The organism is Mucilaginibacter galii, assembly GCF_014635825.1.
GTDB lineage: Bacteria > Bacteroidota > Bacteroidia > Sphingobacteriales > Sphingobacteriaceae > Mucilaginibacter > Mucilaginibacter galii.
On sequence record NZ_BMDO01000010.1, the window covers coordinates 57441 to 115111 of the forward strand.

Consider the following 57671-nt stretch of genomic DNA (forward strand, 5'->3'; position numbering starts at 1 on the left):
AGGTTTCGTTTCACCCGAGTTGTACCAGTACTTCCCTACCGATCAGTCGGGCTTACAAGTTATTGAATCGGGTTATTACGACACACAAGGCTTATTTAGGCCAAGCAATACTGCCCGTGCAGCCAAGGCTCTGGAATGGATGAAGACCCTGCACATAGATACCTATGCCCGCAAACCGCTTAAAGCCATGCCGGCCAGCACCCAGCGGCTCTGCCTGCTGGCCCGGGCGCTAGTCAAAAACCCACCTCTGCTTATTTTGGATGAACCCTGCCAGGGCTTGGACAAATTACAACGCCAGCACTTCAATGCTTTGATCGACAGTATAGCTGCAGCTACCAATTTAACCCTGATCTACGTAACGCATTATGCCAGTGAAATGCCCGCTTGTATAGATAAGGTATTGAGGTTAGAAAAAGGTAGTGTGACAGCCACAAGCGCTACTATCAGATGACTATCATATTCCCTGTAAAGCATAGCAGGAATTGGCTTTCTCGGGTGTAGCGTTTATCTTTGTATATGAATACTGCCGATCTGCTTCAGCGCGCACTTCAGTTCGATTTTTTGAGCTTGGAGGAAGGCGTTTTCCTTTACCATAATGCTACCACGCCTGAATTAATGTATGTAGCTAATGAGCTGCGTAAAATTCAGGTTCCGCATGGCAAGGTTACCTGGCAAATAGACCGCAATGTGAACACCACTAACGTTTGTATTGCCAACTGCAAGTTTTGCAACTTTTTTCGCCGTCCGGGCCATGAGGACAGTTACATTACAGATATTGAAACTTACAAGCAAAAGATAGAAGAAACCTTCCGCTTGGGCGGCGACCAGCTTTTATTGCAAGGCGGCCACCACCCCGATTTAGGCTTATCTTTTTATACCGATCTTTTTAAACAGCTTAAAGAATTATATCCTACGCTTAAACTGCACTCTTTAGGTCCGCCCGAAATTGCGCACGTAAGCAAGCTGGAAGGCATGAGCCACATTGATGTGCTTACCGCCATGAAAGCTGCAGGTTTGGATTCGCTCCCCGGCGCAGGCGCCGAAATTTTGAACGACCGTGTTCGCCGCTTAATTTCCAAAGGTAAATGTGGCGGTAAAGAATGGCTGGATGTAATGCGTGCAGCACACAAAATTAACCTACCTACTTCGGCCACCATGATGTTTGGCCACGTGGAAACCATTGAGGAGCGTTTTGAGCACTTGGTTTGGATACGTGAAGTACAATCAGAAAAACCAGAAGGACATTACGGTTTTACAGCTTTCATCCCATGGCCATTTCAGGATGATGGCACTTTATTGCGTAAAGTGCGCGGCATCACTAACAACATAACCGGCGACGAATATATCCGCATGATTGCATTGAGCCGTATTATGTTGCCTAATGTTAAAAACATACAAGCCTCGTGGTTAACCGTGGGTAAACAGGTTGCACAACTTTGCCTGCACGCCGGCGCTAATGATTTTGGCTCAATTATGATCGAAGAAAACGTGGTATCGGCAGCCGGAGCGCCACACAGGTTTACTGCAAAAGGCATTCAAAATTCTATTGCCGAAGCAGGGTTTGAGCCTCAGTTACGTAATCAGCGTTACGAATGGAGAGATTTGCCCGAACAATTGGAAGAGCAAGTAATTAATTATTAATCTTAAAAATACAGCATAAAAAAAAGCAGCACTTAAAAAAGTGCTGCTTTTTTGTTGGAAAGCAATTGCTTATTACGAAGTTTTTAAGAAGTTGCTTAAAATGTTGTTTACAACATCAGCACTTGTTAAAGGCTCGTCAAAAGCTTCTGTTGCAGCTTTTTGGCCAGCAATTGAAGTTAAGTTAACGTTTGCCTGGGTTACGTTAGCTTCGCCAGCGTAAATTGGGTTAGTTGCAGCAGTTGCAGCAGTTGTAACGGTAATACCGCTTGCAGTGGTGGTATCGCCTGTTACCCATGGTCTGAAATCAGCAGGAACAGTTGATGGTGCACGTAATAAACGTAAACGACGCAGGTAAGAAGCGTGACGTGCTTCTACCGAGTGAATGCTTAACGCAGCGGTTAACACGGTTTTGTTACCTTTTAAGAAACCAGCCTGACCTTTGTAAGCTCTTACGCCGGTATCTTCAAATGCCTGGGCTACTGCCAGGAAGATAGGGTAGCTTGCAAATACATCTACAAACGGACCTGCACCCGGTACAGTACCTTTAGCACCACCCGAAAAATCGAACCAGGTGTTAAAGTTACCTGCAGTAATAGCTGCGGTACTACGGGCTTTGTTGGCCGCCGATTCGTTAGCACCTAATACGCTGCGTATGAAAGCAACGTGGTTATTTTCATCTGTACGGATAAGACCGATAGCAGCAGCGTCAGCAGAGTTAATTAAGCCAGCTCTTGCGAATGCAGTATTGTAAAAAGAAGCCTCGGTTAACTCGGCAGTTAAGGCAAAGTTCAACACATCATTTACAGATGGCGTTGCAGTTTGGCCGTAAGCTTTTTTGAATAATGTACTAAAAGCAAATGGTAAAGCTGCAACCGCTACTTTTGAACCAAAGCTGGTAATATTCTTGATAGCTGCACGGCGCGGACTAATTCTGTCGGCAAATTCCGGATCAGCTGTTTGTATATCGTTGATTAAATTTAATAAATCCATTTTCTGTGTTTTTTATAAGATGATAAATTAAGCACCTAACGCCGGAGCAGCTAAAGGTTTACCTGATACGTATTTGTTAGCGATAGCTAAAACTTCGGCTGGGGTTTTAGATCTCTCTAAACCGTTGCTAGGGTCTAAAATGCTATCATCGGCTAGGTTTTGACCTAACAGGTTACGAATCAAAGCTGCGTGACGTGCTTCTACAGAAACGATTTTACCAGCTAATTCCAGGTAAGCAGTGGTTTGAATTAAATAACCGGCACCATTGTATGCAGATACGCCCAGATCTTCAAAAGCTTTTGCAGTACCTAAAACCGAAGCTTTATCGGTAAAGGTGATAGAAGAAAAGTTGGGAGTTAAAGCAGGGATAGCATTACCGGCTAAAGCTGTTTTGAAAAATTCACGGTGAATAATTTCGTGATCTCTGATCTCGGTAAGCAATGCTCTTTCTTCGGTAGTAATACCAGTGTAAGGAGTGGCGATTACCTGAGTATAAAATGCAGCTTCTAACTGCTCTAAAGCGTAAGCATAATTTAATACAGCTACATCGCCTGTACCTAAATCTATCACCTGAGGGTCGCTAACTACGCCACCATGCTTTTGGCAAGATGCTGCAGTAGCTAATACTCCTGCTGCAACGGCACCAGCTCCGGCAAATTTAAGGAACGACCGCCTGGCCATGCCCTTTTCAACAAGGGTTTCTTGTGTTGTTGTTTTCATAAGTAATACGTTAATTATTAGATTAGTTATACTACAACATACGTGACAATTAGTTTTGCGGTTTTTACAACATGTGGTTTTGTCATATATTTGTAAGTGGCAAAGCTTGAACAAGAGATAGAAGCACTCATTTTCGCATCAGATCAGGGCATACGGGTGGAGGAGATATTATATTGCCTTCAGGCCGTCTCAGAGGCCGATTTTAGTACAAATGAAGCACTTTCTACCATTGAAAAAATACAGCATAAATACCAGGACGAAGCTTTCGCCATTGAGCTGGTAAAACTCAATAATGGCTATCAATTTTTAACAAAAAAAATTTATCACCACGTTATAGGGCAGTTACAGTTGCAACGCTCTAAGAAAAAACTAAGCCAGGCGGCGCTTGAAACGTTGGCCATAATTGCCTACCGCCAACCGGTAACCAAACTTGAAGTGGAGCAAATACGTGGCGTAAACTGCGACTATTCTATCCAAAAACTTTTAGAAAAAGAGCTTATTACTATAGCTGGCAAAGCCGATACCGTAGGCCGCCCTTTACTTTATACCACCAGCAACCAGTTTGCCGATTACATGGGGATTAATAATATTAGCGAGCTACCGGCCATGGCCGAACTTAGCAGCACGGCCAATAGTATTGGAAATGAGCAGGAATAAATTTTTTATACATTTTTACTAAAAACGTTTTTTAGTTATTTTTGGAATAAGAACAAACGAAACAAACACTACATTTAAACTATCTAAACACGAAACATTAAACTTAAAAATATTCACCATGCAAACGCCCAAAAAAACTGCAAGCAATAGTGCCGCTAATCAAAGTGCATCTAACAACGCAGCCGACAATCCGGCTGAGCAAAAGAAGTTTAACGACGATGACTTTGATGAGGATTTTGACGCTGAACCGTTAGTCGATCTTGATTACGACGGCGTTAGCCGTTACGACGACGAAGACGACGATTTCTAAAAATCAATCACATTAAATGTATAGCATCCGGTTTTGCCTGATGCTTTTTTTTTAACGTACTTTTAAAGAAAATCAATTTTAGTATGACGTTGCAAACCACGGCGTACCATAATTTAGCAGGCTAAACAGTAGATGACCGTTACCGAAGTTAACAACCACCAAAGCCGTAAAGCATTTTTAGATGCGGCACGGCTAATTTATAAGGATGACAAAAACTTCATTTGTCCGCTTGATAATGATATTGAAGCCGTATTCGATCCAGAAAAGAACATATTCTTTAAGTTTGGTAAGGCCCAGCGATGGATACTTACAGATGATAAGGGGCAGCTTATAGGACGGGTTGCTGCATTTATTAATGAAAAAAAAGCGTACAACTATGCGCAGCCAACAGGCGGCATGGGCTTTTTTGAGTGTATAGATAACCAGGATGCCGCCTTTTTAATTTTTGATACAGCTCAAAACTGGCTTAAGCAACATGGCATGCAAGCAATGGACGGCCCTATAAACTTTGGGGAGAACGATATGTTTTGGGGCTTATTGATAGATGGATTTATGCCGCAATCTTACGGAATGAACTACCATCACCCCTACTATAAAAAGTTTTTTGAAGATTACGGCTTCGTTACCTTGTACGAGCAGATCACTAATCATATTGACGCCCATAAACCGTTCCCTGAGCGCTTTACTAAAATTGCCAACTGGGTTATCCAAAAGCCGGGCTATAGGTTTGAACATTTGAAGGCTTCGCAGATAGATAAGTTTGCATCGGATTTCATGGAAATTTATAACGATGCCTGGAAAGATTTTGAAAACTTTGTCCCCATACAAAGGGCTACCATTTTAGAAACATTCAGAAAAATGAAAATGATCATGGACGAAAACCTTATCTGGTTTGCTTATGTAGACAACGAACCGGCAGCATTTATGGTAGTACTGCCCGATGCCAACCAAATGATCAAAACTTTTAACGGAAAGCTTACCCTCATTAACAAGCTTAAGTTTTTATACAACAAGTGGAAAGGCGTAAACCGCATGCGCGCCGTAGTAATGGGTACCAAAACCAAATATCAGAAACATGGGCTCGAATCGGCCATGTTTATCAAGTTAAAGGAATATGTGCTGCCTTTAAAGCAATATGACGAAATGGAGTTATCCTGGGTGGGCGATTTTAACGACAAAATGCTGGCCTTACACCAAGCCATGGGCGGCGTATTCGGGAAAAAGCACGCTACGCTGCGGTATATTTTTAAATAAATCTCCGTATTGATATGGTGGAATATAAGTCTGAGCTTGTCGAAGACTTGAACGCTTGCCAAGTCTTCGACAAGCTCAGACTGACAAATGATACCGTTAAGTAATAGCCTTACCGGTAAAATGCCCGGAAACGGCGTTCAAAGGTTTCAGAACTACCATAGCTGCCAGCGAGGGCTGTAAATGAGCTATCGCCTTTATTAAGCGATGCCAAAATTTGCTTGATGTATTCGGGATGCGTTTTGATGATAAAAAAAATTATACCGTAGCCTACATTATACTTAAACTCAACATCCTGTTTGTTGGCCCATGAACTCATTTCGGGCCCGAAGTACTTTTTCAGGTCAAGTTCACCTTTGCCAATATATTCTTTCAGTTTGCGCAAGCGGGGCGTTTGCTGGTCAATGTATACAGCGTTCTTATCGTTAACGTAAAGGCCTTCAAAAAACTCGGCCAAGCCTTCATTTATCCAGTTGGGCACACCATAATAATTGTGGTATTGCATAAACAGATGGCTAACCTCGTGTACTATTACATTGGTATAATCATCTCCCTCGTAAATATAGCACTGCTTGGTACGGCCCGAATAGAAACCTGTTTTAGTAATGGAGGCACTCTCAGCATCCCTTACGGCTTCAAACTTTTTACGGCTTTTGTATAAATTTATAATTACAGGCAGGCTATCAGGAATCTGCTTTTCAAACAGCCCGTTATAAACGTAAGCCTCATATTTAACGAGGCGAGTAAGCATAGCGGTATCTTGCGCATTGATCTTACCATCAACCGCGTTGTAGATTAGTTTTTGTGCATGCGTGTTGAACTGAAAAGCACACAGAAAAAAAACAGCCAGTAAAAAGGGTTTCTTTTTACTGGCTGATGCAACTTTATGCGGTTGCTTTGCTTTGTCTAAGTTCTTCAAACAACTCAATTACTTTTTTCTGAAGGTCAATAACTTCCGTTTCCCTATCCATTAACTTTTTATTGACATTCTCTAACTCGTTAACGTATTTTTGCTCGTATTCGGCATCGTTAAACGTAAGTAACTGAACCACTGACATTTCAAATAAATTGGCGATTTGCTCTAACCTCGATAAGTTGATGTCGGTAATACCTGTTTCAATTTTTGAAAATGCAGGTATTGAAATATCCAGCCTTTTAGCTACATCTTCCTGACTCCAGCTTTTTTGGTGTCTTAATAATCTGATTTTTTTGCCAAGTGTTTTCATAATTTTAATTTGGGATAGGGTTTCTCAATAGTTAATAAAGTTACAATTATTTTTTAATTATAAAAACTTACATTTTATTTATTTAATAAATAAGAAGCGAGTTCGTTCAGGTTCAAACCTCCAAAATTACCCGAGCTCATGAGCAATAAGTTTTTACTTTGCAGGTTTTGTGCCGAGACAAAATCTTTTAAAGCTTTGGAGTTATCAAAAAATATAAGGTTTTGCTGATTAAACGCAGTTTTCACTACAGATTCGTCGTAAGGTTCCATTTTTTTCTGCACAAAGGTTTGCGCATCAATATACACTACGGCAGTATCGGCTTCGTTCATACAGCCTGCATATTCATTTAAAAAATCTTTATTTAAACTGCTAAATGTGTGCAGTTCCATACAGGCTATAAGCTGCCTGCGCGGAAATTGCGCCTTAACGGCCTTTATGGTTGCCTTTAATTTAGATGGCGAATGCGCAAAATCTTTATAAATATTGGTTACCTCGTTCTTACCCACCAACTCAAGCCTGCGTGCGGCACCTTTAAAGGTAACCATACTGGTGTAATAATCATGAGCGCTGATGCCTAACTCGCCGCATATAGAACGGGCAGCCTCAAGGTTAAGTAAATTATGCTCACCAAAAATTTGCAGCGGAAACTTAACCCCTTCGTTAATAAGCAAGGTAACGCCATTGACCACCTCAAACTGCGGTAATTTGTAAGGTATTTTAGCTACCGGCGACTGATTATGGGCGATCATTTCACCCAAAATATCATCATTGGCCGCATAAAACACTGTGCCGTTAGGTTGTATGGTTTGAATAAATATTTCAAACTGCTCAATATAGTTCTCAAACGTTGGGAAAACGTTGATATGATCCCAGGCTATGCCGCTAATAACGGCCAGGTTTGCCTTATACAAATGAAACTTAGGGCGGCGGTCTATAGGCGATGAAAGGTATTCATCACCCTCTATGATGATCAACGGAGCATCGCTCAATTTAACCATGGTATCAAAGCCTTCCAACTGTGCTCCTACCAGGTAATCAAAGTCTTTGCCTGCTGCTTGTAAGGCATGTAAAATCATAGATGTGATGGTAGTTTTACCATGACTGCCACCTATAACTACACGTAATTTATCTTTGGATTGCTCATAAACGTATTCGGGGTACGAGTATATTTTGATGCCTTTTTGCTGGGCTGCCAGTAGCTCGGGGTTATCGGCCCGGGCGTGCATTCCTAAAATAACGGCATCTAAATTATCAGTGATCTTTTCGGCGAACCAGCCATTTTGTTGTGGTAGCAAACCATGTTTAGCCAGGCGTGAAATAGAAGGCTCAAACAGCACATCATCAGAACCTGTAACCTCGAAACCTTTTTTGTGTAGTGCAATAGCCAGGTTGTGCATAGCGCTGCCACCTATGGCTATAAAATGTACCTTCATTTAAATTTTTAGCTTTTAAAGCGATGTTGTACAAAGAAAAACAAAAACTGCTAAGTCTTCAAATAATTTAGCTTCAAGTTACTTTACTTAACCAATTTTAACAATCAGCGCTTATTAAACTTGTAGTATTGTAATATATGCGTCATAGCACTTAGCATAAATTGCATATCATAGAATTATGACTACTTTTGAACTGTAATAATAATAATTACAAATGAACGGACGATTTCAAATTTCTATGCACATTATGACTTTGCTTTGCACAGCAGGGAACGACGTGCTATCGTCTGATTATATTGCCGGGAGTGTAAATATTAACCCGGTGCTCATTCGCAAGGAACTTAGCAACCTTATTAAACATAAACTGGTAGCCAGTAAAGAAGGAAAGAGCGGTGGCTATACGCTTTCTAAACCGGCTGCACAGATAAGTGTGGCCGATGTATACCACGCCGTTCAGGTAAACCCGGTATTAGGAAAAGCACGTAATACGCCTAACCCTAAATGCCCTATTGGAAAAGAAATTAATAAGCATTTAAATCAACTGAACAATGAGGTTGACCAGATGATTATCAAGAAACTGGGCAAGCAGTCTATTGCCGCATTTACAAAATTATTCGACTAAAATTTTTTTAATATAAACTGAAACATTAAACATTACATTTTAAATTATGAAAGTAGCAATTATTGGCGCCACAGGCTTTGTTGGCCCTAAAGTAGTTAACGAAGCATTAAACCGCGGTTACGAAGTAACTGCCTTTGCCCGCCAGCCCGAAAAGTTAGAGATAGAGAACGAAAAGCTGACCAAGCAATCGGTTGATATTAACGATACCGAAATACTGGCCAATTTACTGGTGGGGCATGATGCCGTGATCAGTACTTTTAACGCCGGCTGGACCAATCCTAATTTGTATGAAGACTTTTTGAAAGGCAGCCGGTCTATACAAGCGGCCACTAAGCAAGCCGGTATAAAGCGCTACATCACGGTAGGCGGTGCCGGCAGTTTGTACATACACGGTGCTCAACTGGTAGATGGCCCACACTTCCCGGCCGAATACAAACCCGGAGCCACCGCCGCACGCGATTACCTGACCGAGCTGCGCAACGAGAACGAACTGGACTGGACGTTTGTAAGCCCTGCCATTAACCTGCATCCGGGCACGCGTACCGCCAACTTCCGTTTAGGCACCGAAGAGCCCGTATTTAACACGGAAGGTAAAAGCGAAATTTCAGCAGAAGATCTGGCCGTTGCCTTGCTTGATGAATTAGAGAAAAACCAATTTGTGAAACAACGTTTCACTTTAGGTTACTAAATAAAAAAAGGAGCGGTTAGTAACCGCTCCTTTTTTTATACCTTCACAAATTTTGCTGCTACCCAGTGGTTACTGGTTTTGTGGCTTATATAATTCAGGCCATTTTTATGAGCCGATTCTTTGATGATATCCAAATCAGTATGCTCATAAAACCCGCTGAAATATATTTCGCCCCCCGGTTTAAGCACTTCACTATAGCGCTCCATTTGGTCGGTGAGTATGTTCCGGTTAATATTGGCTAATATAATATCGAACTCTTCTTCCGGAATATCCTCTTTAGAGCCACAGATAACGTGTACACCTCTTACGTGGTTTAAGGCTGTGTTTTCAAAAGTGCTTTTATAACACAGCATATCGTAATCAATAGCGGTTAAATTGGCCGCGCCTAATTTAGCTGCCAATATAGCCAGGATGCCTGTACCGCAGCCCATATCCAACACCTTTTTACCTTTAAAATCAGTTTCGAGCATGCTGCTCATCATGAGGCAAGTGGTATCGTGGTGACCGGTACCAAAGGCCATTTTAGGATCGATGATGATCTCGTACGGAAACTCGGGCCTGGCATCATGAAATGTGGCCCGTACGTAAATTTGATCACCAACCTCAATAGGCTTAAAATTACTTTCCCATACCTCGTTCCAGTTCTTATGCGGAATAAGGTTCACCTCGTACGAAAACGTGATCATGTCGTTATACAAGGCCAGCCTATCGTCTACCTGCCCTTTATCAAAATCTTCTGAAGGAATGTAGGCCTTAAAGCCAAAATCCGTTTCCTCAAAGGTATCAAAACCCATGTCGGCCAGTTCATCAATCAGCAAGTCGCTGTGATGATCTTCGGCACTCATAACGGTGAAAAGCAGTTCGTAGTAGTTCATGTGAGTTGTGGGTTTTGAGTTGTATGTTGTGAGTTATGAAAATGTGTACTAACCTCGTTCCGTACAACTCACAACATACAACTTACAACCAATGATTAATTAAACACCTTTACAATATCCAAAAAGTCGCGCGATTTTAGCGATGCACCGCCTATAAGGCCGCCATCAATATCTGCTTGCGCAAACAGTTCGGCTGCATTTCTAGGGTTGCAGCTTCCACCGTACAAAATGGTAGTGTTATCGGCTACTTCCTGGTTGTAATTATTGGCAATTTCTTCACGAAAAAAGGCATGTATTTCCTGCGCTTGCTCTGCCGATGCTGTTTTACCAGTACCTATAGCCCAAACCGGCTCGTAAGCTAAAACTACCTGCGCAAACTGCTCGGTACTTAAATGGAAAACACCTTCCTGCAATTGCGTTTTGATGATGTCGAAGTGTTGCTCTGCTTCGCGCTCCTCTAAGGTTTCGCCAATGCAAAAGATGGGCTTTAAGCCGTTAGCCAGGGCAGTATCAGTTTTTTTGGCTAACAATTGGTTGTCTTCACCAAAGTACTGGCGACGCTCCGAGTGACCTAAAATTACATATTCTGCACCTGTAGATTTCACCATTTTAGCCGAAATTTCGCCGGTGTAAGCGCCTGATTCATTTTGGTGGGCATTTTGTGCGCCTACGGCAATTTTATCGTAACCTTTGGCTAACTGCACCAGGCTGTTCAGGTGTATAAACGGCGAGCATATTACGGCTTGCTGCGAACCGGTAATTTCGTCTTTTACCATGTTGGCAATTTCTGAAAACAGGGCCATCCCCTCGTTGTAATCCAGGTTCATTTTCCAGTTGCCGGCAACTATCTTTTTTCTCATGATGTTAAAATCTTCTGTATGGTTGGGTTAAATTAAATACTTCTTGCAGTAATAGCTTCTCGGTTTCGTCGAAATGCTTGTCGCGGCGGGCATAAACCCTTTCTATGGTTTCAAAAACCTTATCCAGCTTGTATACCTCTAAATGGTGAGCCCCTCCCCACGAAAAATCGGGCACGTAATTGCGGGGGTAGCCGGCACCGAAAACATTAGCGCTCACCCCTACTACCGTGCCGGTATTAAACATGGTGTTGATGCCACATTTGGCATGATCGGCCATAATGAGGCCGCAAAATTGCAAACCTGTAGGCCGAAAGTGCTGGGTGGTATAATCCCACAGTTTTACTTCGGTATAATTATTCTTTAAGTTGGAATTGTTGCTATCGGCTCCAATATTGCACCACTCCCCTAACACCGCGTTACCTAAATACCCTTCATGCCCTTTAGACGAGTACCCCCATAACACAGCGTTGTTGATCTCGCCGCCTACCCGGCAGTAAGGACCAATAGTGGTGGCGCCATAAATTTTGGCACCCATTTTAATTTGCGAGTTATTGCACAAAGCCAGCGCGCCGCGTATGTGAGTACCTTCCCATACTTCGGTATCGGTACCCAGGTAAATGGGGCCGCTTTTAGTATTAAAGGTAGAACACTCTGCAACAGCACCTTCTTCAGCAAAAAAGTTATCGCCTATAATGGTATTGGTTTGACTTATAGCCGCGCTGCTACGCCCTTGCGTAAGCAAGTCGAAATCGCGCTGCAACTCGATACCGTTATTTCTGAAAATATCTTCAGGATGTTTTATATAAATAATATCTTCTATATAATCGTGAACCCGGTCAAATTGCTTCTGAGCACTAAACTCACGCGCGCTTACTTCGTTAAGTTTTACAGCTATTAAACGCCCTTTGTAATGTAAACCTTCACCAGTGGGTAATTTGTCAATAGCTTCAAGCAAGCGTGGGTTGGGGCAAAAGCTTCCGTTTATAAAAAGATTTTCGGCGTTAATTTGCACCGGGAATTTTCCTTGCAAATAAGGCTGTGTATGGTAGGAGAAATCAGCTTGCAGATGCTTTGCCCATTTTTCGGCAATGGTAAGTATACCTATGCGCAGGTTGGCTACCGGACGGGTGTACGTTAAAGGCAGTAATGTTTGATGCGCGTGATCGTCGAAAAAGATGATAGCCATGGGTCAAAAATAAAAAAGTCTCCCGATACATCGGGAGACTTTCAAATATTTGTTTGACTCGATTACTTTTTGTTGTAACGGGTACGGAATTTATCGATACGACCTGCAGTATCTACCAGTTTCATTTTACCGGTGTAGAACGGATGCGAGGTGTGTGAAATCTCTAACTTCACTAATGGATATTCATTGCCGTCTTCCCACTTAACGGTTTCACGGGTATCAATGCAAGATTTAGTAATGAAAGAATATTCGTTAGACATATCTTTAAATACAACTAATCTATAGTTTGATGGATGCAGGTCTTTTTTCATGTTACTGTGTACTTTCCTTTCAAAAGAGGTGCAAATATAGTAAATATTTATATACGTGTAAATAGTTGGTTTAATTATTTTTCCACAGTTTGCAGGAAGTAATTAGCGTTCATACGCTTTAGTTCAAAGTAAATACTGCATTAGTAAACCTATTCATAATTGCGCTAATTATAAAAAAAGCAATTTAAAAAATAAACGACAGCTCAGAGATATAAATGTTGTAAATGAATCCGGCATTGCCTCCGGACGGGCTGATTATTCCAAGTTAAGGCTACTATATTTTATTTTCGATTATTATCAAAGCAGATTTTCCATCTTCTAATCCTCAATAAAACATCAACTACAATAATGGGTTAAAATAGTCATAACTATATATCCAATTACAATTATGGAAATTAAACGCAGCGGTTCGCAGCCGTCGGGCAAAGGCCCGGCAGAGTATTTCACAGGTTCGGTACGCATCGATCCATTAATCAGTCCGCCCGAGCCTTCGCGGGTGGCTATGGCTTTGGTAACATTTGAGCCTGGGGCACGTACCGCATGGCATACCCATCCCTTTGGGCAAACCTTAATTGTTACCGCCGGCTTTGGCTGGGTACAACACGAAGGCGAAGCAAGATCAGAAATAAGGCAGGGCGATGTGGTGTACTTTTTTCCGGGAGAAAAACACTGGCACGGCGCTACCGATACCACGGCTATGAGCCACATTGCTATTCAGGAAAAGCTGGACGGATCGCCGGTAGATTGGATGGAACACGTAACCGATGAGCAATATAACGGCTAATATCGACCGTACAATTTCTTAACTAATTAACTACTCACCAATCAACAACTTACTAATCCTAAAATGGCAGAAACATGACGTACTCTACCAGCTTAGTATACCTTTAGTATAAAACTTTGCTTATCTTTGTGTAGATAATAAAACGGATATGAATCTTCCTATATATTTAGATAACAATGCAACCACACCTATGGATCCACGGGTGCTGGAAGCCATGCTGCCTTACTTTACCCAAAAATTTGGTAATGCGGCCAGCCGCAACCACCATTTTGGATGGGTTGCTGAAGAAGGTGTGGATTATGCACGTGAGCAGGTGGCCAAATTAATTGGTGCCAGCGAAAAAGAAATTATCTTTACTTCGGGTGCTACTGAGTCTGACAACCTGGCTATTAAAGGGGTGTTCGAAATGTATAAAGAGAAAGGTAATCATATTATCACCACCGTTACCGAGCACAAAGCTGTTTTAGACGCCTGCAAACACGTTGAAAAATTAGGTGGCAAGGTTACTTACCTGCCTGTACAACGCGACGGCCTGGTTGACCTGGAAACATTGGAAGCAGCCATGACCAAAGAAACTATTTTAGTTTCGATTATGTATGGTAACAATGAAATTGGCGTAGTACAACCCATCAAACAAATATCAGACATTGCCCATAAATATGGCGCTTTGTTCATGACTGATGCTGTGCAAGCGGTAGGTAAGATATCGGTTGATGTTAATCGTGACGGTATTGACCTGTTAGCTTTATCGGCCCACAAAATGTACGGCCCTAAAGGTGTTGGCGCTTTATACGTTCGCCGTAAAGGACCACGTGTTAAAGTTACTGCACAAATGGACGGTGGCGGTCACGAGCGTGGTATGCGTTCGGGTACTTTAAACGTTCCGGGTATTGTTGGCTTAGGTAAAGCATGCGAGCTTTGCTACAACGAAATGGAAAGTGAAGCAGCACGTTTATCTGTAATGCGCGATAGATTGCAAGCTGAGTTAACCGTATTGGAAGAAAGTTATGTAAACGGTAATGTGGCTCACCGCTTACCGCACGTAGCTAACATCTCTTTCAAATATGTTGAAGGCGAAGGTTTAATGATGGCCATGAAGGATTTGGCGGTATCATCAGGTTCTGCTTGTACTTCTGCTTCGTTAGAGCCATCTTACGTTTTGAAGAGCTTAGGCTTGTCTGACGATCTGGCACACTCTTCTATCCGTTTTGGTTTAGGCCGCTTTACTACCGATGAGGAAGTAGATTACGCTATTGAAGTAACTAAAAAGGCCGTAACACACCTGCGCGAACTTTCTCCACTGTGGGAAATGTTTAAAGAAGGTGTTGACCTTGACTCTATTGAGTGGGCAGAACATTAAAAAATATCGAATTTCGGATGTTCAATTTCGAATTTGAAACTGGCACTCGATTTGAGCGAAACTATATAAATTCACAAACAACAATTTCGAAATTGAACGTTCGAAATTCGAAATAAAAAAAGATTATGGCTTATTCAGATAAAGTAATTGACCATTACACCAACCCGCGCAACGTGGGTACTTTAGATAAAAGCAGCCACAAAGTGGGTACCGGCCTGGTTGGTGCTCCTGAGTGCGGCGATGTTATGCGTTTACAAATTGAGGTAGATGATAATAACGTGATCACCGATGCTAAGTTTAAAACTTTTGGCTGCGGCTCGGCCATTGCTTCTTCATCTTTAGCTACCGAGTGGTTAAAAGGTAAAAGCATTGATGATGCTATGGCTATTGACAATATGGACATTGTGGAAGAACTGGCTTTACCACCGGTAAAAATTCACTGCTCTGTATTGGCCGAAGATGCCATCAAAGCTGCCATTAATGATTACCGTGTAAAAAACGGCATGGCTCCTATTGAGCTTGAAAAATCACACCATTAATAAGAAGAGTACAGAGTCAAGATTATAGAATCCAGATTTAAACTTTGGTTTTCGTCTTGACTCCTGACTCTGTACTCTTGACTCTACCCCACTACTATGGTTACCATAACAGATAAAGCTAAATCGAAAATAGATCACCTGATGCAGGATGCCAGTTTGGATGCCTCGTATTTTTTACGGGTCTCTGTTCAAGGAGGCGGCTGTTCGGGTTTATCTTACAACATGGATTTTGATAACGAGGAGAAAAAGGGCGACCAGTTCTTCGAAGATAAAGGCTTGCGCATTGCGCTGGATATGAAATCATTTTTATATCTGGCCGGTACGGAACTTGACTTTTCGGATGGTTTGAATGGTAAAGGTTTTAACTTTATTAACCCTAATGCCAGCCGCACCTGCGGTTGTGGCGAAAGTTTCTCGGTATAACGATACAGAATTAATAAAAGGGCGCTTATTTTAAGTGCCCTTTTTTAGTTTTGTTAGTTTTTAAGCACCCATAAACAGAGCGAATAGCGTTAAATAAATTTCCTAAACTGTTCAATTTCGCTTTGATATGTTCTTTAAAAAATAAATATCTAACTAATAATATTAGCACAATTATTTTTCGTTAATTTTGAGGTACGATGTATGCGATTGTTGATATTGAGACCACGGGTGGGCATGCCAGCGCTAACGGTATAACCGAGATAGCCATTTGTATTCATAACGGCAACAAAGTTGTTCAGCGTTATGAAACCTTAATTAATCCAGGTAAAGATATACCGGTTTACATACAGGCCTTAACCGGCATTAGTAACGAAATGGTGCAGCAGGCGCCTACCTTTAAGCAGGTGGCGTACGATATTTATCAACTCCTGCATGGTCACGTTTTTGTGGCCCACAACGTTAACTTTGACCATTCTTTTGTGAAATACCACCTGGCCGCTGCCGGGTATAATCTGGAGTGCAACAAGCTTTGTACGGTGCGGTTAAGCCGTAAAATATTGCCTGGCATGGCTTCCTACAGCTTGGGTAAACTTTGCCGGCAGTTAAGTATAGGTAATTCGGCCCGCCACCGTGCGGCCGGTGACGCCGACGCTACCGCCGAACTTTTCACATTACTACTTAATAGCGATAATGAAAATCACATTACCGAGGCGTTAAAACAGCGCTCAAAAGAAAAAGTACTTCCACCCAATTTACACCGTAAGTTTATTGATAAGCTACCTTCTACCCCAGGCGTTTACTACTTCCACGATAACAAGGGTAAGGTAGTCTATGTAGGTAAAGCTGTTAACATACGTAAACGGGTAGACAGCCACTTTAGCGGTAACAATTCCGGTGCGCAACGGCAGGAGTTTATGCGTCATATTCACCAGGTAAGCTACCAGGAATGCGGTACCGAACTTATGGCTTTGCTAACCGAGGCGGTAGAAATAAAACGACTGTGGCCTAAATTTAACCGTTCGCAAAAGAAGCTTGAGTTTAACTTTGGTCTATATACTTACGAAGATCAGCGTGGATATATACGTATTGCGGTAGATAAACGCCGCAAGTACTCCACCCCTGTTCACACTTGCAGTTCGTTGATTGAAGGCAGGAACCTGCTTGCCCGCATGATGGACACCTACAACCTGTGCCCTAAGCTGTGCTTTATCCAAATTAACAACGATACCTGCACCAGCACCAATGCCGATAAATGTGCCTGCACCGGCCACGAACCAGCAGATGACTATAATCAAAAAGTTAACCAGGCCATTGAAGGTTTAAAGCAAGCCCTGCCCACCTTTGCCATCCGCGATGAAGGCCGTAAGGATGATGAACACAGCTGTATACTCATTGAAGAAGGCCGCTTGTATGGAATGGGTTATGTATCGCACTACTTTGAAGCTAATAGCATTTCCCAACTTAAAAACTACCTGACTCCTTACCCCGGCAATGACTATATGCACAACATGATCATAAGCCACGCCGAACGCTACCCTTGGAAAAAGGTGGATTTTGGTGTAATGCGCGAATTGGCTTAGTCTGTTGTCGGTTAAGGTGAATACCGAAGCGGATTACTTGTTTCGAACCAATAGCTTTTTTCCTACTTATAGACTAATAGACTTACGGACTTCCTAACTCCAAACGCGTTAAAGATAGCAGTGGAAAGCCCGGAATGCAGCGTAGCGGAATGAGAACTTGTAACGGATAGCCTGGGCCGAAGGCAACGCCCAAATCATTCATTCATCTTTTGTTAATTACCCCCTTTTAAATAACCACAGCAAATGCGCGTACAAGGTCTTATACAAGCATTACTTATATTTCCTTTTTTAAACTACTACTCATTATTTTAAACTCTTTCTTAAATAACCGCACACAAATTTCTATCCGACGGGTTATTCATAAAAATTTACCGAAAACTTAAATACGTTATGGATAGCATTAATCAACAGCAGCCGGAAGAAAACATGAAAAATCTTTCGGGCGAAGAAGCAAAAGCAAAAGTGAAAGAACTGGTAGACAGTGCTTCGAGCTGCTTTTTCTGTTCAAATATTAAAACCGGAATTCCTTTTTCTACACGTCCTATGGCGGTACAAAAGTATGACGAGGAAGGTAACTTTTGGTTCCTGAGTTCTGACGATAGCCATAAAAATGAAGAAATATCGCACGATCCGTTTGTACATTTATTATTTCAAGGCTCGGCTCATTCTGATTTCTTAAATGTTTACGGTATCGCCGAAATAAGCAAGGATAAAGAAAAGATCAAAGAACTTTGGCAGCCCATCCTTAAAACATGGTTTACCGAAGGTGAAGATGATCCGCGTATTACCGTAATTAAAGTAGAACCAACCGAAGGCTATTACTGGGATAATAAACACGGTAACGCCGTTGCTTTTGTAAAAATGGCAATAGGTGCTGCATTGGGTAAAACACTCGACGATTCTATTGAAGGAAAGCTTGATATTTAATTATCGCTTTTACTAATTGAACAAGAAAGCCCCTGAGTAATTTCAGGGGCTTTCTTGTTGAAATTACTTTTTCAGGTATTTATCAAACCAATCTATATAGCGCTTCATGCGGTCTACCTGGTAAGTAGGCACGCTGATGCCGTGAAACTGGTTGGGGTATATAATAAGTTCGGTTGGTATGTTCTGCGTACGCAGTGCCTGGTACATTTGCTCGCTGCCTGCGCTGGGCACATTAAAATCACGCTGGCCTACCATAAACATGGTTGGCGTTTTAATGCGGTCGGCATGCAAAAAAGGGTATGATAGCTTTAGGTACTTATCTACGTTTTTCCAAGGCAGGCCCAGCTCGTTCTCGTATTGTAAAATATATTGGTCTATACCATACATACCCAATAACGAAGCCGTACCAGCACCACTGGCTGCGGCCTTGAAGCGTGTGGTAGTGGCTATGGTATAATCAGTCAGGATACCGCCGTAACTCCAGCCACCTATACCCAGGCGGTTAGGGTCGGCTATTTTTTGCTTCACCAGTTCGTCAACCGTACCCAAAATATCTAACACTTCCTTGTTACCCCAATCGGCTGATATACCTTTGGTATATTCAATACCGCGGCCTAAACTTCCACGGTAGTTAATACTTACTACGGCATACCCTGCACCGGCCAGCGTTTGCTGTATAAGTGCAAAGCTGTAATCGTCTTGCGAGGTTGGGCCGCCATGTATAAAAGCAATCAGGGGTAAGTTTTTACGCTTGGCACTATCGGGCAAATACAAAACACTTGATACCTTATTGCCGTCCTTGCTTACTGCCTCAAAGCCTTCCACATGAGCCTGTTTAACGGTACTTAACCAATTCTTTTGATGAAACGTAATTTGCCTTAATTGGTTATTCTCAAGGGCAAACAGTTCTGGTGGCAATGCCGGGTTACTTACCCGTAGCACCCAACTGTTATCGCCGTAAGTTTCTACATCGCTGATGCTGTATTTACCTTTGCTAACAGTCGTTATTTGTTTGCTCGCTAAGTCGTACTGTGCGAGGTAGGCCAGCCTGTCGTCCATTACCACGAAATTGATCTTTTGGCTGTCTTTACTCCACACAGCATTGCTGGCGGGCCGGTCAAGTTGCTGGGTGAGCAATGCATTGTTTTTACCGTCGGCATCCATCAGGCACAAAACACTATGGTCGTACATAATGTAATTGGCGTTGCTGGTGCTGCGCAGGTAGCTAATATACTTACCGTCGGGGCTCCAGTGTGGCTGGCGTTCGGTACCTGTCCAGGTGGTTAACTGCCTCATGGCAGCGCCGGATTTGGCATCTATCACATAAATATCGTCGTTAGCATTGTAATCGGGGTCGGCTGTGCGGTTAGTTACAAATACAATTTGTTTACCATCTGGGCTCCACTCGGGCGCCTCCTCATCTTTATTGCCACGGGTAAGGGTATCCAGCTTTTGCTTTTCAACATCATACAGGTATAAATGCGTGTGCAGGTTGTTGTTTAGATAGCCTTGCCCATCTTGTTTGAAATGATAGCGATCTATACGGATGGGGTCTGGTGTTTTGGGTGGTTCTTTGCCTTTGTTTTCAGGATCTTCTATGGCCAAAACTAATTTCTTTCCATTGGGGCTCCACGCAAATGTGCCTAAACTGCCTTTAATGTTAGTTAACTTTTTGCCCTCCCCACCCCTGCGGTCCAATAACCAAACTTGGGCGCCGTTCTTTGAATCGCGCGATGACAGGAACGCCAGGTATTTGCCATCAGGGCTCCACCGGGGCGATGATGCGGCCTCGTCGCCATGAGTTAGCTGTACTGCTTCTTTGCCATCCCAGCTTTGCATCCACAAATGTGAAGTGCGCTTATTTTTAGCCGTATCTACATCGCTCATGCTGTAGGCTATCCATTTGCCTTCGGGCGCCACCTGCGGATCGCTAAGTGTTGAGATACGGTAAGCGTCTGCAGGTTTAACGGGCTGCTTAGCCTGGGCCAGCACGTTGCCAGCGAACACACCTGTTGATAAAAGCAGTAGTAAAGTTGTTTTCATTTAAAGAAGATATATTGCTGTTATTCGCTGTAATATCCGAAAAATATTTTAACATTTACAGCGTTTAGTCAGCAGTCATGAAACACATTGTAAACAAGCATCCCTTAGCTATACGCTGGTTTCACTGGCTAAACTTTCCGTTGCTGGCCATCATGATCTGGAGCGGCTTGCTCATTTACTGGGCTTACGATCCTTATGCCATCAAACTGTTCGGTCATACCGTTTTTAAGTTCTTCCCCGAATGGTTTTATCAAAAATATCACATTAAACGCCGGTTAGCCGAAGGTATGGCATTTCACTTTGTGTTTATGTGGCTGTTTGCCGTTAACGGATTGCTGTACGTTTTGTACACGTTGTTCTCGGGCGAATGGCGCTACCTGCTCCCTAAAAAAAGTTCCTGGCGCGAAGCCTGGCTGGTTTTGCTGCACGATTTGCACCTGCGCAAAACCGCACCTCCTCAAAATAAGTACAATGCCGCCCAGCGTATTGCCTACTCGGCTGTAATTGTAATGGGTTTAGGTTCGCTGCTTACAGGATTGGCAATTTATAAACCTGTGCAGTTGTACTGGCTGGTGTTTGTTTGCGGCGGCTATAAAACTGCCCGGGTAATTCATTTTGCGCTTACCATTGGGTATTGCCTGTTTTTTGTGATCCATATTATTCAAGTAATACTGGCCGGTTGGCAGAATTTCATCAGCATGATTAGGGGATTTGAGGTAGCGGATACCGACACCGCCAAAATAATTGTAAAAAGGACCGACGATGAACGAACTACCTGAAGATAAAGCTGCCCGGCAGCCAAAAGACGTAGAGCCGTACGACCGTAAAAAAGTAAACCGCCGTACGTTCATCTCATCGCTCACTTTTTTGGCCGGGGGTACACTGGCTTATTTTGGCTGGAACAAACTTTACCTGTCGCCCAAAGAAACAACTGCCGATGCCACCGCCGGTGCACATGCGCCTTTACGCAAAGTGCTGGATGCTAACGGCAATGTATTTGAAAACGCAGTAAGCCCCGATCACCTTGCACGCACATACCCAAAAGCCATGGCAGCCAAACAGCCAAGGGTTAACGGTGATATTGGTATTCAGAAAGAGTTAGAAGATAACTGGCGGCTAAACGTAGTTAAAAGCAATAACGAAACTTTACAAATCACTATTGACGACCTACGTAAACTTCCTAAAACAGAGTTTGCTTTTGAGTTTAAATGTGTGGAAGGCTGGAGCCAGATAAGCCATTGGGGCGGCGTAAAATTCAGCGATTTTGTGAAGCATTACCAACTTAACGAGCAAGCTAAACTTGCTTATGTAGGCATGCATACCCCTGATGAAAAATATTATGTAGGCATTGATACCCCAAGCGCCATGCACCCGCAAACCTTGTTATGTTATGAGGTAAGCGGTCAGCCACTATCTGCCAAACATGGTGCACCTTTAAGGCTGATTATACCAACCAAGTACGGCATCAAAAACCTGAAACGCATAGGCACCATATTTTTCAGCAATGATCGTCCGCGCGATTACTGGGCCGAATTAGGATACGATTATTTTTCGGGGCTTTAAAAGCAGAAAGCCTTTTGCAGCGCAAATGGCTAAGCGATGTTTGCGGACACATGAAAAAATAACTAACAATTTCCTGTTGTTTAATTTTGTTCAATTCGGAACAGCCCGAGTAGTTTACAATTGCTTAAACAAACGTAAAAAAACATCTTTATAATTACGGCCTATAGGGATAGATTCGCTGTTTACCTGGAGCGTATTCTCATTAAAAGAGGTTAAATGACTCATATTAATAGCATACGAACGGTGCACACGTACAAATATGCTGGTATTAAATATATCAATTACCTGCTGCAGCGAGTATTTAATGATATACATTCTATCGGCTGTATGAATACAGGTATAATTACCATCGGCCTTTAGGAAAAGGATATGTTGATAGGAAATTTTGTTGTATTTATAGTTTTGCTTTATAAACACCGCATCATTAAAATGCAATACGCTCTCTTGGTCTCCCACATCCTTTTTTACAGTGGGTTTATCTTTGGGAGATACGGCCGGTTGATTATTGGTAAAATGATATAGCGCCAACTCAATTGCCTTACGCAGATCTTTAATTTGAAATGGTTTGGTGAGGTAGGCAGAAGGCAGGGTTCTTTTAGCACGGTCAAATGTGGCACTATCAGCATAGGCGGTGACGTAGATGAACGGAATGTTCTTTATCTTTTTTAACTCATCGGCGGTTTGAATACCGTCCCAACTGCCTTTAATATTTACGTCGAGTAAAACCAGGTCAACATGATTTTTTTCCAGTAGCTCAACAGCCTCGGGGCCGTTATCGGCAACGCCAACCACATCATAGCCTTCTTCTTGCAGGCTTTCCTGCAGTTGTAAACCTACTATGCCTTCGTCCTCAACTATTAAAATCCCGACCTTGTTATCCATAAACAATCTGGTGAAATTAGGCCAAATTACCCGGATTAACAATAAGGGATTTCTAACGCTAACATGGTGCCACGGTAAGTAGTAATCTGGCTCACCGCCCTGATCTGCTTCATCAATACTTTCATTAGTTTGATCCCGAACGACGCTTTGGGGTTATCCCACAAATCGGGCGGCATACCAATGCCATTATCTTTAATTTCCACCTTTACATTGTCGCCATCTAAAAAGACAATCAGCTGCAAAGATGGTCTTGCGGTCATTTCACGATAGGCATGCTTGAACACATTAGTTACCCATTCGTTTAAGATTAACCCCAAGGGTAACGCAATATCTACGTCCATATCCTTAACCAAAACATCTACCTTGATGTCCATTTCTTCGTGGCGCACTCCGAAACTCTGCGTAATGTTATTTAAAAGGTTGTGGATGTACTCCTTGATGTTTACCATGTTGGCACTATCGTGCTGATAAAGGCTTTGATGAATAATGGACATGGCATCAATTCTTTGCCTACTCACATTCAATACGTTACGGGCATCCACATCAGTTAATCGACTGGACTGCAACGTAAGCAAACTCGACACGATCTGTAGGTTATTCTTAACCCGGTGATGCAACTCCTGCATTAACAATTGCAACTTTTGTGATTGCTCGCTCACATTAGCATTACTTATTACCAGCTCTTTATTGCGGGTACGTATAATATTATACATGACCAGCAATACCAATGTTACAATTACAAATATACCTCCGGCCACATAAGCCCAAACCATTTGACGCCTCCTGATCTGATCTGCTTGGTTTAGCAGGGCAATATCTTTATCTTTTTTAGCCGTTTCATACTTGATCTGCAGTTCGCTTACTTGTTTGGTATTGCCCAGCACTTTTAAAGAGTCTTTTAAACTGCTCGACTGGTTGGCATAATGCAGCGCATTCTTATAATCGCCGGATAACTCGTAGCATTGCGAGATGGCATTGGCCAGCTCCATGACACGGAACGGCTGTTTAATTTCTTTCGAAATGGCCAGCGATCTCTTTAAATACCCCATGCCTTCCTCTTCATGACCGCTAAAATACAGCGCTTCCCCCAGCCAGTTGTAGCCATAAGTTAATGAGCGCTTTTCGTTGAGGCGGGTAGCCAGCGCGACGCCTTTTTTAGCGTAAAAAATAGCTTTAGGATAGTCTTTATTATCTTTATACAACTGCGCAATGTTATCGTAAAAACGAATGCGGATACGCTCCCACTTAGGGCTGCTTTCAGCCAGTTTTAAACCTTCGAGCTGTAATTGCAGGCTACCAGCATCGTTAGAGGCTTTATTATGGAAGAGGTTGTTACTATGCGTAAACATAGCTTTAAGACCTAATAAAGCAATAATGCCGGCCGTATCTTTAATTCGCTTTGCCGCGACCAGTCCCTTGTTGGCCTCCCGGAAAGCCATAGGATAATTAGACCCTTCTTTATGTAAACTTCCAATTAGCCCATAAACAACAGGCAACAGTTCGTCTACCCTCCAACGTTGTATGTTGCTCAGGCAGTTAAGTGCCATAGACATTGCTTTGGGGTGATTGGCTTCCAGATAAACTTTGAAGGTTTCATTGTAGTCAGCATAAGCTAACGCCGTTTTATCGTTCTTTTCGGCGTATAGTGCTTTAAAAGCTGCTATAATTCCGGGTAATGAGTCTATGTTACTTTGAAGGCGTTTACTCTTCGTTTTTAAAGCATCTAAACGTATAGCGTAAGTACTATCGGTTGTGTTTTGTGCATATGCAAAACGGCTCTGCACCAGGCAAGCCACCCATATGGTTAATAAGAAACCGAAGTACCTAAGCTTCATTTAAATTGAAATAATTACCATATTCTTCATCAAACCGCTGCTAAACTTCAGCTAAATACTTATGCACAAAACTGATGGCCATTGAGCCCTCACCTACGGCCGATGCTACCCTGTTCATGGCGCCGGCACGTACATCGCCTGCAGCAAAAATGCCGGGGCAACTGGTTTCCAATAAAAACGGATCGCGCTTTAATTTCCATGATTTGGCGAAATCGTCATAGCCATTCAAATCGCGGCCGGTTTCGATGAAGTTCTTGGCACTTTTGATGATGCCCATTTGTATCCAGTCGGTATAAGGTTTAGCACCAATAAAGATGTAAAGCGCACTGGCTTCTTTAGTAACGGTTTCTTTGGTGTTCACGTTAATTAAGGTAAGCGCTTCTAAACAGTTTTGGCCTTTGGCCTCTATAACTTCAGTAAACGGCAGTACGGTAATATTAGGGGTACTCCCAATTTGCTCAATTAAGTAGGCCGACATGGTAGCCGCCAGATCTCCTTTACGGATGATAATATAAACACTCTTAGCAAATTTGGACAGGTACATAGCCGCCTGCCCTGCCGAGTTGCCGCCGCCTATGATATACACTTCCTTATCTTTACAGGCCGAAGCTTCGGTTACTGCCGCACCATAATAAACACCTGCGCCGGTAAATTTATCAATGCCTTCTACTTCCAGTTTACGGTAGTCTACACCGGTAGTAATTACGATGGAACGGCTGATGACCTTGGTTCCGTTATCTAAGATAATATTTTTGTAACCATCGCGCTCCTGTATGTCGTGCACGCTGTGGGGCGACAAGAACTCGGCTCCCAAGCGCCTGGCCTGGGTAATGGCACGGTGTGTTAGATCGGCACCGCTTAAACCTGCGGGGAAACCCAGGTAATTTTCTATACGTGAACTCGAACCTGCTTGTCCGCCGGGTGCTTTACGCTCAATAAGCAAGGTACGCAGGCCTTCGGAGGCACCATAAACCGAGGCCGCCAACCCTGCCGGACCTGCACCTATAATGACCACATCATAAATTTCGTTCTCGGGCATTGCGCTGCAACCTGTATGTTGGGCAATATCAAGTATAGTTGGCTTGGCCTGATAGGTACCATCTTCGTAGAATACCACGGGAAGCTGGTCTGCACACAAGTTATTAAGTTGAAAAAGGCTTTTGGCTTCTTCATTCTTTTCAATATCTAACCATTGGTAAGGCACAAGGTTACTGCCCAGGTAATCTTTAATAATATGTGATGGTGGCGAAAACTGGTAGCCAATTACTTTAATTCCCTTAAAGGCCGGGATGTAGTGGCTTTGCCAATCGTCCAGCAAATCGTTAAGTACCGGGTACAGTTTTTCCTCGGGCGGGTCCCAGGGTTTCATGAGGTAATAATCCAGGCCAACATCATTAATGGCTTTAATGGCGGCATCGGTATCTGAATAAGCCGTTAGCAGCACACGTTTAGCTTCCGGGTATATTTTGAGGGCTTTCTGTAAAAAGTCTACACCGGGCATTTCGGGCATGCGCTGATCGCTGATGAAGATGGCAACCACATCGCCGGCATTCTTCATTTCCACCAATGTATCCAGCGCCTCGTTGGCCGAATCGGTGCTCATGATCTTATATTCTTTACCGTAGTGCGATCTCAGATCGCGGCTGATGGCACGTAGTACCTGCTGGTCATCATCTATGGCAAATATGATTGGGCGACTCATATATTCTAATCTTAATTCTCGTTTAAAAAGTATTTGTATGGGTGAAAATTACGATACATTATTGATATATCGAACTTTCTCCTGCTATCCGTTTATAGGAATGCAGATAATAAATTCGGTATGGCCCGGCTGGCTGTTCACTTTAATAGATCCCTGATGCTGCTGCTTAATAATACGCTGCACCACCTCTAAACCCATACCTGTACCCTTCCCCATTTCTTTAGTAGTAAAAAACGGATCGAAGATGCGTTGCTGCACATCGGCAGGAATACCGGGACCATTATCGGCTATGGTTATTTCGGCATACTCGCGGTCTTGCCGGGTTTTAATGGTGAGGTTGCCTTTGCCATTCGCTTCCATGGCATCAATGGCGTTATCAATTAAATTTGTCCACACCTGGTTGAGTTCGCCTACCAGCATTTTAACCTGCGGCAGGTTATGGTCATACTCTTCGGTAACAGTAATATTGTGCGCCCGTATTTTATGACCCAGCATGGTGAGGGTATTGTGTATACCACTATCTACCGATGCAAATTGCCTGTCGGCACCGCGGTCCATATGGGTAAAGGTTTTTACGGAGCTAATAAGGTCGGCTATGCGTTGTGAGGCGTCATGAATATCAGACACCATCTTCTCCGACAACAAAGCATCATGTATCCAGCTAAAAACCGGTGCGGCGGCAGATTGGGTCATGCAGCCAAAAATTTCGTCGAGGTTAGCAATGGCAAAACCCTGCTCTACAAAGTTTTCGGCCATTTCATAGCCGTTTTCTATGTCATGATCATCAAACCATTCGGCAAACTCATCTTCCAGTTGGTTGCGTTCGCGTAATGAAAGTTTTTTCAGCCCTTTCTTACTCATAATGTCGGTAATAATACCCTTAACCGCGTCTACCTTAACCACATCTAAATTAACCGCTACCAGGTTGGCAAACATTTGAGGCTGTGCCTGCAAGTGCTGTTTTAAAGACGATGCATTACGAACAATGGAAGCTGCCGGATTATTCAGCTCATGAGCCAAACCCGCCGAAAGCTTACCTAAGGCCATCATTTTTTCGTTTTGCTGCAGCAAGGCGGTCGACTCGCGTACCCGGTTACTCATTACGCTTACCAGGGCCTGCGTTAGCTCAAAATGATTCTTGATCATCTCAAGCGATTTTTCTACAGGCAGGGTCATGACCTGGGTGGTTCCAACCGAATCTCCAAAATCTTGCGATATTTTACCACGCGAATAAGGCAAATAACCGGTAATACGCTTATCGGTCACGGTGGCCAGTTCGCGCCGTACGCCGTTTTGAGTAAAGTATAAGCGCACCTTTCCCGATACGATGATGTGCGTGCCGGTAATAGGCATATTACGCTCAAATAAATACTCACCGTCATTTAATATGTAGTGGCGGCTATTGTCTATCATCCACTGCAACTGCTCATCGGGTACTTCCTTTAAGGGTTCAATGGTTTTAAGCCATTCGGGCGTTATTTGTAGCATAAATTATGATTAGAAGCCCCTCCCAACCCTCCCCGGGAGGGAGGGCTTTAGGAACTGGTTATTTTATTACTTTTTATTTGATTACTGCTTACCGTGATATTTCAGGGTGAGCAGCGTTATATCGTCAAACTGGTTGGCATCACCTATGTAGCTGTTCACGTTCTTTAAAAGCTCGGTGTTAACCTTGGTGGGCTCTTCGTTAATGAGTGCATACTTCAATAACTGCTTGCTCGGCTCTATGGTAAAGCGCACGTTGTCAACATCGTGTGCATCTTCCAAACCATCGGTGTACAGCACAATGCTATCACCCGGGTTAAGCTGAAAAGTAGAAGAAAAGTAAGGAAAATCTTCGGTTAAACAAATGGGCAAACCACCGTCCTTTTTCTTTAGCACTTCCACTTCCTGCGTGGCTTTGCGCAATATTAAGGGCTGTTCATGACCGCAATCTACATACTCTACCAGCCCGGTATCAATATCCAATATACAGGCAAAAACGGTCACAAACATAAACGACGGATTATCGCGCGCCAAGATGTTGTTAATGTGAATGATCTGCTCTTTCAGATCGGCATTGGGGTAGTTATCAAAATGGGTTTTAAAAAGCGTGCGGGTTATAGCCATAAATAAGGCCGCAGGTACGCCCTTGTCAGATACGTCGCCAATGAGAAAGAACAAGCGGTTGGCTGATAGCAGCATGTAATCATACAGATCGCCCCCTACAGATTTTGCCGGTTGCAGTAAACCATGCAACGAAAACTCTTTACGTTCAGGAAAAGGGTTTTCTTTTTTGGGCAGCATGCTTTGCTGTATTTCGTAGGCTATGGCCAAGTCTTTTTGTATGGCTATGAGTTTCTCTCTATCGTGCCTAAAATTGGCATATACCTCTATTTCGCTCAGCGTTTTTTTGATGGTAATGTCCATATCATCAAAATTAATGGGCTTGGTAATAAAATCGAACGCACCGCGGTTCATGGCCGTGCGTATGTTATCCATATCGCTGTAAGCCGAAACCATAATGGTTTTAAGTTCGGTAATGTTATTTTCTTTGAGTTTGGAGAGGAAGGTTAAGCCATCCATTTCGGGCATATTAATATCAGAAAGCACGATCTTAATATCACTGTGCTCGGCCAGCTTCTCTAACGCTTCCTGACCGTGACTGGCAAAAATAAATGCATATTCCTTGCTTCTGATCTGTTTACGAAATTGCTGCATCACCAGCATTTCCATATCCGGTTCATCATCTACACATAATATGGTTATCATACACTTTTTATATTGAGGGTGTTGTAGTTTTAGTTAGTTAGCGGTGGTAGCGGGTATGCTGATAATGAACTCTGTTGATTCGCCGTCTACCGAGTTTACCTCCAGGGTACCTTTATGTATCTTGCTAATGATATCATACGTCATGGATAAACCCAGGCCGGTACCTTCGTTATTAGGCTTGGTGGTAAAAAAAGGTTTAAATATCTTTTCCTTTACAGCGGCCGGTATACCAGTGCCATTGTCTTTAATACTTACCGAAAAGCCGGTTGCTGTTTTCAGGGTATTTACCTCTATTTGCGGACTGTAAGTGCCTGCTGGCAGTTGCTTTCGCTTATCTTCCATGGCATAGCAGGCATTATTCACAATATTTAAAATGGCACGGCCCAAATCGTGTGCATCAACGTTAACTTTTCCTATGGCCTTGTCAAAACTGGTTTTCATAGTCAGGTTAAAATCAGAATTATTGCCACGCACACCCTGGTAGGCAAGCTTTAAAAAATCGTCGACCAGCTGGTTTAAGTTGGTTGGTTCAAAAATTTCGGCGTTGATTTCTTTTGATTGTGCCAGCATATTTACCATAATACGCATGGCACGCTCCCCGTTTTCACAAATCTTATCGAGGTTACGGCTAAGGTTGGTTTCTATGTCGGTGAGTTCGTCTAAATCATCTTCGGTTACTCCATCATTCACCTTCCCCAATATCTCCTTCATATCGTCTACCAAGCTCAGGCTAATTTTCGAGAAATTGATGATAAAGTTAAGCGGGTTCCTGATCTCGTGTAAAATACCGGCAGTTAACTGCCCAATAGATGCCAGCTTTTCCTGCTCCAGCATAATAGCATGCAGCCGCTCTATTTCCATGACCAGCTTATCGGGCTCGAGATCAATGCCGTTTATAACTTGAGGTTTAACATCCATAATAATTGGTTGATTTTTGATGGGCTTAAATTAAGATTTGGGTATGCTGATGATAAATTCGGTAAACTGGTTCTCCTGGGTTTTTACCGTTATGGCACCTCTGTGTTCCTTTATAATTTCCTGGCTTAAATAAAGGCCCAAGCCTGTACCTTTTGCCGTAGGTTTGGTGGTAAAAAAGGGCTGAAATAATTGCTTTTGCTCTATAGCCGATATCCCCTTACCGTTGTCTTCAATAATGATCTCAAAATTATCTTCATTAAAAATGGTAGTCACGGTAACCTGGGGTAAATGCCGTGCATGTGCCTTTTGCTTTTCGGCCACTACATAATAAGCATTAATAAGCAGGTTGTTGAGCACGGTATTCATCTCATGTAATAAGATGCTGGCCTCCTCCTGTTTGGCATCCAGGTTAAGCCGTATAGCTACATCTACGCCCGGAAACTCTTTGCGGCCTTCCTGTATTACTTGCTTTACGCTGGTTTCTACCAGTTTGTTAATGTCGGTGCTTACAAACTCGTTCGATTTCTCACGAAGAATTTTCTCCATCCCTTTTACAATCCGCGAGGCGCTTGAACCATGCTCATGCACCTTGTTCATGTTGCTTTTTACGGTAGAGAGCAGGTCTATCACTTCCTCCTTATCATCGGCACTTATTTCGGGCTTTTCTATGAATTCCAGGCTTTCGTCTATCAAATCGCCGGAGAGGGAGGAGAAGTTATTGATATAATTAAGCGGGTTCAGAATACGGTCTACAATACCTTTGGTCAACTGACCTATCGACGCCAGTTTTTCCTGTCGGATGAGCTGCTCCTGGGTATTTTTAAGGTTTGAAAGCGTATCCTGAATATCCTCTAAAAGCGTTGTTTTAATGATAGCCGCCACAAAGTGCTCTTTAAGGTTCTTCAACAGGCTAAAGTCGCGCTCCTCAAAGGCATTGCGTTTTTGCCAATTCTCAATAATCATGAACGCATGAATTTGATGATTAAGCTTAATTACCATCATTAAACTCGACTTGGCTTTATTGAAACTGGCTAACTGTTCATCCTTTTGAATACTCTTAACAGATTTGATAAAGTAGATATCTTCATAAATCTCTTCAGCCGCTGACAGGTAACGGGTTTCGGCTTCTTCGCCGGTGAGGTGAATTTGCTCTAACGCCGCCGTATTATAGCCATAGCTGGCCTTGAACTTAAAGCTATTGGTAGGTTTATCATATACCAGCATGGCGGCCTTTTCGGCCCCCCTAATGATGCGGGCTTTTTCTAAAATGGTTTGCAGCAGGCTATCGAAATCAATTTCGGCATTGATAGATTTTACAATCTGGTTGATCTTTTCTAACTCGTCGTTCTTACCGGCCAGTTCTAACGACTGGCTTTCAATGGCTTCTTTTTGCGTAATTACTTCGGCCGTGCGGTCTTTGATCAATCCTTCCAGTTTCTCCTTCTCCCGCTGAAGCTTTAAAGAACGCATTCGGGCCACTACCAATATGATGCCCGCGAGCACCAAAACATAAATAATAAAGGCCCATATAGTTTGATAAAAGGGCTTGGTGATGGTGAACCGGTAAGTAGCAGGCTTACTCTTGAAGCCAAAAATACTTTTAGCCTGCACGTGGAAAGTGTAGGTACCGGCGGGCAAATTAGAATACTCTTTTTCCTGCTGATTGAGCCAACTGGTGGTGTCGGTATCAAAACCTTCTAAATAATAATTGTACAGCATCCCTGTGCCACCTGCCGCCGAAGGAGAACTGAAAGTGAAACTGATATTATTGTCATGATAGTTTAGCGTTGGCTTGAAAGCTTTGTTCTGGGTGTAAGCAGGCAGGTTCTGTTCATTAAAATAGGTGCCGCTGAACAATAGTGAGTCGGTATTTACCTTTACCGACCGGATGAGCGCCGGCTCAACCGCCGAAAGGCTTACCGCGCTGCGGGTATCTAAAAAAATAAGATTATCGGTACTACCCAGCCATATGCCTGACCCATTATCATCAGGATATATGGCAAAAACTTGCTGATTTTTAACCGGGGCTAAAACTGCATTGGCAGGCACGTAGCCCGAGGTTGTCTTTTTAAAAGAGCTGATCTCGGTCCCATTACCCGAGGTTGTCCATAGCGTCCCGGTTTTATCCTGTACCATATGGCTAATCCAGTTTTGGTTTGCAGTTGAATCGCCTTTAAAAATATTGATGTGCTCGAAACGGTTTTTGGCTTGATTAAATTGGTAAGCGCCTTTGATGGTGCCCACCAGCATTTTGCCATCTACCCAGTTTAAATGGTTGCCTGAATTATAAGGCAAACCACGGGCCTGATCGTAGAAACGTGCTATTTTGCTCGTTTTGTTATAGCTTATCAACCCCTTAGATGGTATTTGCAGCCACAAGTAACCCATTTCATCTTGTAAAATCTCGCGCACTTCATCGGTAATACCCGGGAGTTTTGCTTTTTGAACAAAGCGGCCGTTGGTATTTTGTAGTTCGGTTACGCCGTCTAACTGGCCTGCGTAAACAGTTTCGGGGTTGGTTTTCGATTGGCTTAAGGTTACCGAATAACCGGGAATTATACTTCGTGCGCTGCTGCCATCATAACCGTATACCCCGGTGGAGGTGGCAACCAACAACTGGTTAGTTAACTTCAAAATATACAGGCATGGCATTTGCAAACCGGGCACTGCTACAAACTGCATTCGCTGGGTATTGTACACCATTAGTCCCTGATCTGTGGCTATATAAAGTTTGTTTTGAAAACGCGTAGCACCGGTTACATTCCCATTTACATTCTTCTTGCTGTTGTAGAACGACAGGTAAGAAGGCATTTCTACACGGCTGATGTTTTTTTCCGTAGCTATCCAAAATCCGTGGTTATTGTCTTCATATAAAAAATGGATATTATTATTGTATAACCCCGTAGTAGCCTTGCTAAAAATTTGCCTGGTTATACCTCCGGCCGTTATGACCACTACCCCACCATTTACGGTACCTATGGCGGTAGAACCATCATTCAGCTTAGTTGCACAAGCAATTAAATTGGTTTTGAAGTATGCATTGGCCTCGCATTGGTAAGGCGTAATACCCGATGCGGTTAACTTAAACAAGCCCTGGTTACCCGAACCAATAAGCACTTCATTTTTACCCGCGCTCACCATAGCGCCAACCGTTACCTGTTCCGAAAATAAACTGCCGCCCGCTACACTACTGAACCTGCCATTTCGAAACGCCTTTAACCCGCCTTGTTTAAGCTGCGCATACAAAATACCGTTTACATGAAATGCGCTGATAAGCGGACTGCCGGTGTTCCAGGCTTGTAATTTCTTTCCGTTCCACAAGATGACATGTGTACTGGTAATAAAGTATACACCTTCGCCCGTGGCATAACTGCTTATTACATCAGGAAAGGTAATATGGTAAGGTTTGAGATAGGCGTTCAGGCTGGTAAACTGCATGCTGCCTAAGGCATTGGGCTGCAGGTAACCTATTTCGCCGCGGGTACCTACAAAAACGCGCCCGCTTGGGTCGGTTACAAGGGTGTTTACCTTGGTGCGTTCTTGGGTTAAAATGGTTCGCCAGGTGCTGCCATCATACTCTAATACGCCGGTAAAGTTGGCAAAGTACATCACGCCCCGTTTGTCGGCCGTGATAGCAAAGTTTTGTCCGCTGGCTTGGTAATCGGCCGGTAAAAACTCACTTTGTACGGGGATGCCGGTTTCGGCGCCCATGGCCTGGGCAAAACATGCAGTATTACTGCAAACAGCAAGTAAGCAGGTTAAAACGCTCCATATATATCGGCTCAAGGCAGAGGTCATTTTCATATAACAGCTTCGTTTACAGCCCCGGCATTTAATGTATTAATCATCTTTTTGATACGGATATGATTTTCGGCCAATAGCTCGTACAACGTACTGGCACTAATTCTTATATAAGCGGTGTTCACCATAGCATTGATCGTTAGCTGACTGGTAGCGCCATCCTGTATGTACCAGTACATTTGTGCATTGGTAATATCCCTTTCGCCATGGTCGTCGGTAATGTGCAGGTGCCCGTTCATTACGAAGTAAGCCGCCTCGGTATCGTGCTCATCGGTTAGGATAAGGCTGCTGCCCGAGGCCAGGTACTGCTGTTTGATAACCTCGCACAGGTGCATCAACTCAAACATGGGCAAGTTTTTGAAAAATGGATTTTGCTTAAACAGCCCAATCACATCAGTGAGCAAGTAACGCTTATAATTAATATTCTTGAACCGCTTGGTACGCTCAAATACGCGTTCTTTATCGACATTAGTAAGGCGGTCTACCATGGCGGTAATGAGGTATGGATTACTATTATGCAATTTCCAGAGTACAGTTTCGCAATACAATTTGTTATGACTCAGCATCTGCCCAACCAACACTTCATCACTACCAGGAAAGGTGGCCAAAAGGTTTACGGCCATGGCTTTTGTCCAGTAGTTAATTTTGGTATAATCCTTATTGACGATATCTATCAGCCTTTCCTCTACAGGAAGTTTTTGTTGCGCGTAGTTGAGGTCATATGCCTGTACCAGTTCTCCATGTGTCAAGTCGCTCAACAACGGCATGATCAGCGCTTTAATATCGGCAGGGATGGTCATGTTTAACACCTCCATAGCATACGCCCGCGATTCGGGCGAAGAACCCTCAAAACTGTTGATGAAGAACCTGATCACGTTGGCATCATACATCATCGACAGCAGCTTGAAGGTCAACCCAATCTTATAACGAAGTTCCAGTTCCAAACTATTTTTAAGCGCATGGGCGCCATCGGCATGTTCAATATCAATACTGGCAGCGGCTATCCAGGCAATAATATCTATTTCATTCTCGATGTATTCTTTAATAACCGGGTGCTCTTTTACTGGGAACTGGTAGTGGCGATTATATAAGGCTGTAAAAATATTGTTCCTGATATCGGGCTCCACCAGGTTGAGGTGCGATTTTAATACCTGGTCTACCTTGGTGCTGTCAATATCACCAATGGATTTCACCACGCGGATATAACTTTGCTTAGGCAGGTCGCTGCGGTTAAGCAAAGCAGCCAGGTAAGGCAACAGGGCTTCCCCTACATGTTTAATGGCTTGCGTGGCCGAGTAGGCGGTTTCATCGTCGGTCAAGCTTTTGACCATCAAGGGCCACAATTCGCGTTTTTTAATATTGCCCGAAGCCATCAACGCAGCATTACGCACCGGCGTAAATTCATCCTGCAATAGTTCGGTAAGTATTTTGTAGCTGTTGTAGTTTTGGTAATAAGCCATTAAATGAGCCACTGCTACCCTATCACTCACACTTGCCGAGCGGGAAAGATTGACTGCCGACGAGTAATCCGTTTTCTGAACGTTGACCAGATAGTCTCTCGCCTCCGCGAAACGCTTAGCCATGCCATTAAGATTACCATCCTTCAAACAAAAACCAAGAACCGGTATAGCAAGGGTAATATTCCCTTTTTGCAGCTTTTGCAAAATGATGCTTTGCAATGCTGCACTGCTTCGGGGCAATTGGCGCAGCAACATGAGGTTAAAGGCCGACGGCGCAATTTTTTCGAGCAGATTAAAGGCGATGCTGGTTTTATGAACATCGTGCACATCTACCAGGCCCATATAGCGGTTAATAGCCATGGCCTGTTTCTTTTCTTCCTCGCCTTTAAAGCCGCTTAATTTGGTAATTACCGATTTGAGCAAGTGCTTATACTCATGATATAGTTTGTAAGAAACCCAAATCCAAACGGCTATAATTACCAGAAAGATATAGTTATAGATAACCACATCCAAAAACTTAGCCTTTGAAAGCAGCACCAGCATTCCACCGGCAAATATGAACCCTATCGACTTGGAAACACCTTCTACCTTACTTTGCAGGGCTAACCTTTCTTCTACCGGAACGGGCTGATAAAGTATTTGAAATGAGGTATCAAAAAAGAGTGTACGCACCACCCGTACAAACAAACGGCTCAAAATGATAAATGAAAAAAATAAGCCCACCGTACCGTAAAACGTGCCCAGCGTGGCTGCCAGCAAAGTAGAAAAAGCCAGCAGCACCGGCAACAGCAATAAACTGAATAATAAGCTATACTTAGTAAGCACACGGCCGGATACAAAGGTTTTAAGCAGAAACTCCGCAACAGACATACTTCCCATAAAAATACTGATGAACCCACTAATGACCTTGGCATTCACAAACTGGAGCTTCACTTGCCCCAGAAAAATAAAGTCGACATAGAAAGTGGCAAACAACGGGAACAGCGCCAGCACAAAAATGAGCATAAAGTACTTATTCTTGAATATGCTGGTAGTCGCTTTTATGGGCTCATGCGTTACGGAAGCTGCCGGTGAGGCGGTATTGATCTTTCCGCTTAAATAACGCGTAATCATGGGCATGATGAAAAGGCAAATGACCAGCCCGGCTATGGAAAAGTAAAATAGATCGGTGGTTTTGATGACTTTTAATAATAACGGAACCGAAAGGAAACTGATTACCCTGGCTAGTATTTCGCCCGAACCTATTAGGCCAAACAAGCGCTTGGCCTGGCTTATATTAAATATTTTGGCAGCTATGCCCCAAAAGCCAATGCCATTAAGCATTATAAAAATATTATACCATACAAATAAGGCAAAAGCCGATGCCTTGCTTTGATTATGTATGTACTCGAACGACAAACCACATACGCTGATAAGCAAAAAGATGCCACCGGCTATAAATAGCTTGGAGAAAGAAATATAACGTTGCAAACGTTTAAACAATAACCAAACCATGTAGCTTACCACGCCCTGCCCCATGTAAGCATAGGGCAGCATAGAAATTTCAAACTTGCCTACAAACAGCGAGGTAGATGCCGTATAAAAGTAGGCGTAGGCCAAACCCATAAAAAACGAATACAAAGTAAGCAGCATCACTACTTTTTCTTCGCCCTTTTTAAGGTTGAAGACTTTGCTGGTTATCGTATTTATGGTGAGTGCCATGTTTGTTTTATGCTCAATATTTATTCACGTCATTGCGAGGAACGAAGCAATCGCTGCACGACAGGTAGACATTTGCTTAGCCTACGCAGAGATTGCTTCGCTATCGCTCGCAATGACGGTTTTTGCTATTACCTCCCTCGCCGCCCGTTCAGGCGTCCACGCCTGAACGAAGTCCTGGTGTAAGCGTCCTCGCTTACAATAATTTGACCGTAAGCGTGGACGCTTACATTGATTAGCATTCAGGCGTGGACGCCTGAATGGGCGGCAATTACATATCTATACCTGCGGCTTTTCTACCGAAAAAACGCTACGTTTGAAATTGATGTAGATGTCGTTATCTAATGATTTGATCTTCAGCAATTCGCGGGTGGGCGTATCAAGTTCCTCGGCAATGGTCATGATGTAATCGTTCCACTCCTGTAGCTTCAATTCATCGCCCGAAAACTCTTCGTTCAGGCGGTTTACCGTATGCAAATGGTAATCGAAGGTCAACAGCTTGCGCACAGCGGTAAAGCCTGCATCACGCATTAAAACGTAAAAGTCGCGGTTCAATAAAAAATGCCTGTTTTGCACCAACGATTCGTAACCGGCCAATTCATCCTTTTTCCTGATCACACTGGTGTAAAAGGTATAATCGTTATCTTCCAGATCGGGGTTCCAAACCACTACCCGGCCGCCCGGTTTTACAATGGCAAACAGGCTCTTAATTAAGTCCTTTTTACAAATCTCGGGTATTTCATGCAAAAACATTTTACAGATCACGAGGTCATAATGATTAGCAGGCAAATCGAGCTGCAAGGCATCCTGATGCAGATAGCGCACCTGCGATTGATTATTGTACAGTTCCTGCAACGCCTTTATTTTCACTTCGCCTTTTTTTAACTGAAACAGTCCTCCATCCAGCAAATCATACGCAAAGTTTATTTCAGGGTGACGCTGCATCAGCCGGATAAATATAGAGCCGTAGCCACCGCCAACATCAACCACGGTTTCGCCATCTTTAATGGCCAAAGCTTCAATAAACTCATTAAAGTCTACTTCCGATTCGCTGTGTACCACGGCGTAGTCGGCATTGCGTATCTCGTACGCGTTTAAGATAGGCTGCTTCATAAATCGTATTTTAAGGTTAGGAGAAAATTTCTGTCGCGCTGGGCTACATAAGGCACAAAGCCTGAGATAGCGGTGGTAAAATTGGCATTGGCCGCACGTGGCCCCGGACTATAATACAAACTGTTGAGCAGGTTATTGGCCACCAGTTGCAAAGTAAAGCGCTGGTAGCGTTTATGCTGATAAGTCAATGCCGAATTAAAGATCAAGTAACGTGGTATCTCATTGGTACCGTCAACACCGCTGTTGGCACTTACGGTTGTACCATTACCCACGGGTTTGGCATCTACATAGTTACTGCGCAAGTTTATATTGAGCAGATTTTGACTCAGGCTAAACGCATAGTTTACGCCTGCGTTCAACTTAACAGGAGCTATATCGGCAATGGTTTGCGTTGTAAAATCAATTACCGAACTGTTAGCCGTTTGCCTTGCACGGGTATAGGTTACGTTAAAATATGCATCCCAGTGCGAGTTTATGGGATGATAAATGAGGTTACCTTGTGCGTTGAAGATAGAGTATTCACCGTTGTTTTGATTGATCACCTTGTTTGCAACATTGGGATCGGGACCGCTCGAAACAGCATCGATGATGGAGGAATAAGCCGCAGATAAATCCCAGTTTAAAGAACTCTTACCATGTTTATTCAGGATAATCAATTCATAATTCCTGATCTTTTCTGCCCGTAGCGTTGGGTTGGCATTACGAGTGGTACTGGTAGAAAACTTAGTAAATTGTGAAGGATTTTGAATACCCTGTGAGTAAATGAGCTTCCAAACCGTGGTTTTTAACGAAGCAACCAAAGCTAGTTTAGGTGAAAACACCTGGCCAAAACCGGCATTAGTGTTAATGCGGTTATAATCGAACCGCCCGCCTGCCGTGGCATATAACAATGAATCTTTAAGCTGGTAAGTGGCCTGGCTGTAGAAACCTAAGTCGAGCGTATTATATTGGTTGCCGCCTTTAGGCAGTGTAGCTGTGGTGCCCTGCTCCTGCGCATAAGCCACATTGCTTTGATCAATAGCATTGGCAGTGGCGTAGCTGCTATAGGTCAAGTAATCGCCCTGTAACTGGCTATAGCGGTATTCAAAACCGCCCAATACCGATATTTTATTTTTTGAATAGGTAACCTTGGTATCGCTCCTGAACTGCTGACCTTTATAGTAATAGAACCGGTTGGTAAAACCATCTTTGTTACCATCTATCAAAGTCGTGGGTTCAAAAAGGTTGAACAGCGAAAGCCGTGCTACCTCACTGTAAAATGTATTGGCGGTAACTAAATTTGAAGCTTTATCTAACCCTGAAATTTCGAAAGAATTTAGATTAGAGAAGGAAAAATTCTCAAAGCGCTTATCATAGTTAGTATACAACGTAGTATTAATAGGTGCCCAGCGCCCCCCGTTTTTGGTACCCGCACTGTATAAGCTTTGGTAGTAATTAAAACTCTCCTTCAACTTCCAGGTGCGGAAGCCTGCCTCAAGGCTACCTGTACGTAGCTTACCGCTCAAAAACCAATCGGCCGCCTGGTTGGCATAACTTAGCGGGTTACCGTTCACCGGTCCGCTAAAAGTGTTCTTATCAGCAGTCCGCGCCTTCTCAATGAGTGTATTGAGCATAGCAGGATTAACCTTCAAGGTAGATGTACCGTCACTGTTAACCGTTCGGACAAAATTTGCGGCTCCGTATTTAGCTACGGCAGCATCTACAGCAGCCGCGGTACCGGTGAATGAAAGCCTGTTTAAGTTGGCAGCGTAAGTGCTGTTTGGCACCTTATCAATTTGGTTAGTACCATAGTTATAAAAACTTTGAAAATCAAGATTACGCTCGTTAGACTGGTAATACGCCCCTGACAAGATGTAAGTAAAATTGGTGGTTTTACCGCCCAGCGTAACATCAACGTTGCGGGTGTTGTAGCTACCTACCGATATATTGGCGGTGCCATGAATACCCAGCGTTGTACTATCGGCGCTGGCCGTGAAGGGCTGCACCTTGGTACGTGTTAGATTTTTATACGATTTGGTGATGACGTTAATAGCCCCAACAAATGCACGTGGCCCGTATAAGGTTGATGCGGGCCCGTAAATAACCTCCACTTCGCTAATACTTGATAGCGGGTACTGACGCGATATATAGGCAATGTTAGACCATACATCATTCTCCTCCACACCATCGATCATGAAAAGGGTGCGTTCTGTATTTTCCTGCCGAAAACCACGCTGATAAACATTAGCATAGGTAACCGAGTTGGTTTTAGAAATATCGAAGCCCGGTAAATCGCTCAACAGGTCTACCAAATTTCCATAACCCCTTTTAACCATATCTGCGGCTTTAACTACGATAACCGATGCCGGGGTAAGATCAATATCTTCGGGGCGTTTTGATACCGAGGAGATCTGCCTGTCGGCCAAACTATCCTGCACATACTGCACCATGCTTTTGAACATAGCCGGATCGTCGTCGGTCACATAATTGCCGGGTTTCGACTTTACGTACTCGGCAATATTTTGTAAGGAGTAATTGTTAGAATCAAGTGCTAAGAATATCTTAGCTTTCAGCTTATAGTATTCGCTGCTGCGCAGTCCCGAACATTTTTGGTATTCCTCGGTAAGCTTCAATGCATCGGTCAACTTACCGCTTTCGTACATGTCGCGCGCTAAAGCCAGCCTGGTAGAACAGGTATCGATCCTTTGCGCTAAAGCTTGAGATGAGCAAAGGCAAAGTCCTAAAAAACAATAGAGTAAATATTGCCTCATGCCGATCTGTTTATATATTTATTAGTCATTGTGCTCCAAAAATCTTTAAAGCTTTTGTATTTGCCCTGCCATAGCCTTTTGTAAATATCGGCACCAATTTCCTTTTCTATCTCTTTATCTTTCAGGTCACCGGTGATCATCTTTTTATTGTCGGCAATGTTGGTAAGCTCCTGCAAAACAATACGCTCGGTAAATGGCCATAACTGAATTAAGCCAGACTGTCCCACAGATAAAATGTATTTGTTATTAGGCGATATGGCGATGTTGCGAACCCAACTTTTGCGGTCCTGAAATATGAGGTCTTCACCTTTATCATCCTGATCCTGCCATTTAGCCAGCCTTACCGTGTTATCTAACGAGCCCGAAGCAAGTGTGCTTTGGTCTCCGTTAAAACTCAAACCCGTTACGCGCGACCCATGGCTGTTCATGCGGGCGGTAAGCGCAGGCCTGTCGCCCGTAATATTATACATCTCTATATTTCCCGCATCGGTGCCCACGGCCATGGTGTTACCGTTTGCACTTACGGTAATGCTGCTAATTTTTTCAGGCAAGGCGATTTCGGTATTTATGGCACTAAGATCGCCTGTGACGTTAAAGGTGAGGGTGCATATCTGCCCGCCCTGGGCCACAAAAACATTGGTAATCCCTTTTCTAATCTGCACACCGCCGGCTTGCAAGCCGTTGTCTGCCGGGCCTTTGTATAACTGGTAGCGGTTAATTAACTTGTAACCAGATGGAGCATAGCTGTAAATGCTAGCATACTTATCTGTTTTGATGAACAAACGGTAATCGTCGCCCGCGGGCAAAAACGTTACATATTGCGCTTTGATACCGGCATCGGGCATTGCCAAAGGAGTCGAAAGGTTGTTTACACTCCAGATGATGGCTTTACCGTTCACCGTGCGTCCCAACAAAAATTTCTTGTCGGGCGACAATGTGATCGATGTTATGCTTTCTCCTACACTTTTACCGGCTTTTTTGATTTTGATCTGCACCGGCGAACCGGTAACCGTCCACTGGTTTACCGTACCATCATCTCCGGCAGTAAAAAAGTCGTTGTTGTTAACGAAGGCAACGCTGCGGAAGTCATAGCCGTTAGCGCTGCTTTTGACGCCATAGTTGTAACGGAGCACCTTGCTATAGTAACGGTTCACCTGCGCCTTTAAAGCGTTGTAGATGGCTCTATTTTGCCCCGTACCGCCATACTCGCGGTTAATAGCATACGAGAGGAAAGCCATTTGCATGCTCAGGGTATCTTTCTGAGCATCGCCCGATAGCTGGTTTGATTTAAAGGCTATGCTGCGCGCTTCAGTTAGCATGCGAAGTGTTTCTACCTCCCTGCGGGCTACAATGGCATTATCGCGCTGTTCCTGAGCTACTTTGCCCGATTTAACGGCGGCTACGCGCGCAGTATCGGCTTGGCGTTTTTGGTATAGGGCCTGCGTACGCTGAATATTGGCTTCTTTACTTTGCGCAATAGCCACCAGTTTTTGTAACTCAGCATTGCGACGCTCGCTAATGGCGGTCAGTTTTTGTTCTTCGGCCAGACCTTGTTGTTGGGCGGCAATGCTTTGCTGCTGTTCAGCTATTTTTTGTTGAAGGAGGGCCTGTTTCTTTTGTAAATCGGCTTCGGTACCTTCTATTTTTAATTTCTTTTCGTTTTCTAACGCCCGCTTTTCGCTCGACTCGGCCTTGAACTTAAGATTCAACGCAAATACCAACAGCAATAACGACAAGATGGAGGCGGTACCCAAAATGATGGCAGTACGCCTCGCCCTGCGTAACTCGTTGGCTTGCTTTTGTGCGCGCTGCTCAATTTTGAATAAACTTTCTTTCTTACTATATTCTAAAAAAGCTATGGCCCGCTCAAAGGCAGGATCATAACGGGTGGCCCAGGCTACAGTTGGCTGGTTGTCTTGCTGCCACTTTACGGCCAAGGCCAGATCAGGGTCTACCCACAGGCTGGCTTTGCCTTGCTGGTACAAATCGGCAGATTTGGATAAGCGCATATATAACTCTGCCGATTTCTCTTCAGCGTATACCCAGTCTTTCAACCGCGTCCAAACGCGCATCAAACTTTCATGGGCAATGTCTATAACAGTGTTCTCTTCCAGCCCTATGGTATAGACCGGCATCAGGAAGGCCCGGCCCGGTGCACGAAACTCATCTATCACGTCTACCACTTCCTGCTCGGTGGCATTGGCCAGGTCCATCAATTCCCATAACTGGGCAGGGCGACGGGTGCCTTTGCTGTTGACGGTAACATCGGTAAGGGCTTTAAATATTTTTTCGGCTACTTTTTGCTTACGCTCACCCAGGCTGTTGTAAATTTCTTCGGCGTGAATGGAAAGCGCCTCGGCCATGGTACCGATGGCTTCGTATTGCGGTAAGTCAATGATGGTACCGGCCGATTCATGGTGCTTCCAGTAATCCCAGGTACGCATCATGGCATGCTGTAGTACGGGCAGTTGGTCGAGGTTATCGTTCAAATCCTCCATCAACCTTTCTACCAGTTGGGGCGCTATGGCAGCATGGCAAATCTCCACAGGCTTAATGATCGTATCGCGGATGCCATCATTAGAGATCCTCGGCAGAAGGTACGCCCCCCTGTTGATGGCATTGGGCAAACCGTCAAACTCGGTGCAGTTATCCAGAAAATCGGACCGCATGGACACCATGATATAGATGGGCAGATTACTGTTTTGCAAGCCGGAAAGCAGCAGGTTAATGAAAGCCTGCGAGTCGTTATGTTCCTCCGTTGCGTTGGCATTGCTGTGAAAACGGAAGATCTCCTCAAACTGATCGATAACTATGAGCCAGTTATCCTGATGCTCGCTTTTATACTTATCGTAAACCTGCTGTATGTTGCTAATGTCGTTCTTTAAATATGCAGATGTATTTTTAACGTGTTGCTGTTCATCTTCATAGGCATTATCACCTAAAGTATTAACCAAGGCATCAGCAAAGGAAAGAAAAGGATTATTATCAGGTCTGAAGTAGATGGTACTCCAATTGCCGTTACCTTCCGAAATGGCTTTAAGCCGTGTAATAGCCGGGATAATACCCGCCTTTACCAAAGATGATTTACCACTGCCGGAGTAACCTATGAGTGCCAAAAAACGTGTAGAAGATAACAGCGCAGTTACCTCCTCTATCTGGCGGGTACGGCCAAAGAAAAGATAATCTTCGTCCGACTCGAAGTTTCTGATACCCGGAAACGGATTGATGGTATATCTTACTTTACTCATTTATCGGCTCAAATTTTTCAGGATGATACATTTACCACAAATACATTACAGTTTTGATCGCCCCTGCGCTCGTAACGGAACTCATCTACATTTTGCCGGGCCAATAAAATGCCCAACCCGCCTATAGGCCGGTCTTCCAATGGCTTGTTCATATCATCCTGGTTAGGCACCAAGTGAGCAAGCGGATCAAAGGCTACAGCAGTATCAATTAACGTAACGGTTAGTTGCCTGGCATCATCAGCCATATGCACCTCAATAATACCCAAGCCAATACCCGCTTTCGGATAACCGTAATTGATAATATTGGTTGCAATTTCGTCAATAGCGAGGCACAAACCATAAGTTTTCTTCTTGTTAAAACCTAAAACTTCGCACCTTTTGGATACATAGTCTCTTATTGGTTCCAATGAATCAAGCGAAGCCGGAAATATTTTTGCTGCGTTGTCCATCGGCGCATCAGGCTGGATAATTGTCAACAATATGCACGCTGTGGATAATGCCGGTCATTTGCAGGGTATCTACAATTTGCCCCTGCGGCTGCACAATGTAAATTTGCACGGTGGTACCCAGCTTTTGCTTGGCAAATATGAGCATACGCAAACCGGCCGAAGACATGAACTCAAGTTGGCTAACGTAGAGCACCAAAGCCGTTGGCGACTGGGCTGCAACTTTCTGTATTTCGGCCTGCATCATCGAAGCTGATGAAGAATCGAGCGAGCCTGCAAGGGTTAGTTTGGCAACACCCTCTGTTATTTCTGATGTGATATTGAAGCCCATAGTTAAGGTTGAATATTTCGTATTTAAAGTTCTGGTAATTATCGCCCCAAGAGTACAATGACCGAGTGAGGACCTAACGTAAACTGCTCTATATTAGTCACCAATGGCTCTACACCTGTAGCAAAACAGCAATTACCATCAATTATACCTGTGTTGGCCGAAACATACCAAGACCTGCCCTGCGGCAATGTAGGTAGCTGGAGGTTTATACCCTCGTAATACATATTGGTAGCAATATAAATATAATCGTCGGTAGTGGTGCCGTTTTTAGCATAGTTTCCGTTCAGCATCCAGGCAAATACCCTGCTCCCGGCCGAGTAATCGCATTCAAAGGGTTTAACTCCGTGAAATGTGATATCGGCGTAACCGGTTTGCTTAGGGTCGGTATAAGTAAAATGATCGCGGTTACGTAATGCCGGGTGTGCCTTACGGAAAGCTATCATGTGTTTAGCATAGGCAAACAAGCCTGCGTTCTTTTCTATCAAATCCCAGTTGAGCCAGTTGAGTTCGTTATCATGGCAATATGTATTATTGTTACCCTGCTGTGTACGGCCCATTTCATCACCCATGCAAATCATGGGCACTCCCTGGCTTACCAGTAATAGCGTGAGCGCATTTTTGACCTGGCGTTGCCTTAAAGCGTTAACAGCGGCATTATCGGTTTCGCCCTCACAGCCACAGTTCCAGCTTTCGTTATCGTTACCACCATCGTTACCGTTTTCGCCGTTGGCGTCGTTATGTTTTTGGTTATAGGCAAACAAATCGTACAGGGTAAAACCATCGTGGCAGGTAATAAAGTTAACACCGGCCGTAGTGCCGCGGGTGGGGTATAACCAGGGCGAACCCTGTATTGCTTGCGCCAGGTCGCCCACTAAACCCGGTTCGCCTTTGAGGTATTTACGGAGGTGATCGCGGTATTTGCCGTTCCATTCGGCCCAGCGGCCATAAGCCGGAAAGTTACCAACCTGGTACAAACCACCGGCATCCCAAGCCTCGGCTATTAATTTACAATTGGCCAGCACCGGGTCGAACGCTAATGATTCCAGCAAAGGTGGGTTGTTTAACGGACTACCATCGGGCGCCCTACCTAAAATAGCGGCCAGATCGAACCTGAAACCATCTATATGATACTCGGCAGCCCAGTAACGCAGGCAATCCAGCACCATATTACGTACTACCGGGTTATTACAGTTAAGCGTATTACCCGTACCCGAAAAGTTAAAATAGTAACCCTCGGGCGTAAGCATGTAATATGTTTTATTATCGATGCCCTTGAACGAAATAGTAGGCCCGCGATGGTCGCCCTCTGCGGTGTGGTTGAACACCACATCTAAAAACACTTCAATATCGTGCTCGTGCAGGTGTTTAATAAGCGTTTTCAACTCATCTACCTGCATACCAAACTTACCGCTGGCAGCATACCCTGCCTTGGGCGAAAAGAAATTGAGCGTGCTATAACCCCAATAGTTCACCAGTTGTTCGCCGGTATCGGGGTGTAGCTTGCTGTGTTCCCACTCGTCAAATTCGTAAATGGGCATCAGTTCCACACAGTTTACGCCTAATTCTTTTAGGTAGGGTATTTTTTCGCGGATGCCGGCAAAGGTACCCTTGTACTTAGCCCTGGAGGATGGGTGCATGGTAAAGCTGCGCACGTGCATCTCATAAATGATGAGATCTTCGATAGGAATCTGCAGCGGGCGGTCGTCTTCCCAGTCAAAATCCTCGAAAACTAAACGGGAGCGAAACGGATAAATATCATCCCAGTTTGGCGGTGCCATCCAAGTATCGCGGCCACCAATGGCTTTGGCGTATGGGTCTGACAGGATTTTGGTTTTATCGAACCTATATCCGTTGGCCGGATCGTATGGCCCATCCATGCGGTAGCCATATTCCAAACGCTCAAAATCAAGGTCGAACACGATCATGCAGTACACGTTACCAATACGAAACTCCTCGGGGAAAGGGATCTCGGCAAAGGGTTCATCCTCGCCCCTTTCGAACAATACTAACGAACACGAAGTGGAAGCGCTGGAATACACCGAAAAGTTAACGCCGTTGGGCACCATAGTGGCGCCAAACGGGAGCACATGCCCACGCCTGAACTTGATGTCCTGATACTCATGCGTTGGATAATAATCTATCCGCAGATCGTATTCGGCCATGCTATTTACTGCTTAAAGCTTCTTCTACCGAGGGGCAAATGTCAAAAAAGGCTATAAAGCCGGTCATGAACATCACATCCCTTATTTCTTCAGACACGCCAACCAACACCACCTTACCGTCCCTGGCTTTTAACTGGCGGTACACCATCAGCAGCACACGCAAGCCCGCGCTGGATACAAAAGTCACTTCAGTTAAATCTAAAATCACCTTATGCGTATTGCTGATTACGGGCAGTATACTTTGCTGCAAGTCGGGTGCGGTTTTGCTATCAATGCTTCCTTCTACAGCAGCAATGATATTTGTATCAACTTGTTTTACTGTTACTTTCATAGTTTAACTCAATTGAGTTCTTACTTAATTATTCTTTATCATTTCGAGTGCTACCGAGAAATCCTGTTTAGCCATGCTTATTGTAAACCTCACGCTTTGAACAGGATCTCTCACTATCGTTCGAGATGACAGGTTCTATTATTTTCCCTTTCTACGTGTCTCTCTTGCGCTCATCTATGATGAGTGCTTAACATGGGTTAGCGATTGTATCGCTTCGATGCGTCACAGACGCAAACCTATTTTAAGCACTCGTTGTAAACGAGCGCAAGGTGGGTCGGCGTATGCTTCGACAGGCTCAGCATGACAATTTATGTACTTGACCTTTCTAATAATCATGTCAGTCTGAGCTTGTCGAAGACTCAGCAAAGCGGCGAATGCTTCGACAAGCTCAGCATGACAATTTCAATACTTCCTATTTTTCACGTTTCGTCATTGCGAGGCACGAAGCAATCGCTGCACGACAGGTAAACGTGCGACCATTCTTCGCAGAGATTGCTTCGTACCTCGCAATGACGTATTTGTTATTTACTTATCCAGCCATGTCTTTGGCGATAACTTCACCTTAACCCTCACTTGCTTACCTATCGGTGGCAGGTTTACATACAGGCCATCGGCATTAAAATCAGTATAGGGTTCATCATCAATAAAGCAAGCTTCTATGTAAATGCTGCCCTCCGGCAATATATCTGGCGAAACACGCAAAATGTTATCTTTAAAGGAGTTTGGGTAGGGCTTAAAATACATAAACATGGGCTCTTTCTTAATGAGCAGGTTAATGTACGTGGCCGATAGATAGCATAACTCCATACTATGGTAACCGCTCATGGAGTGGCTACCCTTAAATCTTTCATTACCAACCAAGTATGGCAATCCGTTAGCTAATGTATTAAAATAAACGCCACCATCATCCGTATCCAGGAAAAAAGCACTGTAAAAAGAGGCCACCTCGCGCGAGAAACGCAGATATTCATCATCTTTTAAGATGCCGTTCATAATGAGATAGGCTAAGATAGCCTGCTCCTGCTGCCACCAGGCTTTACGGTCATGGAACGAAAACTCATGGTGTTCTCCATCGGGTTTGAGGGTGCGGTCTACCACATCGTACCAGCCGCCGCGCTGGCGGTCGCAGCCTACCTTGGGCATTTCTTCGGCAATTTTACGGGCAAAATCCAAATACTCTACCTTAGGTTTGAGCGATTGCATGCGCATTAAGTTCCAGGCAATTTTGAGGTTGTGCCCTACTACGGCACGGTTTTGCTGCCATCCCCATACCTGATCTTTACTCCAGTCGGCAAAAAACTTTTCTTGCACAAACGGACTGTTCAGGTAATCGGGGAAATAGCGGGTAATGGTATCAAATGTATATTCTAAAAACTCGGCATGTTTAGGATCACCCGTGGCCAGGTAAAGGTTTATGAGGTAGGCCGGCGCATGGTCGCCCACTGAGTTCCAGTTTTTACGCGCTTTGTTAGCCCCTAAAGAATCTTCATGTGCGCTTAGCATGATTGGGTCTATGTGCGAAAAATATCCCTCCTGCTCGGGGTCTTTATAAAAACGCTCGAACAAGGACAGCGTTTTATCAATGTCTGACATGATGCGGGTATCGCCCGTGATGCGCATAGTTTGCGTTGGACCAGCCAGGGCGTAAATTTGCTCATACATGGGCAGCGAGTCGTAATCATCGCCAAACTCGGAGGTAAGTAATTTGGTTTCCTTGGCACCATCTACTTTAATGCCGTGGTACCAGTATACAATATCCTCATCTTGATCGAGGAAACGCATATGGTCGCGCAGATAATTGGTACCTTCTTCGGCCGCTTCTAAAAACTCGTCTTTGCCGATGAGCAGGTAGGCCGATGCAAAACCGTAAACCAGGCGTGATATGGTATCTGTCTCCTGCAAATAATCGCCATGTTTATTACCACCCAAATGCAAAAATGTGCGGTATTGATGATAATCTATAGGTTCTTCAGGGTGATTAAACTGCCACTTCAAATAACTGTGACCAATGGAGGAAATTTGATTGATCCACCAATCAGGTTCTTCATGACGGTAGTTGCCCGGCCCTTTACCCGGAAAAACCAGCCACTGCGCCTTAAATAAATTATTACCGTTACCCGGGTAAAAAGTGCCGTAAGCAAACACCATTTGCCTTGGCAATGCCAGCAGGTGGTTAATTTGCCCGGTGGCATCCTGGTAAGGTTCGCCCAAATTGCGCGCAAAACGCGCGTAAGTATTGGGCATGAGGTGGATAAGAAATTCGCGCTCGTCGGACGTTTTGATGGTAAATGCCTGTTCGCGTAAGCTAAAATCGGTCACATAACCGGCAATGGTGTCTGAAAAGGTGAAGTTGATATCCATTTTGTAATAATTTAAATCGGTTAGTTTTTGTAGATGCTGATTGCGTTACCTTATTCGTCTTTGTACCCCTGCGTAAGTTCAATTATGTTGTTCTCCGGGTCTTTTATCCAGGCAGTTTTCCATCCGGGAATAAAGGCATCGAACGTTAGCGGGCCAAGGGTTATCACAGCATCAGCACCCATTTCGGCAAGTTTGGCATCCACATCATCTACGCTGAAAGCCAGGTGACGCATCCCCTGATAGTGCGGTCCGTCGCCATCTTCGGCAGGTGCGGGCCTCGGAAAATCGGCCGGGAACACCTCAAAGTAAAAACCGCCGGCATTTTTTAAAAAAACCAGTTCTTTACCCTCGCCCAGGGGAATGGTACGTGCCCTGCTAAAGCCAAAATGCTTAGTATAAAAAGCTTCGAAAGCTGCCAGGTTTTCTACAGTGAAAGCCAGGTGAAATACGGTTGCAATTATCATGTTAGCTTTGGGGTGCTGATAGTAATTCGATGATTTTTTTGGCAAATAAATGCGCGTGTCCGCCCGAGCGGCCTGTAACCAGATCATTGTCTACCACCACGTCTTCGTTAACATACTGGGCCCCGTAGGCACGGGCATCGCCAATGAGGTTGTTGTGGCAGGTAAGCGGCCGGCCCTTAACCAGTTCGGTTGCCGGTGCGGTAAGCCATAAACCATGGCAAATAATACCTTTCGATATTTTAGGATTGGCAAAAGCACGTTTCAAAAACTCGGTTGCCGGCGGCATCTTCTCCACGTCCTCGGTATACCTAAGCCTGTCGGCCACCATGCCCGAAGGCACAATGATGGCATCATAAGAGGCCAGTTCCTCATCGGTCATGTTCTCGAAGCTTTCCCAGCAATCCATAGGAGCTTTGTATTCGTGACCGTAAAAGGTAAGCTTATCCTGCCCCCAAAGGCGGGTTAAAAAATGCAGTTCGGCGCCTTCTTCTGGGAAACGGTACTTGTAATAGAATATCTCGTTCTCAAAAAAGTCACTTTCAAAGAGGACCCCTATTTTTTTGCCGGTTAGTTTCATAGTTACTGTTAATTAAATATGCATTGTCATTTTGAGTGCATTTCAAGTCCTCCCCTTTGGGGAGGATTTAGGAGGAGTTTACGCCAGCGATCCATCCGGGTGCTGCACCATTCCTGCAAAGTGGATGGTGATCTTGTCACCCTGTAATACCCAGCTATCGGCAAAACGCATGTGGCTTTGCCCTTCTTTAGTGGTCATGGTAATTTGCTCGGTGATCATCAATGTTTCGGGCTCCTCGGTTTCCGACCAGAAAACAATGCCAGTCTCCAATCCGTCAATTCCGAGGATGCCCTGCATGTGCTCCCTGATCTGGTCGCGGCCTTTGTAAACCTTCGGCGTTTTCATAAAACTGCTGATCAGGATGGCATCATCGGTATATTGGTTCAACAAAGCTTCAATGTTTTTATCGATTATAAACCGGATATGATCGCGGTACATTTGGCCTAATTTAGTGTCGGGTACATTTTGCATGGTTTTATGCGGATTTATGAAGTTTTTTAAAGTTTAATGAGGATTGATAAGGTTTGTTAAAGCTTAAAATCAAAGCATTGCCGAACCCTCATGATATTTTAAACCATCCACTACATATTTGGTAATGATTGGGTTACCAGCTTCGTTAGCCTTCATTTCCCAGGTTTGGTAAGCATCGGCATTAATACGCTTGCTAAACGCCTCCGGAGCATTCCAAACACTGGCCTCCCATTGCACAATGACTTTAACGGTTGCTGTGTTACCGATAATAACCGGCTCGGCCAGTTTAACGGTATGCACCTCATCAAAAAAGATCCTGATCACCCGCTGAAACCAGCCTTCAAAACCGGCATGCTTGTAAATAGTTACTTCTGGGAAAACCATTTCCAATTCCTCATCGGCCAGCATGGGCAATACTTCAACCATGGGCGCATGTACATCCAGTTTTTTATACCAATTGACCACAAGGCTTTTAATCGATTCTTCTGTAAACATTATCAGGAGTTTATATAGATTTCTTGTTTGATTTTATGATCTTCCATAATCATGGCGGCGGCCTTTTCACCTATCATAAAGCAAGTGGCAACTGTATTTCCGCTGGTTATCACTGGCATTATTGAGGCATCGGCCACACGCAGGTTTTTAATGCCGTGAACGCGCAGGCGTTCATCAACTACAGCACTGGCATCCGTGCCCATTTTGCAGGTACCAGCCGGGTGCCATATGGTAGTGCTTTGCTCTCTTATGTAATCAGAAACAGGTGTTTTTCCCGGCACTACTTCGCTTACATTCATCGTGTTAAAGGCCGGTTGGGTAGTGATATTCCTGATGATTTCTACTGCTTCGGCAAGTGCCTCTACATCGGCAGGTTCGTGCAGGTAATTTGGGTTTATCTCAGGCGCTTCGGCATAGTTGGCAGATGCCAGGCGTACTTCGCCACGGCTAAGAGGTTGCACCAAAATAGCCAGGAAAATACATACCGGCACTTCAAATTTTGGCAGTAACGGCACTAATGGAGTCGGTATGCCAGGAGTAAAGTTGATCTGCACATCGGGTGCATAATCGGTAAAGGTGGTTTTCACAAACAGCACATTACCAGTAAGTAGTGTTGCATTTTCAGCTTGTTTTTTGGTTTGGTATATGAGCGGCACCTGCACATGGTCTTGCAAATTTTTGCCTACTCCAGGGATATCTGCCACCACATCAATATCCATATGGTCGAGATGTGCCTCCGGGCCAATACCGGAGAGCATCAGTATTTTGGGAGATGCCAGTGCACCTGCACTTAATATGACTTCGTTAACCGCAAATGCGGTATAAGTGAAGTTATCAATTACATACTCTACGCCTACAGCAACATTGTTTTCTATCAAGATTCTTTTAACCTGCGCTTTAGTAAGCACCGTTAAGTTCGACCGGTGGATAACCGGGTGCAAAAAGGCGGTCGCACCGCTTTCACGTTTTTGCTTGGCATCTATATGAAATTGCAGGTAACCGGCACTATTGGTTTGTTTGGCGCCGTTGTAATCAAAATGCGGCTCGTTATAACCTGCTTGTTGCGCAGCCAGCAAAAATTCCGGACTCCGCATGATATCATCAGGGCAATCGCTCAGGCTTATTTCACCACCTTTGCCGTGATAACTGGTATCGCCGCCAGTGTAATCTTCAATTTGTTTAAAGTACGGCAATACTTCTTTATAACTCCAGCCTTTGGCACCTAAAGTACTCCATTCATCAAAATTTGCGGCATTACCACGCACATACATCATGGCATTAATGGATGAACTGCCCCCTAATACCTTGCCCTGGTTAAGCGTTATACTGCGGTTAGTCATACCTGGCTGGGGGGTGGTTTTCAAATTCCAGTCGGCCCCTGTGCCCCAAAGGCGGACAAAGCCTCCTATGTCGGCAATATCCGGATGCTTGTCTTCACCGCCAGCTTCCAGCAAAAGTACGCTGGCCGAAGCATCGGCACTCAGGCGATTAGCCAGCACACAGCCGCTGGCACCGGCACCAATTATGATGTAATTATAGTATGAAAGATCGCTTAACATAGCATAAAAGGCAATTGATCATTTAAATGTATCTTATATTGAGTTATCATGATTTAAGTTGTGAATACGCACATGCCTGCTCTACTTGTGCAGATTGATGATCGCCCTGAATAACGAGATCTATTAAGAATGGCTTATCATCGGCCAGCATTTTTTGAATAGCCGGCAAAATTTCTGATTCATGCGCTACCCTTACGGCATCAACACCCATTGATTGGGCCAACAGATCGAAGCGTATTGCAGGGAACGAAAGATCGAATGATAATGGGTGCTGACGGTCAGATATATCTCGCTCTTTCCAGTAATTGTTGATATTGAGTTGCAGCAATTTGTATGACCCATTGTTGCAAACCACAAACTTGGCTCCTATTTTATGCCTTACGGCTGTCCAAAGGGCTTGTATAGTATACATGCAACCACCATCTCCCGAAAAACCGATGACGGTGTTTTGCGGATTGAGCAGCTTTACGCCCATTGCTCCGGGAAAACCAATACCTAAAGATCCTCCGCGGGTTACAAAATAATGTCCAGGTTTTGTGGGTGGTATGTAACGTGTAACAGCGGGAGATGAAGTTAAAGCTTCATCAAAAACAATGCTATTTTCAGGTAGCTGTTGTGCAAGCACACTGGCAAATTGTGCCATTTGCAACGGGTGATTGCCTTGTGCTTTGATATCAACATCTAACTCAGATTGGGTACGGGTGTTTTTAGCTTCGCCAATACTCTTGATACGTTCGGCTATTATTTCTTTTTGTCCGGATGATAATCTGGATTGTAATTCGGCGATAATAGCTTGTAAAGATAGTTTGGGATCGCTTACAATTCCAATGTCTACCCGGTGGTTCTTAGCTATTTCATAAGCGTTTAGATCGAAATGAATAACCGAAGCATTGGGTGCAAATATATCACCCAGTTCTGGGAACACTTCGGGCATCATATATGTCCCTATAATGAGATTTACATCGGCTTTACGGGTAATTGGAGAACTGTAACTGCCAAACATGTGGCCTGTATTGCCTTGATATAAAGGATGGGAATAATCCATAATGAAATCACCAAAATTAACACCATATACTTCTGCACCAATAACTTCAGCAAGTTTGGTCAATTCTTCGGTGGCATTTGAGTAGGCTACACCATCACCAATAAAAATTACAGGATTTTGCGCAGCAATTAGCTGATCGGCAACTTCTACAATTACTTCAGGAGTTGGCAGTGTGCGGGTTGAAGGAATTAAGGTGGGGAATACTTCCTCTTCATTAATTTCATCGAGCACATTCATGGGCAAGCATACATAAACAGGCCCCATAGGTGCCGTACCGGCTATTTTGATAGCCCGCCGTAAGGTACGCAATAACGACTTTGACGACATGACCATGGTGGAGTACTTGGTAACCGGAGCCATCATAGCCACTAAATCGTTAGCCATTTGGGCATCCATGTTCATGTACTCTGTACCTGCATCAGACCCGATCACCACCAGCGGAGCATGCCCCCGTTTAGCCTGGTAAAGGGCCCCAACGGCATTGCCTATACCCGGTGAGCTGTGCAGCTGTACTAAAGTTGGCTTTTGGGTAGCACGGGCATAACCATCGGCCATAAGTACGGCAATGCTTTCTTGTAGCGTAAGGATGTACTTCATCTCCGGGTAATCGGCCACAGCATCCAGGAAACCCTGTTCAACTGTGCCGGGGTTACCGAACATGTGGCTCATGCCATCGGCCAGGAACTGCTCAATAATTTTTTGATTACCGGTTTTACCAGCCATATCTTTTAAGGTTGTTGTCCAGCACGTTTACTATCTGTTCACCAAACTCAAAAGAACACTGCAGCGAGCGTGCAGTTATAAAAGGGTAATCGACTATAACCGATGTCTCCTTACCAAAATTACCATGAAACTGACCTTCCGTACCAACAGCATCGGCTAAAATGTACTCGAGCACATAGGGCGGCGGGCCAATATTAAAATCGGTACCCATAAAGCCGGTGCCATCGTGGTAATCATATTCAATACAATGACCGGTAACATGCTTACCTTTAATGATGCTATCTCTTTCGTTAAAATCGCGGGCAAAAACCAGTGCGGCAACCCCATAACAAATAGCAGATACCGGTTTACCGGCACGGTAGAAACCTAAAATGATTTCATGAACGCGCTGGTTATTTACCAAGTCGACAATGGGACCGCTGCCGCCCACTATAAGTACAGCATCGTAGGTGTCGGTCAGCGCTTTATGACTTTCTTTTACTTTGACGTAGTAGTTTTCCAGTTCACGCAAAAAGTTAGTGGCGCTGTGATACGGACGTTCGGGGATGTAATCGGCCATGTTAAGGCAATTAGCTAACTTACCCGTTGCTTCAAAAGCTTTTACCTTTTCGGCAGCTTCGGGCGTGGTTACGCATATGCCAAGAGGTGGATCTACATAGGTCGTATCGTAACTTGGCGGTAAAGCTTGCGCAGTTTTACCATGAGGCGTCATGAAATGGACTTCATAGCCGCTTTGCTCCAGTTTTTCGAGCGGCCCAACCAGTTCAATTCCCCAATAGCCATATTCAGATAATATCGCTAATACTTTTTTAGCAGGCATAATTTGCAGGTGATAATTAGTTCTTTAAATATAAACCAACTTTAATGTTCACCCTTAATAAATTTTTGAACTACAGCAATATGTATGTGAATAACGTTTATTCAGATGTAAACATTAACTAAACACTTGGCCGCCATCACTAAAATATCATTTAAATTAAATTTCATTATCTTTTAAAAATAAATAAACAATAACCAAGGTAATTATTCAGGTAAATTCCTAAAATATATTCGTAAAAGTAAAAAACCCGCTAACTAACGTTAACAGGTTTTCATGAATCACTTAACCAACCAGCAATCGGTTCCACTCGGGATGACGCTTCAAATAGATGCCTACATAAGTGCACAACGGTATCAATTTGAGATCGCGTTCCTCGAGATATTGAAACGTTTTTTCCACAATGGCTTCTGCTACGCCTTTGCCTTTGAGTTCGGAAGGTACTTCGGTATGGATAAGGTAAACCTTGTTGCCTTTTTGCTTATAATCTATAAATGCCCTGTGTCCGTCAACAGTTAGCTCAAAGTTGTGAATCTCCTCATTGTTAATCAGGGCCATATCTTCGTAATTGTTCATATTAAGATGAGGGTGTTGGCCAAATCAATCTCGTCCTGCGTTATAGTGTGTGGCCTGCCAGGGTAAACTTTTAGGGTAACGCTGGCTTTATGCTGCTGTAAAATCGTAACACTTTCCTCAACACGGCTCAGTGGCACATGTGGATCAGGGTTGCCGGTAGTTATCAATATGGGCGTACCGTCAAAGTTACCGGTGTAGTTTGCTAAGTTAAGCTGTTCGCCAACAAGTCCGCCAGTAAAAGCTATGGCACCTCCAAATCGCCGGGCGTTCCGGGCAATGTATTCCAACGTTAAACAGGCTCCTTGCGAAAAACCCATGAAAAAAATCTTTTCTTCGGGAATACCATCTTTTACAATCTGTTGCACAAGGTCGCCTATTACTTGTAAGGCAGAATCTAATGCGGGCTCATTTTGCTCATCGGGCGCCATGAAGCTGTATGGATACCAGCTATCATTGGTGGCTTGTGGTGCGTAAAGTGCAAAGCTGGCCACGTTAAGTTCGCGTGCAAGCGACAGGATGTTGGAAGCTGTGCCTCCCCTGCCGTGCAGCATAACCAATGCCCCTTTAGCCGTAGCTGCCGGGGCACCGGCTGTTTTATATTGATTGCTGTGCGTGTACATAAATTATACTAATTTAGGCAAGGTAGTTTCTAAACTGGCTCGGTGTTCTTCATACTGTGCAGGCAGCTTTAAATGTTCGCCTAAGCTTTCTACAGGTTCGTCTACGCTAAAACCGGGGTTATCGGTAGCTAATTCGAACAACACGCCACCCGGTTCGCGGAAGTATAAAGAATAGAAATAGTTACGGTCTATTTTATCGGTGATATGTAAGCCTAAGTTGGCTATTTTTTCACGGTAAAACATCAATGCTTCCTCATTTTTAACTCTAAAAGCCACATGGTGAACCGAACCTCCGGCTACATGACCGGCAACTTCGCCTGCTACTTCAACCAGATCAATAATAGCCGCATTTTCCACAGTATCAGTAATAAAGCGGTAGCGATTAACGTGTTGCTCTAACAAACGGTAGCCAAATACACCGGTCAAAATATCGGCAGTGGGCTGCATTTTGTTGGTGGTGATGGTTACGTTGTAGAAACCTTTGGTGGCATTCTCGGCCTTCACTTCGTCGGTTTCCCAAGGCAAGCGGGTATCCGGGGTTTTAGA

General features: G+C 44.0%; 51 protein-coding genes (2 of these 51 cut by a window edge). 15 read left to right on the forward strand and 36 right to left on the reverse strand.

The genetic code is table 11. From position 1 onward, the window contains the following. Both IEV61_RS16535 and IEV61_RS16540 read left to right on the forward strand, forming a co-directional pair. On the forward strand, positions 1–451 hold the end of the coding sequence (locus tag IEV61_RS16535) for an ATP-binding cassette domain-containing protein (protein ID WP_188418158.1). The gene continues 1034 nt to the left of window position 1, outside the view; the window shows 451 of its 1485 coding nt (coding positions 1035–1485); the start codon falls outside the window, past its left edge; it ends in the stop codon at positions 449–451. 65 nt (positions 452–516) lie between these two features. After that, the gene (locus IEV61_RS16540; protein WP_188418159.1) at positions 517–1641 is read left to right on the forward strand and encodes a CofH family radical SAM protein; all 1125 of its coding nucleotides are present in this window, start codon (positions 517–519) and stop codon (positions 1639–1641) included. A gap of 72 nt (positions 1642–1713) precedes the next feature. Here IEV61_RS16540 and IEV61_RS16545 read toward each other — a convergent pair whose 3' ends face one another. Further along, positions 1714–2631, reverse strand: a complete 918-nt coding sequence (locus IEV61_RS16545) for a ferritin-like domain-containing protein (protein WP_188418160.1) — start codon at positions 2629–2631, stop codon at positions 1714–1716. A 27-nt stretch (positions 2632–2658) separates the two neighbouring features. Next, positions 2659–3351: a ferritin-like domain-containing protein gene (locus IEV61_RS16550; RefSeq protein ID WP_188418161.1), complete on the reverse strand. Its 693-nt coding sequence runs from the start codon at positions 3349–3351 to the stop codon at positions 2659–2661. A gap of 96 nt (positions 3352–3447) precedes the next feature. Between IEV61_RS16550 and scpB the strand changes: the two genes are divergently transcribed. The 3 genes from scpB to IEV61_RS16565 all read left to right on the forward strand — a co-directional run bounded on the left by scpB (position 3448) and on the right by IEV61_RS16565 (position 5572). Then, entirely contained in the window at positions 3448–4008 is a 561-nt protein-coding gene (gene scpB / locus IEV61_RS16555; protein WP_188418162.1) for an SMC-Scp complex subunit ScpB, read from the forward strand. Positions 4009–4126: 118 nt separating this feature from the next. Continuing rightward, a complete protein-coding gene (locus IEV61_RS20615) occupies positions 4127–4318 on the forward strand; it encodes a hypothetical protein (protein WP_229747183.1) in 192 nt (63 codons plus the stop codon). A 132-nt stretch (positions 4319–4450) separates the two neighbouring features. Then, a complete protein-coding gene (locus IEV61_RS16565; RefSeq protein WP_188418163.1) occupies positions 4451–5572 on the forward strand; it encodes a GNAT family N-acetyltransferase in 1122 nt (373 codons plus the stop codon). A gap of 109 nt (positions 5573–5681) precedes the next feature. On the opposite strand, the gene IEV61_RS16570 is transcribed toward IEV61_RS16565, so the two are convergent. The 3 genes from IEV61_RS16570 to IEV61_RS16580 form a co-directional block, all read right to left on the reverse strand. After that, a complete protein-coding gene (locus IEV61_RS16570; RefSeq protein ID WP_188418164.1) occupies positions 5682–6488 on the reverse strand; it encodes a gluzincin family metallopeptidase in 807 nt (268 codons plus the stop codon). Continuing rightward, on the reverse strand, positions 6454–6795 hold the full coding sequence (locus IEV61_RS16575; RefSeq protein ID WP_188418165.1) for a helix-turn-helix domain-containing protein: 342 nt from the start codon (positions 6793–6795) through the stop codon (positions 6454–6456). Before IEV61_RS16575 ends, IEV61_RS16570 begins: the two co-directional genes overlap by 35 nt. A 74-nt stretch (positions 6796–6869) precedes the next feature. Continuing rightward, positions 6870–8228 (reverse strand): UDP-N-acetylmuramate--L-alanine ligase, encoded by a 1359-nt coding sequence (locus IEV61_RS16580; RefSeq protein ID WP_188418166.1) that lies wholly within the window; start codon positions 8226–8228, stop codon positions 6870–6872. 214 nt (positions 8229–8442) lie between these two features. Here IEV61_RS16580 and IEV61_RS16585 point away from each other — a divergent pair, with 214 nt between their 5' ends. Both IEV61_RS16585 and IEV61_RS16590 read left to right on the forward strand, forming a co-directional pair. After that, a complete protein-coding gene (locus IEV61_RS16585; protein ID WP_188418167.1) occupies positions 8443–8850 on the forward strand; it encodes an Rrf2 family transcriptional regulator in 408 nt (135 codons plus the stop codon). A gap of 46 nt (positions 8851–8896) precedes the next feature. Next, positions 8897–9538: an NAD(P)-dependent oxidoreductase gene (locus IEV61_RS16590; protein ID WP_188418168.1), complete on the forward strand. Its 642-nt coding sequence runs from the start codon at positions 8897–8899 to the stop codon at positions 9536–9538. A gap of 35 nt (positions 9539–9573) precedes the next feature. Here the strand turns inward: IEV61_RS16590 and prmA are convergent, their stop codons facing one another. From prmA to IEV61_RS16610, 4 genes are all read right to left on the reverse strand, one after another. Further along, positions 9574–10413: a 50S ribosomal protein L11 methyltransferase gene (prmA, locus tag IEV61_RS16595; protein ID WP_188418169.1), complete on the reverse strand. Its 840-nt coding sequence runs from the start codon at positions 10411–10413 to the stop codon at positions 9574–9576. Positions 10414–10508: 95 nt separating this feature from the next. Next, the gene (gene tpiA / locus IEV61_RS16600) at positions 10509–11273 is read right to left on the reverse strand and encodes a triose-phosphate isomerase (RefSeq protein WP_188418170.1); all 765 of its coding nucleotides are present in this window, start codon (positions 11271–11273) and stop codon (positions 10509–10511) included. Between the two features lie 4 nt (positions 11274–11277). After that, entirely contained in the window at positions 11278–12459 is a 1182-nt protein-coding gene (locus IEV61_RS16605) for a GlmU family protein (protein WP_188418171.1), read from the reverse strand. Positions 12460–12521: 62 nt separating this feature from the next. Further along, on the reverse strand, positions 12522–12770 hold the full coding sequence (locus IEV61_RS16610) for a type B 50S ribosomal protein L31 (protein ID WP_188418172.1): 249 nt from the start codon (positions 12768–12770) through the stop codon (positions 12522–12524). A 388-nt stretch (positions 12771–13158) separates the two neighbouring features. Here IEV61_RS16610 and IEV61_RS16615 point away from each other — a divergent pair, with 388 nt between their 5' ends. From IEV61_RS16615 to IEV61_RS16640, 6 genes are all read left to right on the forward strand, one after another. Beyond that, positions 13159–13554 carry a (R)-mandelonitrile lyase gene (locus IEV61_RS16615; RefSeq protein WP_188418173.1) on the forward strand — a complete coding sequence of 132 codons (396 nt, stop codon included), beginning with the start codon at positions 13159–13161 and terminating at the stop codon, positions 13552–13554. Between the two features lie 148 nt (positions 13555–13702). Further along, a complete protein-coding gene (locus IEV61_RS16620) occupies positions 13703–14914 on the forward strand; it encodes an IscS subfamily cysteine desulfurase (protein WP_188418174.1) in 1212 nt (403 codons plus the stop codon). Positions 14915–15039: 125 nt separating this feature from the next. Beyond that, entirely contained in the window at positions 15040–15453 is a 414-nt protein-coding gene (gene iscU, locus IEV61_RS16625) for a Fe-S cluster assembly scaffold IscU (protein ID WP_188418175.1), read from the forward strand. A gap of 96 nt (positions 15454–15549) precedes the next feature. Next, positions 15550–15876 carry a HesB/IscA family protein gene (locus IEV61_RS16630; protein WP_188418176.1) on the forward strand — a complete coding sequence of 109 codons (327 nt, stop codon included), beginning with the start codon at positions 15550–15552 and terminating at the stop codon, positions 15874–15876. 197 nt (positions 15877–16073) lie between these two features. Continuing rightward, the gene (locus IEV61_RS16635; protein WP_188418177.1) at positions 16074–17456 is read left to right on the forward strand and encodes an exonuclease domain-containing protein; all 1383 of its coding nucleotides are present in this window, start codon (positions 16074–16076) and stop codon (positions 17454–17456) included. Between the two features lie 390 nt (positions 17457–17846). Then, positions 17847–18383 carry a pyridoxamine 5'-phosphate oxidase family protein gene (locus IEV61_RS16640; protein WP_188418178.1) on the forward strand — a complete coding sequence of 179 codons (537 nt, stop codon included), beginning with the start codon at positions 17847–17849 and terminating at the stop codon, positions 18381–18383. A gap of 63 nt (positions 18384–18446) precedes the next feature. Here IEV61_RS16640 and IEV61_RS16645 read toward each other — a convergent pair whose 3' ends face one another. Further along, positions 18447–20426: an alpha/beta hydrolase family protein gene (locus IEV61_RS16645; RefSeq protein WP_188418179.1), complete on the reverse strand. Its 1980-nt coding sequence runs from the start codon at positions 20424–20426 to the stop codon at positions 18447–18449. Positions 20427–20503: 77 nt separating this feature from the next. Between IEV61_RS16645 and IEV61_RS16650 the strand changes: the two genes are divergently transcribed. Further along, on the forward strand, positions 20504–21205 hold the full coding sequence (locus IEV61_RS16650; protein WP_188418180.1) for a cytochrome b/b6 domain-containing protein: 702 nt from the start codon (positions 20504–20506) through the stop codon (positions 21203–21205). Next, positions 21189–21989 carry a molybdopterin-dependent oxidoreductase gene (locus tag IEV61_RS16655; RefSeq protein ID WP_188418181.1) on the forward strand — a complete coding sequence of 267 codons (801 nt, stop codon included), beginning with the start codon at positions 21189–21191 and terminating at the stop codon, positions 21987–21989. The genes IEV61_RS16650 and IEV61_RS16655 overlap by 17 nt, the downstream gene beginning before the upstream one ends. Before the next feature lie 114 nt (positions 21990–22103). Here the strand turns inward: IEV61_RS16655 and IEV61_RS16660 are convergent, their stop codons facing one another. The 26 genes from IEV61_RS16660 to IEV61_RS16785 form a co-directional block, all read right to left on the reverse strand. Then, complete coding sequence (locus IEV61_RS16660; protein ID WP_188418182.1) at positions 22104–22871, reverse strand: response regulator; 768 nt, start codon at positions 22869–22871, stop codon at positions 22104–22106. 35 nt (positions 22872–22906) lie between these two features. Continuing rightward, positions 22907–24706: a sensor histidine kinase gene (locus IEV61_RS16665; protein ID WP_188418183.1), complete on the reverse strand. Its 1800-nt coding sequence runs from the start codon at positions 24704–24706 to the stop codon at positions 22907–22909. A 40-nt stretch (positions 24707–24746) separates the two neighbouring features. After that, positions 24747–26408 carry a response regulator gene (locus IEV61_RS16670; protein ID WP_188418184.1) on the reverse strand — a complete coding sequence of 554 codons (1662 nt, stop codon included), beginning with the start codon at positions 26406–26408 and terminating at the stop codon, positions 24747–24749. 84 nt (positions 26409–26492) lie between these two features. Then, positions 26493–27896, reverse strand: coding sequence for an ATP-binding protein (locus IEV61_RS16675; protein ID WP_188418185.1), 1404 nt, complete (start codon positions 27894–27896; stop codon positions 26493–26495). Positions 27897–27977: 81 nt separating this feature from the next. Then, complete coding sequence (locus tag IEV61_RS16680) at positions 27978–29159, reverse strand: PP2C family protein-serine/threonine phosphatase (protein WP_188418186.1); 1182 nt, start codon at positions 29157–29159, stop codon at positions 27978–27980. Between the two features lie 33 nt (positions 29160–29192). Continuing rightward, positions 29193–30077: a sensor histidine kinase gene (locus IEV61_RS16685; protein WP_188418187.1), complete on the reverse strand. Its 885-nt coding sequence runs from the start codon at positions 30075–30077 to the stop codon at positions 29193–29195. A 30-nt stretch (positions 30078–30107) separates the two neighbouring features. After that, positions 30108–33881, reverse strand: coding sequence for a sensor histidine kinase (locus IEV61_RS16690; RefSeq protein ID WP_188418188.1), 3774 nt, complete (start codon positions 33879–33881; stop codon positions 30108–30110). Further along, complete coding sequence (locus IEV61_RS16695) at positions 33878–37039, reverse strand: MFS transporter (RefSeq protein ID WP_188418189.1); 3162 nt, start codon at positions 37037–37039, stop codon at positions 33878–33880. Before IEV61_RS16695 ends, IEV61_RS16690 begins: the two co-directional genes overlap by 4 nt. A 276-nt stretch (positions 37040–37315) precedes the next feature. After that, positions 37316–38149, reverse strand: a complete 834-nt coding sequence (locus IEV61_RS16700) for a class I SAM-dependent methyltransferase (RefSeq protein ID WP_188418190.1) — start codon at positions 38147–38149, stop codon at positions 37316–37318. Continuing rightward, a complete protein-coding gene (locus IEV61_RS16705) occupies positions 38146–40899 on the reverse strand; it encodes a TonB-dependent receptor (protein ID WP_188418191.1) in 2754 nt (917 codons plus the stop codon). The genes IEV61_RS16700 and IEV61_RS16705 overlap by 4 nt, the downstream gene beginning before the upstream one ends. Beyond that, a complete protein-coding gene (locus IEV61_RS16710; protein ID WP_188418192.1) occupies positions 40896–44147 on the reverse strand; it encodes an NACHT and WD repeat domain-containing protein in 3252 nt (1083 codons plus the stop codon). Before IEV61_RS16710 ends, IEV61_RS16705 begins: the two co-directional genes overlap by 4 nt. 17 nt (positions 44148–44164) lie before the next feature. Next, the gene (locus IEV61_RS16715) at positions 44165–44596 is read right to left on the reverse strand and encodes an ATP-binding protein (RefSeq protein WP_188418193.1); all 432 of its coding nucleotides are present in this window, start codon (positions 44594–44596) and stop codon (positions 44165–44167) included. Between the two features lie 7 nt (positions 44597–44603). After that, positions 44604–44924, reverse strand: a complete 321-nt coding sequence (locus tag IEV61_RS16720; protein WP_188418194.1) for an anti-sigma factor antagonist — start codon at positions 44922–44924, stop codon at positions 44604–44606. Positions 44925–44962: 38 nt separating this feature from the next. Beyond that, on the reverse strand, positions 44963–47086 hold the full coding sequence (glgX, locus tag IEV61_RS16725; protein WP_188418195.1) for a glycogen debranching protein GlgX: 2124 nt from the start codon (positions 47084–47086) through the stop codon (positions 44963–44965). Position 47087: 1 nt separating this feature from the next. After that, complete coding sequence (locus IEV61_RS16730) at positions 47088–47417, reverse strand: STAS domain-containing protein (RefSeq protein ID WP_188418196.1); 330 nt, start codon at positions 47415–47417, stop codon at positions 47088–47090. Between the two features lie 525 nt (positions 47418–47942). Beyond that, on the reverse strand, positions 47943–49778 hold the full coding sequence (locus IEV61_RS16735) for an AGE family epimerase/isomerase (RefSeq protein ID WP_188418197.1): 1836 nt from the start codon (positions 49776–49778) through the stop codon (positions 47943–47945). Between the two features lie 50 nt (positions 49779–49828). Further along, a complete protein-coding gene (locus IEV61_RS16740) occupies positions 49829–50242 on the reverse strand; it encodes a VOC family protein (protein WP_188418198.1) in 414 nt (137 codons plus the stop codon). 1 nt (position 50243) lies between these two features. Then, complete coding sequence (locus IEV61_RS16745) at positions 50244–50819, reverse strand: DJ-1/PfpI family protein (RefSeq protein ID WP_188418199.1); 576 nt, start codon at positions 50817–50819, stop codon at positions 50244–50246. A gap of 78 nt (positions 50820–50897) precedes the next feature. Continuing rightward, positions 50898–51290 carry a nuclear transport factor 2 family protein gene (locus IEV61_RS16750; protein WP_188418200.1) on the reverse strand — a complete coding sequence of 131 codons (393 nt, stop codon included), beginning with the start codon at positions 51288–51290 and terminating at the stop codon, positions 50898–50900. A gap of 69 nt (positions 51291–51359) precedes the next feature. After that, positions 51360–51785 (reverse strand): hypothetical protein, encoded by a 426-nt coding sequence (locus IEV61_RS16755; protein ID WP_188418201.1) that lies wholly within the window; start codon positions 51783–51785, stop codon positions 51360–51362. 2 nt (positions 51786–51787) lie between these two features. After that, the gene (locus IEV61_RS16760; protein ID WP_188418202.1) at positions 51788–53344 is read right to left on the reverse strand and encodes a GMC family oxidoreductase; all 1557 of its coding nucleotides are present in this window, start codon (positions 53342–53344) and stop codon (positions 51788–51790) included. Between the two features lie 46 nt (positions 53345–53390). Continuing rightward, positions 53391–55112: a thiamine pyrophosphate-binding protein gene (locus IEV61_RS16765; protein ID WP_188418203.1), complete on the reverse strand. Its 1722-nt coding sequence runs from the start codon at positions 55110–55112 to the stop codon at positions 53391–53393. After that, positions 55102–55932 (reverse strand): type 1 glutamine amidotransferase domain-containing protein, encoded by an 831-nt coding sequence (locus IEV61_RS16770; RefSeq protein WP_188418204.1) that lies wholly within the window; start codon positions 55930–55932, stop codon positions 55102–55104. Before IEV61_RS16770 ends, IEV61_RS16765 begins: the two co-directional genes overlap by 11 nt. A gap of 282 nt (positions 55933–56214) precedes the next feature. Further along, entirely contained in the window at positions 56215–56505 is a 291-nt protein-coding gene (locus IEV61_RS16775; protein ID WP_188418205.1) for a GNAT family N-acetyltransferase, read from the reverse strand. After that, positions 56502–57125 (reverse strand): alpha/beta hydrolase, encoded by a 624-nt coding sequence (locus tag IEV61_RS16780; RefSeq protein ID WP_188418206.1) that lies wholly within the window; start codon positions 57123–57125, stop codon positions 56502–56504. The genes IEV61_RS16775 and IEV61_RS16780 overlap by 4 nt, the downstream gene beginning before the upstream one ends. Before the next feature lie 3 nt (positions 57126–57128). After that, on the reverse strand, positions 57129–57671 hold the 3' portion of the coding sequence (locus IEV61_RS16785) for a ring-cleaving dioxygenase (RefSeq protein ID WP_188418207.1). 393 nt of this gene lie beyond the right edge of the window; only the last 543 of its 936 coding nucleotides appear in the window; the start codon falls outside the window, past its right edge; the stop codon is at positions 57129–57131.

Bases quoted from the DNA above. Each gene is read 5' to 3' on its own strand.
- prmA (WP_188418169.1), bottom strand. From the start codon at position 10,413: ATGAACTACTACGAACTGCTTTTCACCGTTATGAGTGCCGAAGATCAT.
- IEV61_RS16590 (WP_188418168.1), top strand. From the start codon at position 8,897: ATGAAAGTAGCAATTATTGGCGCCACAGGCTTTGTTGGCCCTAAAGTA.
- IEV61_RS16710 (WP_188418192.1), bottom strand. From the start codon at position 44,147: ATGAGTAAAGTAAGATATACCATCAATCCGTTTCCGGGTATCAGAAAC.
- IEV61_RS16575 (WP_188418165.1), bottom strand. From the start codon at position 6,795: ATGAAAACACTTGGCAAAAAAATCAGATTATTAAGACACCAAAAAAGC.
- IEV61_RS16580 (WP_188418166.1), bottom strand. From the start codon at position 8,228: ATGAAGGTACATTTTATAGCCATAGGTGGCAGCGCTATGCACAACCTG.
- IEV61_RS16685 (WP_188418187.1), bottom strand. From the start codon at position 30,077: ATGGATGTTAAACCTCAAGTTATAAACGGCATTGATCTCGAGCCCGAT.
- IEV61_RS16675 (WP_188418185.1), bottom strand. From the start codon at position 27,896: ATGCTACAAATAACGCCCGAATGGCTTAAAACCATTGAACCCTTAAAG.
- IEV61_RS16780 (WP_188418206.1), bottom strand. From the start codon at position 57,125: ATGTACACGCACAGCAATCAATATAAAACAGCCGGTGCCCCGGCAGCT.
- IEV61_RS16770 (WP_188418204.1), bottom strand. From the start codon at position 55,932: ATGCCTGCTAAAAAAGTATTAGCGATATTATCTGAATATGGCTATTGG.
- iscU (WP_188418175.1), top strand. From the start codon at position 15,040: ATGGCTTATTCAGATAAAGTAATTGACCATTACACCAACCCGCGCAAC.
- IEV61_RS16615 (WP_188418173.1), top strand. From the start codon at position 13,159: ATGGAAATTAAACGCAGCGGTTCGCAGCCGTCGGGCAAAGGCCCGGCA.
- IEV61_RS16735 (WP_188418197.1), bottom strand. From the start codon at position 49,778: ATGGATATCAACTTCACCTTTTCAGACACCATTGCCGGTTATGTGACC.
- IEV61_RS16720 (WP_188418194.1), bottom strand. From the start codon at position 44,924: ATGGGCTTCAATATCACATCAGAAATAACAGAGGGTGTTGCCAAACTA.
- glgX (WP_188418195.1), bottom strand. From the start codon at position 47,086: ATGGCCGAATACGATCTGCGGATAGATTATTATCCAACGCATGAGTAT.
- IEV61_RS16775 (WP_188418205.1), bottom strand. From the start codon at position 56,505: ATGAACAATTACGAAGATATGGCCCTGATTAACAATGAGGAGATTCAC.
- IEV61_RS16740 (WP_188418198.1), bottom strand. From the start codon at position 50,242: ATGATAATTGCAACCGTATTTCACCTGGCTTTCACTGTAGAAAACCTG.
- IEV61_RS16670 (WP_188418184.1), bottom strand. From the start codon at position 26,408: ATGAGTCGCCCAATCATATTTGCCATAGATGATGACCAGCAGGTACTA.
- IEV61_RS16640 (WP_188418178.1), top strand. From the start codon at position 17,847: ATGGATAGCATTAATCAACAGCAGCCGGAAGAAAACATGAAAAATCTT.
- IEV61_RS16750 (WP_188418200.1), bottom strand. From the start codon at position 51,290: ATGCAAAATGTACCCGACACTAAATTAGGCCAAATGTACCGCGATCAT.
- IEV61_RS16655 (WP_188418181.1), top strand. From the start codon at position 21,189: ATGAACGAACTACCTGAAGATAAAGCTGCCCGGCAGCCAAAAGACGTA.
- IEV61_RS16730 (WP_188418196.1), bottom strand. From the start codon at position 47,417: ATGAAAGTAACAGTAAAACAAGTTGATACAAATATCATTGCTGCTGTA.
- IEV61_RS20615 (WP_229747183.1), top strand. From the start codon at position 4,127: ATGCAAACGCCCAAAAAAACTGCAAGCAATAGTGCCGCTAATCAAAGT.
- IEV61_RS16715 (WP_188418193.1), bottom strand. From the start codon at position 44,596: ATGGACAACGCAGCAAAAATATTTCCGGCTTCGCTTGATTCATTGGAA.
- IEV61_RS16660 (WP_188418182.1), bottom strand. From the start codon at position 22,871: ATGGATAACAAGGTCGGGATTTTAATAGTTGAGGACGAAGGCATAGTA.
- IEV61_RS16540 (WP_188418159.1), top strand. From the start codon at position 517: ATGAATACTGCCGATCTGCTTCAGCGCGCACTTCAGTTCGATTTTTTG.
- IEV61_RS16760 (WP_188418202.1), bottom strand. From the start codon at position 53,344: ATGTTAAGCGATCTTTCATACTATAATTACATCATAATTGGTGCCGGT.
- IEV61_RS16665 (WP_188418183.1), bottom strand. From the start codon at position 24,706: ATGAAGCTTAGGTACTTCGGTTTCTTATTAACCATATGGGTGGCTTGC.
- IEV61_RS16695 (WP_188418189.1), bottom strand. From the start codon at position 37,039: ATGGCACTCACCATAAATACGATAACCAGCAAAGTCTTCAACCTTAAA.
- IEV61_RS16620 (WP_188418174.1), top strand. From the start codon at position 13,703: ATGAATCTTCCTATATATTTAGATAACAATGCAACCACACCTATGGAT.
- IEV61_RS16765 (WP_188418203.1), bottom strand. From the start codon at position 55,112: ATGGCTGGTAAAACCGGTAATCAAAAAATTATTGAGCAGTTCCTGGCC.
- IEV61_RS16690 (WP_188418188.1), bottom strand. From the start codon at position 33,881: ATGAAAATGACCTCTGCCTTGAGCCGATATATATGGAGCGTTTTAACC.
- IEV61_RS16550 (WP_188418161.1), bottom strand. From the start codon at position 3,351: ATGAAAACAACAACACAAGAAACCCTTGTTGAAAAGGGCATGGCCAGG.
- IEV61_RS16565 (WP_188418163.1), top strand. From the start codon at position 4,451: ATGACCGTTACCGAAGTTAACAACCACCAAAGCCGTAAAGCATTTTTA.
- IEV61_RS16705 (WP_188418191.1), bottom strand. From the start codon at position 40,899: ATGAGGCAATATTTACTCTATTGTTTTTTAGGACTTTGCCTTTGCTCA.
- IEV61_RS16650 (WP_188418180.1), top strand. From the start codon at position 20,504: ATGAAACACATTGTAAACAAGCATCCCTTAGCTATACGCTGGTTTCAC.
- IEV61_RS16585 (WP_188418167.1), top strand. From the start codon at position 8,443: ATGAACGGACGATTTCAAATTTCTATGCACATTATGACTTTGCTTTGC.
- IEV61_RS16755 (WP_188418201.1), bottom strand. From the start codon at position 51,785: ATGTTTACAGAAGAATCGATTAAAAGCCTTGTGGTCAATTGGTATAAA.
- tpiA (WP_188418170.1), bottom strand. From the start codon at position 11,273: ATGAGAAAAAAGATAGTTGCCGGCAACTGGAAAATGAACCTGGATTAC.
- IEV61_RS16680 (WP_188418186.1), bottom strand. From the start codon at position 29,159: ATGATAACCATATTATGTGTAGATGATGAACCGGATATGGAAATGCTG.
- IEV61_RS16605 (WP_188418171.1), bottom strand. From the start codon at position 12,459: ATGGCTATCATCTTTTTCGACGATCACGCGCATCAAACATTACTGCCT.
- IEV61_RS16610 (WP_188418172.1), bottom strand. From the start codon at position 12,770: ATGAAAAAAGACCTGCATCCATCAAACTATAGATTAGTTGTATTTAAA.
- IEV61_RS16635 (WP_188418177.1), top strand. From the start codon at position 16,074: ATGTATGCGATTGTTGATATTGAGACCACGGGTGGGCATGCCAGCGCT.
- IEV61_RS16700 (WP_188418190.1), bottom strand. From the start codon at position 38,149: ATGAAGCAGCCTATCTTAAACGCGTACGAGATACGCAATGCCGACTAC.
- IEV61_RS16545 (WP_188418160.1), bottom strand. From the start codon at position 2,631: ATGGATTTATTAAATTTAATCAACGATATACAAACAGCTGATCCGGAA.
- IEV61_RS16645 (WP_188418179.1), bottom strand. From the start codon at position 20,426: ATGAAAACAACTTTACTACTGCTTTTATCAACAGGTGTGTTCGCTGGC.
- IEV61_RS16745 (WP_188418199.1), bottom strand. From the start codon at position 50,819: ATGAAACTAACCGGCAAAAAAATAGGGGTCCTCTTTGAAAGTGACTTT.
- IEV61_RS16630 (WP_188418176.1), top strand. From the start codon at position 15,550: ATGGTTACCATAACAGATAAAGCTAAATCGAAAATAGATCACCTGATG.